Origin of the sequence: Noviherbaspirillum soli (assembly GCF_015352955.1) — a bacterium.
Classification (GTDB): Bacteria; Pseudomonadota; Gammaproteobacteria; order Burkholderiales; family Burkholderiaceae_D; genus Noviherbaspirillum_A; species Noviherbaspirillum_A soli.
This window is the reverse complement of sequence record NZ_JACYOX010000013.1, coordinates 1-53,712: the sequence shown is the minus strand read 5'-3', so window position 1 is coordinate 53,712 and position 53,712 is coordinate 1. Positions and strand designations below refer to the sequence as shown.

The following is a 53,712-nucleotide window of genomic DNA, read 5'->3' as shown; positions in this document are numbered from 1 at the left end:
ACAGCACTTTGAAGGGATTGCCATTTGTGTTGCCGGCACGTAGCTGCGTGATCGTCAGTGGCGGTGATTTCTCGGAACCTGGGTCCGATTTCGGCTTGGCATTGGCGTCCGTCTCTTCCTTGTCTGCCGGGGAGATAACAACTGAACCGATCAGGCTCATGATGATCTCGTTATCACTAGCGGCATCGATTTGCGATGATCCTGGATCGCCAAGCAATTGTCCGGGGTTAGAGTCTGCCAGCGCCTTCCAGACTGGATTGCCGCAGTCGCCGCAGGTGCCGTTCTCGTTGGCGTCAGCTACAGTCTTCTTGGGGGAGGTAAAGAGTTGGGTGATGCCGCCCATAAGGTCGCTGAACGCACCGACTGCTGCCTCGCCGGCGGCAGCACCAGTCTGGGCCATTTCAGCCCTGGCATTCGGATCACTAAACCCTTTCACTACCTGGTTCGCGATCGCACACGTATTCTTCATGTTTTCGTTCAGCGACTGCATGGCCGATTGAAAGTTTTGCATCAGGTTGCCCAGTTGCGGATTGATCGCGTCAATCGCTGCCTTGAAGGCCAGTCCAATCGAATTGGCGGCAATCTGCCTGAACAACGCGACTATCTGGTCCGCATTGATGAAGCTGAACGAGCCGCCGAACAGATCGATGCCGCCGCATCCGGCAGAAAACCGTGGCGGGTCAAATGCCACGAGGTTGATGCTTCGTATCGGCGCACGCACACCCAGCCCGCCGCCGACAAACCCGCCGCGCGTCTGGCTCTCGAACGCCGCCGGCGACGTGGCGTTGGCCATGAACATCCCGTCCAGCGCATCCTGCAGCCCGGCATGAGAGTTCAACGCGGAAGTCAGCAAGGCCAATCCGACTAGGCCGACAAGTACTTTCTTAAATGGTTTTTTCACAAGTAGTGCCCTTTGTAGGAAATTAATAGCGACTTTCCAGCCGGTCCTTGAGGTATTTGACCCAGACTTTCGGATCTTCCGAGCGGCCCTGCTGCGTGTCGTCATTGGTCAGCACGCCGCGGTCATAGGAATTCATCTTTGCCGACAATTCCTTTGGCAAAAGGGCGTTGCTGTCGGCCGCGAGGAGGATGCGGTCGCTGAGCTGGTCCTGAGCCATGATTCCCTGCGAGACGACGAAGAAATTATTGGGTGGGACAACCAGAACGGTCGTGGGCGTGATCTTGAGGTTCAGGCGCTTGGCTTGCCCGCTGTCACGGACAAACTGCCTGACGTTCGGAAGTCCTTTTCCATCCATTGAAATGAACTTGGTGATCAGGCCATATTTCTTGGCCAGTTCATTCGCGGTATTGACCTGGGGCTGACAGAAATGGCACTTCGAATCGAAAAACACCCAGAGTCCGCCAACGGTGGCAATGTGCTTGAGCGCATCGAGCTTGCCTTCCTGCGCCTGGCGAAGAAAGAACGGCTTGGTATAGGAGGCGATCGGCACACGGTTGTTTTCATCCAAAAACGGGTCGGCCGCGACGACTCGCTGCGCCTGCTCCGCATAGCGCTGCGACTTATCCATGGTGACCCGTTGGGCGTAGAGATAGGCCTCGACGTTTTCCTTGGTGGGATTGTTGACTGCGGCGTCAAGCAGTTTGGGCATATTGGTGCGCAGCCATTCCACCGAAAATGGCGCGGCTTTCGCTGGATCCGCCTTCTCAGTCGCCTTGGGAGGCTGCACCTTCGGCGGTTCAGGCTTGACCTCGTCCCTGGGGTCGATATACCAGTACCAGCCTTCAGATTTCCGGGAAAAGAACTGGCCGGCAGCGGGGTCTTCCTGCGCCATCACGGGCAGACTGAAAGCAAGGGCGGCGACCATCAAGGATTTTACTAGCATGTTTATTCCAACTCATAACACATCCCCATACTGTAACAGTATGCTATGTTGCCAGCAAGGAATAAAACGCCGCCAGGACGGCGACGTTGTCAGAAAAGGGGCTTGACGGTGCCAATGACGGCTGACTGATCGAGGAAACCCCAGTACCGTCCGTCATAGCTTCGTTGCTCGGTGCCGAGAACGAGGATTTTGCCGGCCGGGATGGTCTCGCGGCGGTCATATGCGCCGGGCTTGGCATGGAGCTTTGCAAGTAGGACCAGTTCCCCCACCGGCTTGCCGTTGACATAGGCGACGTCCTGTTTCACTTCCAGGACATCCCCCGGCACACCGGCAATCATTTTCCCGACCAGGCGGCCTTCGAACTTGGGGCCCATCAAGCCATTCTGCGGCTTGAATGCGACAAAGCCGCCTTTGGTCATCTGCTCCGGACGGCCCAGTTCAAGCAGGTACACCCGCCATGGCAGGCAGCGCACTTCCTGAAGGTCCACGCCTATCCGAATATTGTGGGTGGCCATAGCGAGAAGCGGGTATAGCACGGCAAGCGAAATCGCCGTCCACAGTAGCGCCCTTGTACCAAATTTCCTATTGCCCTCATCAGCCCAGAAGGTCCGCCAGCGCGCACCCTGTGACCGGGCAAGGAGAGACAGGGTGGTCATGGGAGCTTCACGCCCATCTTGGCGGCAATCGTGCTGGTAATGTCGTTGCCTGCCGGGCGAGTCAGGGCGACATTGGAGTTGACGACGATAATGCCGGCATCTGCGTATTCCTCCAGGGTCTTGTTCAACTGGCCGACAAAAACGTCAGCCTCGGCAGCCGCCTTTTCTGGATTCATGCCGGGTTTGGCAAGCGTCGCGTTCATGGACTGCCGGGCGATCTTTCCTGCATCGATGACTGCGACCTGGGTGCCGCCGACGTTTTGCGAGGCGAAATGCCAGGATGCCACGCCGCTGAACGCGGAGAAGACAGCGGCGATTACGCATGCGGTGACGAGAGACACGCCGGCTGGTGCTGGCGCTGGCGCTGGCGATGCCGCCACCTGGTGTGGCAGGGTGGTTGGGGCGATATTGGTGTCGGACATGATCTTTTCTCGGTAAGTTTATTTAAGAGGCGGCTCAGGCAGCTTCGCGGTGCTGTAGAAAGGCGTTAACGGCATCGATGGCGCTTTCTCCATGCTTCATTGCATCAAGAATGACGTCGCGCTCGGCGCCCTTGGTTGAAAACAGCACCTGGCTGAACGGGCTGACCACAAGCCGGGCAATACCCCAGTCGCTCTCGGATTGTTTGATCATGATCTCGCTGTACCTGCCGGAATGAGTGTGGACCGACTTGAGCATGTAAGCACCGTACGAATCGATCTTGAATTGTTTGCCTTCGATGGCGGAATCGATCGACTCGCCTTTCTGCTTCAGGATCAGCTGCCAGGCCGAGTTTTCGTAGATGGCGCGCGCATTGGGCGACCCGTACAGATCAGCGACGGACTGGGTCACCACGATCACGGCAGCGTCATGCTTGCGGGCCTTGCGGTACACAGCTTCCATGGCCTTGCCCATCACCGGGTCATTCAACGACTCCCACGCTTCCTCCAGAATGAGGATCTTGCGCCGGCCGTGCGTGAGGAAAATTTCGTGGTTGATGCGGGCCATCAGTTGCAGGAGGATGACCTGTTGCAAGGCCTTTTTCGACTTCAGTTCCTGCAGTTCCAGCACCACAAACGCGTTGTCCATGTTCAGATTGTTTTCGCCATCGAACCAGCGGGTGTAAGCGCCGCCGGCGAACGGAAAGAGCTGCTTGCCGAGACGCTGTGCTTCCGGGTCGGGAGACTGGATGCAGCACTCCGCCACCGCGGTGACCGTGGAGGCATTGCCGTATCGCTTATAGGTCGTGGTGATGGCCTGCTCCAGCAACGCCATGCGGTAGTCATCCAGGACTTCCTCTGGCGCGGCCATCTTGGCGATCATCGCCTTGAGGATGTCCATTTCCTCGTCCAGATTGCCATCGATGTGCGTAAACGGGTTCAGGCAGATATCGGATTCCGTGTCGAATTCGATGAAGGTACCGTTATTCGCATTCGCTGCCTTTTCGTAGCTGCGACCGGTGTCGATGACCCAAATCTTGGCGCCTTCTGCGAGGTAGTCGGTTACCAGTTGTTGCGTGAAAAACGACTTGCCTGCACCCGACTCGGCAAAGACCACGGCGTTGAAGTTGGTCTGCGAATCAAACAGGTCAAACAGCACCGGCTGTCCCCGGCGCGACATCAGCATCATGGCGCCGGAGGTGCCCGTTCCCGTCCATTCACCGAAAATCGGCAGGAATTGCACTGCATGGCTGATGGCCATCGTGTGAAAGCGATAGAGATTCTTGACGCCTTCGCGGGTCGTGTTCAGCGGCAGCAGGTTGTAGAACAGCGGCTCCAGGATGCGCTTGTCCTCGCGCATTTCGAAACCAATCGATGAGTAATACGCTTGCAGACCGGCTGCGAGTTTGTTGAGGCGCTCTTTCGACTTTGAGAAAAGAAAGACGGTGAAATTCAGCTCGCACAGGATACCGCCGCGCCCTTCCATCTCGTGCACCAGCGTGTCGATGCCCGCCTTCTTGTAGCCCAATACCGGGATCATGTGCGAGGTTGGACCAAACACCTGATGATTGATCATCGCCGACCGGCTCTTGACCCATTCCGCTTTGGCGACCTGGTCAGGATAATGCAGGGTCAAGACCATGTAGTAAGGCTCGGTGATCTGGTTGCTGAGGCCTTGCGGATCGCCGATGATGCTGTTCATCACAGCCAGGCGGGTACGCTTCGGGAAGAACTTGACGCTCATGGCCTTGGCGAAGAATTCGCCATCATGGAAATTGATGGTGGCCTTGTCGGTGAAGTCGACCGCGTCCCCGGTATGGAAGATCTGCTCTCGCAGAGGTTTTTGTTCGTCGTACTCGTCGGATGGCTTTTCCCAGAGATGGGTCAGTAGGCGCATGGTATGCAAATACTGCTCTGCATCCATCATGTTCAGGCTGATGCCGGTGGCCTTGATCGCTTCGAACATGCGGTCCGTGATTTCGCGTGCGGCATGGATATCGGCGTCAGTCGGGATGGCATTCGGGCAAGGAACCTTGATCGTGACCATGATCCGCTGACGGTTCAGCAGGATGCCGGAGGTCGGGACAAGGGGCTTGTCGCCGCCGGCGCGAAAGTGGGCTGCGTGCGACGTAGCCAACTCACTGAGGATCGGCGTCGCCTGTTCCTTGTTTGAGAGGTATTGGGCCAGATACGCCTCAACGTCCGGGCTGCTCAATAGCGCGAACTGGACAAAGCTGCCAGCCGGAATCTGCATGCTCAGGGCCGATTTAAACTTTTCGACCGTGGCGGCATCCGCACCGGTGATGGGCAAGCCGGTATAGCAAGCCCCCAGATAGAATTCCTTTCCGTCCGACATATAGAAGATATTGGAGTCGGTGTCGCATGCGCGCACGGTCATTTTCTCGAACGGCACGGACTTGCGGTCGCCATTGATCAGCAAAGGCTGCCTGGAAGCTTTGGAGGATTTGAAGAAGGAGAACATGGCGGAAATGGAATTTTGTCTAGGTGGCTAAAAAATTGGAGAGGCCGCAGCCTCCCCGGAATTCGGCACGTTCTAAATTACAGGGTGGCCGAAAACATGTTGGTCAGAACGCCAGGGCCGATGGACGATGCCAGGGCGATCGATACGCCGGTTGCAACCGACAGGATCGACTGCTTGATCACGCCAATGCCCAGGCCAACCGCCAGAGCGCCGAGTGAGAACACCTTGCCCAGCGAGCCGGTCATCCAGCCGTCCAGGTTCGTGGAAACGGTGGCGAAAGTGGAATCGGTGCCGGCGATCGCGCTGCCGATGGAGAGGACGGCGACGATGACGAACGCCAGCAGGAAGGCATGATGTTCCTTGGCGAAGGAAATGACGTTTTGCTGGGCGGTCAGGGCTTGTTGTTTCAGTTTCATACAAATCTCCAGAGAGTGGGGGTGGTGGTTGTGGTGGTAAAAAAATCAGTCGAGGTTGATGTCCGAGGGTGACGGTAATCCCGGCAAGCTCATCGCCGCCGACTGACGCGCCTCACCCTCGGCAGGCTTGGCGGCGACAGGTTGCTCTTTGCCCGATGCGCCGGCTGGCGCTGCAGCCGCACGGAACGGAACTGTGGTATTGCGACCCGAGGCTTCCGGCTTGCCGACCGACCAGCGGCGCGGCTGGATTTCGGTGAAAAGGTAGCCGGGGTAATGCAGGTCATCATTCTTGTCGGTCCATTCCGCAATCCAGATCCGCATGACTTGCGCGGCTTCGCGTACCGGCTTGGCTTTGCCGGTCTTGACGATGCCCGATCCGGTGGTCGAACCTGATGTGGCTTTCGCATCCAGCGACTTGGGCAGCACATAGGTCATGCCTGCGGGCGGGCCCGACTTGTCGCCAAGGTGCTGGCCAAGCGGCAGATCGTTCTCGGTTTCTGCCGGCATCTGGTTCGTCGACTTGTAGACCGCGGTCGGGGTCTTGCAGACGATGCCTTGCGGCATACCGGGGCAAGAAAAGGACGATTCGCCGCCTGGATTGAAGGTTGATGCGCAGCCGGTCAACAGGACCGGAATCGCAAGAGCCAGGCCAACGATGCGGCTTTGCAGGTTGAATTTGAGGTTTTTCATTTGAATTCCACACCTTTGATCAGCACGATGGTCAGCTTGCGGCCGGCATCGATTTCCACGACGGGAGTCATTTCCCGCGCAATTTCGAGATAAAAACGGGCAGCCGCCTTCGAGGCGTCGGACAGGCCGCGCGCCACGCCAGTCTCCGCAACGGTGCTGGCGTCCGTGCGCTGCGTCTGTACATAACTGCTCGGGTTCAGGTTCAACTGCGGAACGTTGGTCGGGGTGACTGCCTGGCCAATACCGGCAAGAACACCTGCGGCCAGCGATTTGGCAATCAGGCTGCCCTGCTTGCTGACCAGCCGGCCGCGTGCGCCGACGCGTCCATCTTCGCCCACCACATAGCCATCCAGCTTCCCTTCCAGCACCTGTCCGTTTTCACGGATGCAGGAGTAGGTTTCGGTACGCAATTGCGCACGCTCGGAACTCATGACGCCAAAGCCGGATACCAGAACGAAGCACTCCTTGATATCGTGGGTGAAGTGGTTCGGCAGGATGGCATCGGACTTCACGCGCATGACAGCGGGGACCGGGTTCTTCTGAGAGACAGCACTCGTGGGCGCATCCATACCGTTCATCAGTACGGCTTCAACCATCGAGCCGGCTGGCATGTACGCATAGACCTTGGCTGCCTTCTTGGATTCCTTGACCGCAGCAGGCTTGTCGCCGCCAATCACGCGCAGCTTCGGACCATCATCCGACCTTGGCGCGTCGCTCGCAGCGGCAGTAGCGCCATCCAGCACCGGGTTGGCCAGGCCTGCGGCGCCGACCGGAACCGGATCGCTCAGCTTCGGACCCGGGCCGGCACTTTTGTTCTTCTCGACTTCGTCAAGCCGCTTTTTCAGCGCTATCAGTTCCTGCACCACTTCGGAGTCGACGGACGAGGTCGTGCGAGACTTTTCCGACGCCTCAAGGCGCTGCAGCATGGCCTGGTTATCGGCCTTTTCCTTGGCCAGCTCAGCCTTGACCTTGTCGATTTCCTGGCCGTTGGAGGCCGATTCCGCAGCGACCTTCTCCACCGTCTTGTCTTTGCCCTTTGGCAGCAACAGGTTGGTTTCGCTGGCAGCGACCGTGCGTTTCTGCGGCTGGGCTTTTGCCGGGCCCATCACGAGGGATGCACCAATCATCAACGCGCCGAGGACCAGCACAATGGCCGTCACAGCGCGCACTGCAGGCGGGGTGTTATCCCACTTTTTCTTGAATTGTTCACCAAAGGTGGCCATTACTTGCCTCCCGTGGCCGCTTTGTCAGCCATGACGAAAACAGACGTCGACTGGCCCTTTTCGAGGATCGCGTTCGGGAAGATAGCCACGGCGCGAACGCCATCCGACGCAAAAGCCTGCTCGTCCATCTCGACCGTCGCATCAGAGACGTTTTCGACGCGATAGCGATAGACGTCATAGCTGGAGCCCGAGTACCGCACTTCCGGCACGACCATCAGCTGATCCATGCGGGCCACGGCTTTTGGCAGCGCACCTTCGGCGAATCCTTCGGGCGTTTTGCCCAGCGCGATCTGGCGCATGACATAGCGAATCCGGTCGGTGTAGACGTTGTCGGACGGCGCTTCTTCTTCCGGCTTGGCGCCCACTGCGGCGAGCGGCTCGTCCAGTTGCAGAATGATGGTCTGCGACGGCAGGTTCTTCGGCACAAGGGTCAGCGACACGACCGGATCGTTTGGCGACGGACTGGAGACGAACAGGGTAATCGGCGCATCGCTTTTCGGGGTCACGTATACCGACTGGCCAACCGCCTTCACCACCGCCTTGTCGTCATCGATGACCTTTGGATCGGCATAAGGGGTGGCGATCCGGTTTGGATATTCTGCCGACACATAAATGATTTCATTGCGGTCGGATGAGACGCGAACGACATTGGCTTTGGTCGCCTGCTTATCGCCTGGCATCAGGCCCAGCCCCGGCAGTTTCTGCTCCAGGATTCGCTTGGGTGCGGCTGCCTTCGCATGGAATGCCACCGGCGTACCTGCAGCGGGGATACCCGGAGGCGGCGGCAGATCTTGCGCTTGGGCGGCAAAAGCGCTCAGGACAGCCAGCGCGACTAACAGACGTTTCATTCTTGCGTTTCCTTCACTTGTAAAGCGACCTTGGCATCCTCGGCAGCCTTCGGATTCCCCTCCAGCCATTTCAGCGTGTGCGGCTGGTTGCCGGGATAGTGGGTCAGCGCGTCGACCAGGGGGCGGCCCGCCTGCATCTCGATGCGCATTTCATAGGTCAGTGCAGCCGATTCCTGCCGGCCGCCGGCAGTCTGGGTCGTCATGTTCCCCGTGACGAATACCTTGGAAGTGTCGGCTTCGAACACCACGCGATCCGGCTCGAACCGCACCGAACCGCCGTTGGCTTTGAACACCGGGTCTTCGGCCAGCACCAGCAGCTTTTTGCGCACTTCGGGGTAAATCCGTGACGACACCATGCCGGACAGGGAGTCCGCCACGAAGGAGACGTTCTTCGGGCTGACATTGGCAGAGAGCGTGGCGAAATACAGGCCGAACGATTTCAGGTAATCCGCATCCGCCGACTTCCAGCCGACCTTGACTGCCTTGTCGATATACGGCGGCACCAGGACAAGTCGCTCATGGTCCATTAGCTTGTCGACCACCATTGCGCCCAAGGCGAGCGCAAGGGCGACGTTCGACAGCAGCATGACAGAGGTGCCCTTGTTGGCGGATTCCCATGTCGACTTCATGAAGGACAGCTTCATAGGTGAAAGTCCCTCTTGGTCGAGTCCTGGAAGTGCTTGTTCAGGCTCATGACGCCCAGCCAATAGCACAGGTGCAGCAGGATGCCGTCCAGAGCGCCGTTCTTGAAGCGCTTGAATGCCTTGACGGCGTAGTAGCCGGCGATGATGGACAGCAGGGTGAACCAGCCGCCAATGGCAATGCCGCAACCGAGCAGACCGATAAAGATCACGGCCTCGTCGATTTCCCAGAAAAACAACTGGGGCTGGCTATCGACGTAGCGTGGGATATCCACTTCATTCATTGTGTTTTCACTCCTTTGGCGGCGGCAAAGGAAATCACAGCACGCCGGTTCTTCGCGGGGTTATTCAGGTCCGCGGGTTCCCGCTTGCCACGGCCTTCAAAGCTAATCTGGTCTGGGGAAATGCCGGCATTGATTAGGTAGTCCGCCACCGCCTTGGCCCGGCGGGTGGACAGGCGCTGGTTGTAGCGGTCCGAGCCGACTTCATCGGCATGGCCAACGACGCGCACATCGGCGTTGCGGGACCTGGCTGCCTGAACGATGCGCTGCAGTTGCTGGACATCTTGCGGGGCGGTCTTGTTGAAAGCAAAGAAGACGATGCCATCGGTGCTGAGATTGAATGACCGGGAGTCGAAACCGGCATCGCCCAACTCCACCGCCTTCGGATAGAGAACGGGCTGCTCGCGGCCCTGTTCGGTCACGATCCAGGCATTCACGCCCCCGCGCACTTTCTCGATGGTCCGACCGTCGCGGCCTGCAAATTCCGCGCCGCCGTCCGCCTTGGTGCCTTGGTCAACGATGACGTGTGCTTCGTGCGCCGTCTCCACCGCGATCGTGCTGTTTGCCGGCCAACGCATGTGCCCCAGTTCGGCGGAGGCCGCGCTCAGCGAAACGCAAGCTACAGCGCCAAGTACGGTCAATTGAAAACGCTTGTTAGTCATTACTGGATGCCTATGTTCTGTGGCCGTGGTCGAACCGGATTTAAATTGATACTGTGCAGCAACTTTAACAGGTGCCGATAATAATTCAAAGTGTATATTTGATTTGCCGCAACAAAAAGAAGCCTGTAGAATTACATGCACCTGTTACGGATAAAAATATTTTTCGCTTCCGTGGCGACTCAGTGCGTTTATTCAGGGGTGTAAGTCATATCAGCAAGCAAGGCAATTCCGCTTAGCAGCACTTCAGGAGAGCAAACATGAGTCATCAGGCAGCAACGGACGCGCAGGCGTCGGCATCGCAGGGCACATCCAATATCGCGTTGTGGGAGATCGTCCAGGCGACGGACCCGAAGTACACCAAGGACTTCACCCGCCGCGATGGTTTCAGCGGCACGGCCATCAACGCCACTTACCAGGCAAAGAAGGCAACCGAAGCATTCGGCCCGATGGGATTGGGCTGGGGCGTGAAAATCCTGGATGAGCGCTATATAGAAGGCGCTCATATGGGCTGGAATGCGCAAGGGTCCGATCTCGGACCGGAAAAGATCCACGTTGTCCGGATCGAGCTCTGGTACAGGTGGAATGGCGAACGCGGTGCGATCGAGCATTTCGGCCAGACGAAGTTTGTCGGCTGTACCGCAACTGGCGTGTTCACCGATGAAGAAGCCCCCAAGAAAAGCGTGACGGAAGCGACGTCCAAGTGTCTTTCCCTGCTGGGGTTTGGTGCCGACGTTTATATGGGCCTGTACGACGATTCGAAGTACGTCAGTGCGGTTCGGGAGCATTTTGCGGAAAGCGGCCAGATTGGCGGTCGAGCACAGCCGGTTGCCGGATCAACGGCGGCGGCCTCAGCATCAACCTCGCAAGGGGCAACGACGGCTGCTCCTCAAAGTACGAACGTGGCTTCGGCGTTGTCGGAACGCTACAAGTACTACAAGGAGGAAATTCAGAAAGGAGTCGGCGATGTCGAGCGAAAGCGTTTCTTTATCCAGAACGACAACGAACTGTCGGATATGGAGCGCGCAACCTTGTTGTCCATGCCTGAAATGCAGGTTCAGCCTTCCCGGCCTGCCACAGAGAGTTCCGTCCCCGCGGTAGACAGCATGATGGGTTCCTTCTTGTAATTCCACCACCCCGCTCGCCTTCCTGGCGAGCGGGGTTTTTTTGTCGTGATGAGGAATTCCTCAATGAATTTGAAAGATTTTTACAAGGTGCGACTGGGCGGCGCGTCCGACACGGCATCGTTGTCTGCCATCGGCGCGAGTTCTCTGGTCACGACGGCCTCGGCGCTCGCGGGAGGTTTCGTTGGCTGCGGAGCGACGTTGGCGGCATTGGGCAGTGCCTCGATTGCCAACCGAATGTTTGAAAAGTGGCGTGCGAAAAACCTGCTCGGGTCCTCGTTGTCCCTCCAGTCCGCAACAGAGCTGATGCGTCCTGATGGACTACTGGTCGGTTTTAGCACCGACACCGGACAGCCGGTGCACATTCCCGATGAAGACCTGATGCGCCACGGTTTCATACTCGGGCAGTCGGGCGTCGGCAAGACCGTTCTTGGCAAATTGCTCATGTTCCAGCAAATCCAGCGCGGTGGCGGCCTGATGTTCATCGACGGAAAAATGAATGCCGACGACATCCAGACAATCTACCAGTACTGCCGGTGGGCCGGCCGCGAGGATGACCTGTTGATCCTCAATCCAGGCGACCCCGATACCAGCCATACCTACAACCCCATCCTGAGAGGTGATCCGGACGAGATTGCCGCCCGCATCCTGTCGCTGATACCGTCGACGGAAAACAATCCGGGCGCGGACCATTACAAGCAGTCGGCCAATCAGGGCATTACGACGCTGGTTGCTGCGCTGCAGGCGGCGGGCCTGTCGTACAACTTCATCGACTTCACGATTCTGCTGATGAATCACAAGGCGATCGAGGAGCTGGAGACAAAGCTCAAGAAAACCGTGCCGAACCATTCCGCAACAAAGAACCTGTCGCTCTTTCTGGAGCAATACAAGGGCGGCGGCAAGCCTGGCAGCGGCGCTGAAAACATGGTCGACATCAAACGGATGAAGGAGACGTTTGGTGGGGTCGGCGGCAGGATGTACATGTTCGGCACCGGGAAATTCGGGACGGTGCTCAATACGTACACGCCGGAGATTGACCTGTTTGAGGCGATTCGGTCCAAAAAGATCATCTATGCGGCCCTGCCCACCATGGGGAAGAACGAAGCGGCATCCAACTTCGGCAAGATGCTCCTGGGCGACCTTCGCACGGCCATCTCCTGGGTGCAGGCGCTGCCGGAAGCGGAGCGCCCCAACCCGCCCTTCCTGACCTTCATGGATGAGGTGGGCAGCTATGCGGTCCAGTCGCTGGCACGCCCCTTCGAGCAGGCGCGTTCTGCGGCGATCTCCCTCTTCCCGGCCGCGCAAACACTCGCCAACCTCGAAGTGGTGTCGGACGATTTCAAGGAAATGGTCATGGGGAATACCTGGACCAAGATCTTCTTCAAGCTGGGTTCCCAAAAGTCAGCCGAAGAAGCGGCCGACCTGATCGGCATGAAGATGGCCGAGACAATGCAGATGGCCACTTCCCAAAGCTCCTCGGAGAGCCAGGCAGCAGCGACGATTGCACCAAGCGGAAATGTAGGCGATGGCGCCGGCATGACGACGACGGCGAAGCTGGAGGAAAGACACCGCGTCTCGCCGGATGAACTCAAGTCCCTCGGCAAGGGGGAATGCATTGTCCTCTACGGCGGCGACACGCTTTTCAACATACGGGTGCCGATGATCGCGATTGACAAAAAAACGGGTGTCGCGATGGGCAAGCTCGACCTTGCGCACAAGCGGAAAAAGACGGTGGTCGGTGCCGACTACTTCAAGAACAGCAACAAGTACCTCGGTGGCGGCAAACAGGAAAGCAGCCGGGAAATGGCAAGGGAATTGGCAAATGAATAACGCAACAACCATGGAAGAAGTGACACATGAATTCGGATTTGAAAGTGATACTGGTCATCGGGACGGTGATACTGCTCCTGATGCTGTGCGTGCCTTTCTTGCGGGCCTTAATAACGACGATCTTTGGCAAGGTCTTAATGCCGCTGATCTCGGCGATGGGGAAAGTGATGGGGACGTGGGGATTGTGGACGGTGAAGAAAACATCGTCGGCATATCGCCTATGGATCAAGAACTTGCTATCGCCGCGCTCAGTAATCTATCAGGCATTGGAGGATCCAAAAGAAGAAAAAAGGAAGACACCCTAAGGACCTTCACGGAGGAAGACTTCGAGGAAGGCGGGGAGCGGATCTCCTTCATGATGGTGCGGGCCAACATCCTGGCGCTGTTCGACAAAAAGCGTAAGCCGGCCGAAGTGCTGAAAGCGGCCGAGTGGGTGTTCGGACGTCCCGATACGCCTTTTACTTTCGAGCGGTGCTGCGCCAATCTGGGCACGCGCAAGGATGTGCTGCGCCTGCGCATTCATTACGAGTTCTGGCGCACCTGGTACGTCCTGCCGATTGAATTTCCTTTCCTGATCGAGCCGCTGCCGCCGATTGTGGCTGATGAAATCTACATGCTATGCGGCGATGAGGGAATTGACCTGGCCAGGGCCGCATGGATGAAGCCGGGTATACGTGCCGTCGAACTGCTCCGGATCGCGTCCGGCATGGAAAAGGCCCCGGACAATTACATTCGCGCGCTCGAGCTGCTGGGCAACAAGTATTTCATGTCGCAGCAGGGCGATTACTGGTACCTGACAGGAAGAAATCCGATTGTCCGCGGCCATGATCTGGAGACCTCGGCCTACAAGCGGGCGATTCACAACGTCTCCTGGTCCAGGATGTTCTGACACACCTGCGCTGCGCATAAAAAATGCCCCGTGAGTCATGAAGACCACGGGGCATTTGAACTACTGTGATGCGGTTAAAAGACGAGTACTAAGACAGACCCAGTTGCGCCTGCAGCTGCTCATTCAAGTCACCCACACCGGCCGGGAGACCATAGACGCCGACTTCCGCTCCGACTGCCTGGAGTACGGGAACCAGCTTTGCCGTGGCACTTTGTCCACGCTCATCGTTATCCAGCGCCACAAGTACATTACGGCCTTTGAGCTTGTGAAACCACTCCGGCTGCCAGTTGACGCATCCCGGCAAGCCGATGATGCTTCGCTTGGTACCCATTTGCACCGCTGACAACAGATCGATACAACCTTCTGTAATCATGACGCGACTGCTATCGGCACCTTTCCAGGCCCATGGCGTCACATCGCCGTACCGCAACGATTTCACTTCATCCTCCTTTGCGGGGCGGGAGAGGCGAAATTCTGCGGTCCGACTGCCTTTGGAAATGAAAACCAGGGGTCGAAACGCGATCGCTGGCGCTTTGGCGTCTTCGCGCAGCATTCCTGCCTTGATTAATGCCGCTTCCCCTACCAGGTCGTACAGCAGCTCCTTGGCAGAATTGGGATTGGTCGGCAACGTCACCATGATGCCGCGCCGGATCGCTTCCATTGCCAGTGGCGTCGAGATACCCCGACCGTTGAGATAAGAGAGCATCCCGTCGTCAGGCTTGCGCCCGGCCGCCAGCAAGGCATCCACCACGACACCGATTGCCGTATCGTCCCTGGGAACGACCGGTTTCGGTTTGGGCGGCACATAGGATTTCATCACATCCGGGTCTGCACCGATGAGCTTTAGCGCTGCGTCACGAGGTGAAATCCCCCAGAACGCCGCAGCCGCATCAATGACATCGCCTCTTTCGCCACAGGCAAAACAACGCCAGCGGTTTTCTTCCACCGAGACCTTCACCGAATGCTTGGAGGATTCCCCGCATTGCGGGTTCGGGCACATGTGGTAGCGGATCGTGCCGTTCATCTGCTTGGGTGGTGCGCCCAACACGTATTCAAAGAACCATGTCAGTTGAACAAGCTGCCGGACTTCCGAAAATTTCACTTTTTCCATTCGTGGTCCTGCGTTGTGTGTCATGTTGACCTCCCTCTAAAAGAAAATAACCCTGATAGACGGAGATGCTTTTCGTGGATGTATAAGATCGTTTATTGCTTCTTGTGGCGAAATCATGTGTTGTCAGGATATAGATCATCCGCGTATTATGCGCACTTGTCATGCATAAATAATACAGGAAGGATTATTGTCGTGGATGAAAAAGAAAGCAAGGCGTTGATGTGCTGGCGCGTTGAAATGGCTGGTCAAACTGGCCGTTTTGTTGTGGTGTTCGGACGCTCTGGCGAACCTGGGAGTGCTGGCTGATGTGGGGAATGGAAGTCGGGCAGCCGTTTTGCAGCAGCCGGGTCCGATGGAATCCTGCTACCGTGCAATACCGGTATGACACAGGCATCGAGGGACACCACCTCTTGCAAATCAACCAGCGTGGCGTAACAGCAGGCGAACTCGACGCCTTTCATGCCGGATCAGTTCACATGGGCTTGTTTGTTGACTGCCTGGTACCGTTTGTCCTGGTTCGCATTGAGGGTTTTTACGAGTGGTCCGATCAGGCCGCGTCGGTCAACCTGCTCCCGCCAGAGCAGTGGCAGCTTCATGAATGGTATCCAGGCATGCACCTGTCACTGGCACTGGTGCTGGTCGACGCGGATACCGGGGTCGTGCTGGGGAAACGAATGGTGATGTATTCCGCCCATGTCTCCAGAGTGTTTTACGACGCCCTGAAAATGCAGTTGGAAACGCCGTACGGGAAGGAAGTGATTGAGGCGGTACGCTCGCGCGTCTACGAAAAATACGGGCGTTCAAAAGACATGGTGCGGGCGGCCACAGTGGTCCACCGCCCTACTCCTCTACTGTAGCCTGGAGTTGCGCCGCCTGATTTGCAGGCGGCTCGATCCCTTCAGGAGGCTGCACAGGCCGCAATGAATGCGACTTCATCCCACACTGGGATGCCAAGTTCCTCTGCCTTGGCCAGCTTGGAGCCGGCCTCGGCGCCCGCCACGACGGCAAAGGTACGCCGCGAAACTGATCCTGCGACCTTTGCTCCCGCTGCTTCGGCCAGCGCCGTTGCCTGTTCCCGGGACAGGGTGGGGAACGTACCGGTCAGAACGATGGTTTTGCCTTGCAAGGCACCAGCGCCACCTGCGGCGAGCGCTTGGGGCTGCAGCAGTTCGGCCAAGGCGCGGGCTTCGTCGCCTTCGGCATCATCCGCCAGAAAGCGCACGATATTGGCCGCCGTGGTGGGGCCGATATCCCGGATGGCCAGGAGCTGAGGTTGCGTTGCATTGGCGAATTCGCACCAGCTACCGAATGCCCTGGCAAGGTCCTTTGCTGTGACTTCGCCAACGCCCGCGATACCCAAGGCATAAATAAAACGGGCCAGAGAGGGCTTTTTCGATCCTTCGATGGCGTCAATCAGATTTGTTGCCGATTGCTGCCCGAAGCGATCGAGTGAAGCGATCTGTTGAACGGTAAGATGATAAAAATCCAATGGCCTTCGAACCAGACCGGCTTCGATCAGCGCTGCGACGGTTTGCTCGGCCAGCCCTTCGATGTTCATGGCCAGTCGGGAAGTGAAATGGGTCATCCGAAAAAGGCGCTGTGCATCGCATGACAGACCGCCCGAGCAGCGGTAATCGGCGCCGTCCTCCTCCTTCACAGCGGGAGCTGCGCAGACAGGACAGTGTGGCGACATGATGAACTTCTCCGCGGCTGCCGGGCGTAGTTCCACGACCGATCGCACTATCTCGGGAATCACATCGCCGGCGCGTCGCACGACAACTGTGTCTCCGATGCGTACGTCTTTCAGGTGTACCTGGTCTTCGTTATGCAGGGTGACGCTGGAGACGGTCACGCCGCCGACGAACACCGGGTCGATTTTGGCAACGGGCGTCAATTTGCCGGTACGGCCAACCTGGCAGACAAGCGAGCGTACGACAGAGAGTGCTTCCTGTGGCGGAAACTTGTAGGCCATTGCAAAACGCGGGGTGCGGCTATTCCAGCCCAATTTTTGTTGAAATTGCAGATCGTCGACCTTTGCCACCGCACCGTCGATGTCAAACTCAATGGCGCTTCGTATGGCACCGACATGGTCGAACCACTTCTGGATGCCTGCAAAGCCCTTGACCACGGCGGCCATCGCATCGACCGAAAACCCAAGGCGGTTCAGGTACGCGAGCACCTCGCTTTGCCGACTAGCTTCAAAAGGGAGGGATTCGCCTTCGGATCTTGGTGCCGCGCCATAGGCAAAGAATTTCAGTCGGCGTGCAGCCGTTTCCTTGGGGTCGCGCTGCCGGACGCTGCCCGCTGCAGCATTGCGCATATTGACGAAAGGCTTCTTGCCGTCCGCAATGCGCTGTTCATTCAACGACTCAAAGACGCTCCTCTCCATCACCACTTCCCCGCGCACATGGAGGCTAAGGGGCTCTGGCAGGCGCAGGGGAACGTTTCGGACCGTTCTTACCTGGGCGGTTACTTCTTCGCCGGCGGCGCCATCGCCTCGCGTCAGTGCTTCGACCAGCACGCCTTCCATGTAGCGAAGCGAGATCGCCAGTCCATCGAACTTCAACTCCATACCGTATTCCAGTTCTGCCGGGTCCACGCCAAGTTCGCCGGCGGCCGTATCGACGGCGGCGCGGGCTTCTTCCGCATCCATGACGTCTTTTAACGACAGCATGGGCAACTTCACGGAAGGCCTTGAGCGGCTTGCCGCCTATTCGCATCGAAGGCGAATCCAGGGTAACAAACTGCGGATATTGGGCTTCAATCGCAATCAGCTTGCGAATGAGGGCATCGTATTGAGCGTCTGAGATTTCAGGTGCATCATTCTCGTGGTAGAGCCGTTGATGGCGCTCGATATCGGCGCGCTGGCTCGTGGTCTGAAGAAGGGAAGGCGACTCTGCTGGCAAATTCACGACGGTTCCAATATGAAAGAAAGGATGTGGGAAGAAAACCACTAAGCTAAGTATATGAAAATTACTTGTATTATACGTCCATGTTATAATATTGCAAAAGGTAAATGCCCGGTGCAGATCACGTCTGGTGGTCTAATACGTAGAATTAACAGCATTGGGAACGTAGAAGGAAACAATCATGAGTGATGGATTTGATTACAGCTCGATGTACTTTGCCGAGGCATCTGGCTCTGATATGGCAAAACGCGCCGCCAGGGCAGCGGCAACGGAAGCGTATTGGGAAAGGTGCGCTCGTGAGCAGCACGAAATTTCATTAAAGATTGCTAACCAGCGCATCTTGGAGGTAAGCGCTGAACGGGATGCATACCGTGACCTTGCCATGGCAATGTTGCAGGAACTGGGCGAGCCCAACCCGGTTTTAACAGTTGTTGAAAACCGTGATGCCAGAAAAGCATATTTTGAAGATCGCAAGCAAAGGTCCATCGAAGCCACGCTCGCGGCCAATCCGAATCTCCGCTTTCTTTGACAGCCGCCATTACCGGCGTCACGAGGAAGTGGCGATCGGCGCCCCAATAGCCGAGTGGATACATCCGGTGGATGATGCAAAAAATCAGTTAGAGAATGTATGTTGAAGGCTCAGGAACAAAAGCGCGTTAGTGCGACGCACCGGACAAACGGGAAATCGCCGATTGAGATGATCACGGCAGAACGCCAGGTGCAACTGCCATGGGGTACGACGCGGCCCATGACGATCAGCATTCGGCCGGTGAACTCGCGGCGGTCGCTGCCTGCTTTGCGCTGGGCAGCACGCAAGTCAGAAGCGCGGAGGCGACTGGTGAGGTCTGCAATCTCTGGCCCGCCGAATGGCCGACTGAGATATTGGGAACCAACACCCGGATGCGGCAGCTGGTGGTCGCCGGAGCACTGATCGCCGCCGAGATCGAGCGGCTGCAGCGGGCGCATTTTGCTGCCATCGACGCGGCCCAGCAGAGCACGCTCGACACTCTGGAATTCTAAGCAACAAAACTCCTCCGTTCTAACCGAAGCACCTTTAACCGCAGCCCTCGCGTCCTGGACGTTGAGGGCTTTTTGTTTTGCCACATTCATCCTCTTCTGAGGGGGTGACTCTGCCTGTGCCGTCATTCCCGCGTTTTATACAAGGGCGTTCTGCATTCCCGGATATCTGACTAACGCGAATTTTCGCTGGTGTTGTCTCTCTCCTAAGGATGCATCATGAAACGAGCTACTCCCTTTCAACCTGTTCCTGGCGACATTGTATTTTGCAAATTCCCTGAAGCACTTGCTGCAACCTGCCCTGGCCCGAAGATCCGGCCGGCGCTGGTGGTGGACGTGTCCAAAGACGGGAACCGCGTGTACGTCGCCTATGGCACGTCGCAAAGGACCGAGCAGCTTTATCCTGGTGAATTCCGGGTGGATGATGCAGTGTCGATGGACATGGCAGGCCTGTGCAAGCCGACCAAGTTTGCCCTGTGCCGCAAGCACTGGCTGACGCTGAATGAGGAATGGTTCGTTGTTCCTCACAAGCGTCGGTTTGGCCAATGCCCGAAAATGGGCGAATTGTCGGAGTCACTGGCTCCGCACATGGCTCGCGCAGTCGAAACTATGCGCGCCGCCCGGTTTTAACCAGTACCAACCTCCACGTCTTCGGACGCTGGAGGTTTTTTATTGCTTGCGGGAACTGGCAGGAGCCGATAGTATTATTTCATCGACTCTCTGTTTTTGAGGAGGTATGAAATGCTGAGTTTGATCGCCGATTTCATGCTGGCAGTCCGGACGCACAAGGCTGTAAACCGGCCTTTGGGCGTGGCATTTCGAATAGCGCGGGACCGGCGCCGGCGCACGCCAGGATGGGGGCGTTAAAATTTGTCCGCGTCGAAGTCGATGTCGATTTGTCTGACGTCGGTTTGCCTGACCTGGTGAGGCTGATACGCGCCCAGCGGCTGAGCCACAGCGACCTGATGGCCATCGTCGTCTTCGACGATCTCCAGCCACTGGCCAAGTACGTCTTTCACGCAGTTCTGGCATAGCACTGTGCGAACGACGTTCTCATCGCCGAACACCGAGGCGTAGCCGGCCCGGAAGTTGATTTCGAGCCGCTCCTGATATTCGAAGTCGTCGCTTTCGAGGTCGAAGCCACAGCGACGGCAATTGCATGGGGTTTGGTTTTGTGTTTCGACTGCCTGGTTCATCTTTGTCACTCTTCCTATCTTGGGACGGCGCCCTATTTCAGCCTTTGCACCGCTTGTTCATGCAGGTCATTGAATGGCTCGTTTCGCCCCCTGTCGCGGAATTCCACCAGGAGTTCGATCACCTTATCGAAATTCTGCCGGTCCAGGGTATAGAGCAGTTCTGAGATCGGGCCATGGCCCGATAGATCCTTGATGATGGCCTTCAATGCCCGGCTGCCGCTGGTGCCTTCCAGCGAATTGGTGATGGCTACCAGTTCATTCAACTTTTTCTCGTATGGTCCCATGATGTTTTTCTCCTCAATGAAACAGCCTGCGATTGCCAATTGAACTTGCAATCATACCGGTGGCCGATACTTTGATACCAGCCCAATAAAAGTCTCGGTCGTCTTGATGTCGCGGTGTCCCATGAGGTCGTAGAGCTGCTCCAGAGTTGTACCAAGAGCCAGCTCGCGCACGGCAAAGGTGTTGCGCAGGGTGCGGCCGCCCTGGTGGTCCACAGAGGTCATCTCGGCCCGCTCGAAGGTGGCCTTGATCTGGCGATACAGCGTGACCTGGTCGATCTTTTCTTCCTTTCGTAACCCGGCAGGGAAAAGCAGCCTGCCGGGGACATCGAGGCCGGCACGCTCTTTCATCCACGGCTGCAGGTAGCCGACATATTCCTGGCGCAAAACCGTGTCATGCGGCAGGCTGGTGCCGTCCGTGGCGGCGGGATTGACCGCAATGGTGATGGAGCCATCCCTCATCGGCTGGCCGATGTTTTCGACATAGAGGCCGCGGATCTCCGAGACCTTCAATCCTGCACCGATCGCCAGCGCCAGCATGGCGCGATCGCGCCGGCGCTTCCAGTTCTGGCGCGGATCGCCCGGCTCGCCTGGCAGGGCCTTCAGGAACGCTGCCTCCTGCTCGCGCGTAAGCGCAATGGTGGGCTTGTCGACGCCGGCGGCGCCCTGCTCGCGGTTGCGGTACATGCCGTGCGCAGCCATCGAGGCAGGGTTGGGTGCGATGTCCAGATGCCGATAGACGCGCTCGAGCAGCCGCACATGGCGGGTCCGAATGGTGCTGACCATATCCTTGTCGCCCTTGCCGCGGCCGGTGACCTGGGCGTCGAGAAAGCGCAGGATGTGGTCGGGCGTGACGGTAAACAGGTTGACCTGTTCGCCTGCCATCCATTTGACGAACTTGCCGAACATGTGGACCAGGTTCTTGCGGGTGGAGTCGCGCAGCGGACGCTTTTTCTTGTTGACGTCGACGGTGGGCGGGCGACGGCCGTGGTCGAGATAGTCCTCGGACTTGACGAACTCGGCGAAGGCCTCGATGGGCTCGCGTCGCCAGCCATCGGGATGATCGTATAAACCGAGCGTTTTCATATCCATCTGAGGACTCCTCTGCAAGCTGGGCGGCGCTGCCGCCCAGCATTTATTTCTTCTGCCCCTGGACGGTTGATCGGCCCCACCATCCGGGGCGGGAGGGGAACGCTTCCCACGGTATCGAAAGCACAATTACTGGCCAAGCATACAGTAATTAGGGTGGAACAGACAAGAACGCAACAATCTATCCATCACCGCAACCAGACCATAACCCCGATGGATCGACCACCCCACCCCATAAAAAGGACCGGGTATTTTGACGGTCCGTAAAACCCCTCCGACTCGCTTCCTCCCCGATCCGTCGCGCCCGAGAGGATTTAAAAAGAAAAAAGAAAAAAAGGGATTCAACGGACCGTGGCCAGCAGGTCGGCCGCAAATACGCGACCAGAGCAAAGCGCCGGCAGGTAAGCGGAGCCGATATCCCCGCCTCAGGGACAGGATCGAGACGACCGATGAAAAGGAAAAAGAGAAATCAGCGAGTCCCCGTGGCCGGTCCAAGGGCGGCGAGCAGCTGGGCGACGGCACAGGTCGCGGCGTGTGGCGCTTGCGCCAGAAAAATAAGAAAGAGAAGAAAATAAAGGGGATCGAAGGGAGACGGGGACGTCGGCGGAGCGGCCCGGGAGGTAATCGGAGCCGGGATATAGGGGTGTGGTATCGATGGATTGATTATTGCAAAAAGATGTAAAGTTTCTGTGCGGAATGAAACAGAGTGTAATAATGGGGCACTTGCTGCTTGATGTGCGTCTAACGACACGCTTTCATTGATTTACGCGGCGAGGTACATAATTGCTCATCCATTCCAAGAAAATACCCTGGCTAAAATTGGTCTCCATTAACGCTGCGCCGAGCTTCGGCCGTCTGGATGTGCTGGTCGTCGAGAACGACCCGGATCAACTAAGCCTGTTCACGGAAATTCTGGCGGCGGCCGGCTTTTCGGTCCATGGTGCAGCGGCTCCTGATGAAGCGTTGGCGATCCTGCGAAGTGCCCATGTTGACCTGCTTGTGACCGATGTCCGGCTGGACCATGACATGAACGGCTTCGAGCTGGCCAACGAGGCGCAATCCCTTCAGCCTTCGCTCCAGGCATTGTTTATCACCGGCCTCCCTGATGACCTGGCCCGCCGGCAAAGGGGGGCTCCGCCGAACGCTTCTATCCTGCTCAAGGTCTTTTCGCTGAGCGACTTCGTCAACGCAGTGAGCGACGCGCTGGGCAGATCGTTGCACCTTCACGCCATTTCCGATCTGAAGGCACACGCGGCACGGGCACGGTCCCTGTAAAAGCTCACGTTGCGCCCACTTTGGCGCCTGCACCTCCGGTCTGATCCAGTCGCCTTTTTCACCTGCGTGAATATTCCCGCGCATTGATGCTTGCCACCTCACGTGTACAAGCACGGCGAGTAATTGTTTTTCGATGTTTTGCATCTCCTGATATCGCTAACGCCCTCACGGGCCCCATCAGGAGATCCACATGTTTTCTGCTTCCGCAAAAAGAACCTGCTTCGCCGCTCGCACCCTGCTGATCCTCGCCGTCCGGATGATCTGCGACTTCTACAACTGGCTGTTTAATGTCCAAACCGTCTCGGTCATCAACATCGACGGCCGCGGCTTCAACGAGTACGAGTACACCGCGGTCCCTTCCGTCAAACCCAACGTCTATCGCGTGGCCTTTCGCCACTGGATCAACGGCAAGGCAGTCTCGGCCTGGAGCGAAACGATGGACGCGCGTGAATGGCTTTCCATTCGCAACCGTCTGACCGATCAGGAAGTACGTTCTGTCTGATGCTCAACCACCCTGCTCCGGCTTTCGCTCATGCGATGCCGGGGCTTTTCCATTCGTCAATGAAAGTAATATCGGTGCATAATCCATATAAAGCGTGCCAATTTCTAGCAGGGCTATACCGTTTTAATTACAAAGTCATACCGATTTTTATAATCTTCATGTCTATAGATACTGATTTTTTTGAAGCTAGCATCTTTCCCTTTGAAACTTTTCTACTCGAACACGAACTAGGCGAACTTTTCACTAAAGGCACCTTGTACGATAGGGGTGGTAACCCCGTGGGAGGATTGGAATTGCCTCAGTTTGGAGCAAATGGGCTGAGCCTCACGCCGGTTGACGTGGGCCGACTGTTCATGGCTCCGGATTTATCCAAAGTCAGTATAAATGTACTCGCGGAGCACGATGATGGTGCGCCAATGGGGGTAAATGTTTCCTCAGATAATCCTTTTGTGCAACCTGGGCGTCCTGTCACTGTTATCGCTTATCAGACAGATGTGGGAGCAGGTGTTCGGCTCGACAACTTGTATCTCAAAGAAATGATTTTAAAGCCTAAGCCGGACTCGCCAGATCGCTTCGGCACGGTCGCCTTTGGACTAATGGCCGCGACTGCATTCCGACATGGGTTTCATGAAATATCGCTATTTGCAGCGGGCCGTGGGCCAATCGCCCCGGATGACCCTGATGAGATGGTGGGATATTTTGTTTGGCCGAAATTTGGTTTCGATGCAGAACTTCTGCCAATAGATCTTCAAAATAATCCCCTACTGCAGTATTGCCGCTCTGTTCAGGACGTGCTTCTCATCGATCCTGCGTGGTGGGAGAGATTTGGAAGTGGCAGGGAGATGGTTTTCGATTTGAGGGCAAACAGCACTTCCTGGAACATCCTGTTAAACTATGTATTCGATCGCTTGAGCGAGGAATGATGATGGAATCTCGAAAAACCAAGAATTCTGAACTCATCGCTAAGTATAAAAGCGAGGCCTCGGCTCGTCGAGCCGTCAGCGTGCTGAACACCAATTCTGAATCGAACAGTTCTCACTTCCCTCACGACAGTGACACACAAACCGTTCAAAGGACAACACGCGAAGTCCGGGTGACAACAAATCGAGCAGGGGTGATTACTATAGACACCAGCGGGGCCAAACCAATACCTCGGTCTGCAGACAAGTCCAAGATTTTTGGTCGCTCAAGCATCTCGATTCCTGAATACAGGTTGTACCGGAAGTAAGACAAGGCCCGCAGTAGCGAGCCTTTTTATCTTCACGTGTCTACTCACATCGACGTCCGTTCAGAGATCTGCGGGCGTAACAGCATAGTCCCTGGCCAGTAGAACGATTTTCGTTAGCTATTCAATTCTCGATACGGTTGAGGCCTTACCGTAGGACGGAACCGGTACGGCCTGCCAGTCTGATGCGTTCCAGCCGCGCTTCGGCCAGCGTTGCAATCGGCTTGCTGGCCCGCCGGCGGATCGTGTCCAGCGCCACCTGGATGGAAATGTTCCCGGAAATGGTCGCGTAGGTTGTCTCGGGTGCGCAGCCATCCTCCAGCACTGAACTGGCATCTGCTGCAGCCACCGCAAAGGTCGGCACCTTGGTCACCTTGAAGGATTTGAACAGGTCGGGGTGAATGTCCCATTCCGCGCCAGCCTGATTCATGATCAGGGCCGCCTGCTTGGTTGCGGCCAGCGACTCGTCCTTGAAACCGCGCAGCACCAGCACCGCGCCGGTTTCCCTCGCCTGCCGCGCCAGTTCCTTCAGGATGTCGGGTGGCATCGAGAACGACACGAACACGATCAGGTCATGGCTGCTTTTGGGCAGGTCGACCGGCTTGCCGGTCTGGTACTGCTTGACCAGTGCGTCCAGATCCTGCGTGCGTTGCGGCGTTGGCGTCACCTTGGGGACCTCGGTCCTGAAGCTACCTGCCTGAACGCCCTGCCCCGGACTCATTTTCAGGGCTTCCGTGGTAGCGGCACGCTGTTTCGCCATCTGGGCCTTGATGTCCGCCTCGCTTGGCAGTCCCTGCGCGCTGGCACCGGCAGACAGGCCAGTGAGTTCAAGGGCCAGGAGTAACGCCGCTGCAGCAGTCGCGCTTGCGGAAAATCGCATAGGAAAAGTCTCTCATGTTGGGTAAAGGGGCCTGCGTGCCGGACTCGGTCAGGATGGTCGAGCGGCCAATCGGATCGCAGCAGCGGCCATTGATCTTCTTAGTCTGCGGGATCGGGGCCAGGCGCTGGAATTTGTACTGGCGCTTGTCCATGATGATCTGCGGGTAGTAGCCGCACATTGCCCGCTCGCCGGCAGCCGACCACTGGGTGCCGGCCGCATGCAGCTTGGCCAGGATACGGGCCGTTTGCAGCCGCGCTGATTGCTCGTTGCTGACATGGCTGTTATTGGTGCCGGTCAGGGGATACATATGGCCATAGGCGCCAGCGGCCCAGAACATCTCCTGGATCGGGAAACCGGCGGTTGCCGCGACCGCATCGGCCGTGTTGGCCCCGATGGCCAGCAGGCTGCCGAACGGGAAGGCATAGGGCGTCAGGATGCCGGCCAGCTCGTCGTCGTTGTGCGTCGGGTCGGCAAACGAGACCCATGGCACATCCATCCCGCGGTTGTCCAGGCACTGGTCGTCCAGCACCGCGCCAAGCACATACATGGCCGGATTCAGGTACAGGTTGACCTGGCGAAAGGAGGATTTCCCAGAGGCGGAAGCGTTGCGCCGGTGCTTCTGGTCAGTACCGAACGCGTCGGCATTCACGGCGATGTTGACCCGCGCGCCGCCCAGCATCGGAAAGCATCCCGGCGTGGACGTCACGTCCGTCATCATGTCCATCTCCCAGAACGAAGTGGGCACACCGACCTTGGGCACGCCGCCATTGGTACAAGCGCATACGGCCTGGCTGGGGCCGGACTGGTAGTCTTCCTGCCCACCGCTCATCAGGGTGACATTGCCAAACATCTTGATCGGGAAGATGCAGGACCAGCAGACTTCGGTAATGAGGTTGGGGAATTTGCCGGTGCACAGGTCGTCCGCACGGGAGATGCCGGGCAGAACCGCACACGCGGCCAGCAGCCATGCCGCCAATCGTCTTTTCATAGTGCCAATTCCTCAATCATCAGTTGCTTGCCTCGTTGCGACAAGACAGCAGGAACGCGCTTAATATTGAAATGCTTCACCAGGATGCCGCGCTGATCGAAGTACACCGGCCGCTTCCATTCTCGCGTGAGCTTCACGTATGAGCCGCCTACCAGCACGACCTTGTCTTTCGGGTTCGCGTCGGTGCGCTGCTTTGCGTAGGCAACTTGCGCCTCGTCGCGGCCGTCGATGAACACAATGGCCTTGGACAGCTGCGTGTAGTCGAGAGGATTGATCCTGGTGCCGGCCGGGACCAGCACATTACCGAGGTTATCTTTGGCGGTCTCGGTGAACGTGTAGGTCGGGTCGAAGGTCCAGGTCTTTGCTTCCTTGACCTTGGAAATGCCGGGGATCGGCTGCGGATTGTTCACGCCATCGAGCTGCTTGTCCCGGTAGTCTTCCCAGAACTCCTTCATCTTGCCGCCCTTGTCCATCTTGGTCAGGCGGTTCTTGATGGACTCGACCCCATCCTGCTCGGCGAGTTCCCATGTATTGCCATAGGTGCCCAGCTGCTCTGCGCGAACAACCGGGGTCAGGACCGCCGCCGCCGTGGCAACGATCAAAAGGGTTGCCCGCACCGGATGCATTACTGGCTACCTTCGAGCCAGGCGGTGATTTTCTCGGCTGGCGCTGCGCCCGGCAGAGAGCGGCCATCCGGGCTCATCAGGAACGGGGTGCCACGGATGTTGAGCTTCTCGGCCAGCGCGACATTGCGCTCCACCGGATTGGCGCACTTCTTCGACTCCGGCACTTGGCCAGCGATCATCAGGCTGTTCCAGGCACCCTGCTTGTCCTTGGCGCACCAGATGGATTCGGCCTTGTTGCGCGCATCCGGATGCAGCGAGTCGATCGGGAACAGGAATGTGTAGATCGTCACGTTGTCGAGCTTGGCCAGTTCTGGCTCCAGCTTCTTGCAATACGGGCAGTCCGGATCGGTAAAGAGGTAAATGGTCCGTGCGCCGTTGCCACGCTTGGTGACAAACGCATCGGCCAGCGGAAGCTTGGTGACATCGATCTTGTTCAGGGCTTCACGCTTGGGCGCGGTCAGGTCCTGGCGGGTCTGCATGTCATAGACGCTACCGAACAGGAAATAGCGGCCTTCCTTGTCGGTATAGGCGATGTTCTTGCCCATCGTGATCTCGTAGACGCCTGGCAGGGCCGATTTCTCGATATTGCCGAACGTGGTCGACGGATAGCTTTGCTTAAGCTTGTTGAGCACCATCGCGGTATCGGGGTCCATGGCCGGCTGGGCAGCCAGGGCGGTCAGTGAGGTGATGGCCAGCGCCAGGGCGAGCAAAGTTTTTTTCATGCGGTTCTTCCTGAGAGGTTGGTGTGCTGAAGCCCGGAGGGGCAAACGAGTATCAAAAGTGTTTCCGTGCAGCATCTTAGAATTACCTGTTATTGGAGTCAAGTAAAATACAGTATAAATATACAAAACGGATGGCGCTACGTCGCATGTATCTCTAAAATACGGCGATCCCAATTGGATTGCACAATCCACTGCCGCCATGAGCCTGAAGAACCTCCCGACCAAACAGAACTACGATGAGCTGTCGCATGCGTACGACTTTTTCAACCGGCGACTATTTGGCGGAGAGCTGCCGGGCTGCCTGTTCACGCTGCAGCGCAAGTCGCGCTCGATGGGCTATTTCAGCTTCGAGCGGTTCGCCAACCGGGATGACACAAAGAGCGATGAGATCTCGCTGAACCCGGAGTACTTCGCAACCCGGCCCGTGGAAGACGTGCTTTCCACGCTGGTGCATGAGTAGGTCCACCAATGGCAACGCCGCTTAGGCACCCCCCCGGCGCGGGTATCACGACCAGGAATTCGCGGCCAAGATGGAAGCAATTGGCCTCATGCCGAGCAATACGGGCACACCTGGCGGCAAAACCACGGGCGAGAAGATGAGTCACTACATCATGGCCGATGGCCCCTTCATTCACGCCTGCAAGGAACTGCTGCAAACTTCATTCGTCATCGTCTGGTACGACCGCTTCCCGGTCCAGATGGTGCGTGAATATGAGTTTGCGGCGGATACGACCGTCACGGTCGCACAGCCAGCAGCCTCGACCGCGGAGGCGACGCGCGCGGGAGAGATGGAGGTGATCGGGCCCACACTGGCGCAGGCCGCGGGGGCGGCGGCGGTGGTACCTCTCTATTCGGCACCTCCCATAGATGGTGGCCTTGACGTCGAGCGGCCGCAATCTGGCGGATCGGGAGGGGCGGTAACGAAGAAAGCCGATGGCAGCAACCGGACGAAGTATGTTTGTGGCTGCAAAAACAATATCTGGGGCAAGCCCGGCTTGCGCCTGCGCTGCGAAGCCTGCGACACGCGCTTCGCGGCGGCTGTCTAGCCGCATCAACGGACGTAAAAAAAGCCTGCAGGGCAGGCTTTCATCAACGGGATAGCGCCAGCGGCGCGGGTATCCCTAAGCCTGGCGCTTGACCCTGCTCCACTCCGCACGCACGGCGGCGATGGCGCCGATAATCGGGGCAAAGTAGCGCCGCGGGCTAGCTTTGACGATGGCAATGACTTCTTCGATCAGGTTGGACATGCTCGGACTCCATAACATTATTTTGTAATACACATCCATACAATAGTCCTTTGCTGGCAAGTTATCAAGCACGAAATAAGAAAAAGCCCTGATCTCGGAAGAGAATCAGGGCTTGGGCGGTTATTGTCGTGAAAGCGTAGAAGGCCTGCGCAATGGATCAACCGCAGTTGCGGCGTTATCGCTGTGAAACTCGGACTTGATGCCCTGGATGATCCCGGTTACGGGAGCGAAAAACAGCTTGGGGCTATTCTTCGCTATCTCCATCAGGGCCTGTGTCGTTGTTTTCATTCTTGAGAAACTCCTTGATTTCGTTATATGTGGAAGATAGCAGGTAGACGACATAGAGAATGATGTCCAGGACTGCGACAAAATTCTCCAGGCCGGTCAACCCCTTGATGACGACCGGGAAACGTGTGTTTCGCGAGTCAGCCATTCAACAAAAACGGACAGGACGTATGCGCCCAGACCGATTCCGATGAACCAGAGCGTAGCCACGGCGATATACGCCATGACGAGAACCAGTACCTTCCACAGCGGTTTTTTGTCGTTATGATGTGCCATGTGAGAACTCCTTTGTTGGTGAAATGCAGGCAACCTGTTCGCCTGATACCTAGGAGATGGCACACATGGAACGATAAGCATTCGGCGCGCACGACGCGTCGACCGGCGCACTACATTGGGAAGATGGTGTCAGGAGCGATGTCATTGACCGTAGCAATCCGTTTCTCCGATCCGTTCATACGGCCGCGCAGCAATTGATTGAAATCCATGAAATGGCGCATTCGGATTGCTGCCACTGACGGTCCGGATAATAATATTTTGACAATTATTGAATTTGGGAGTGCTTTGGTTTGACGGTTATGCCGCGCATGCCTGGACCGTGCCCTGGTACCACCCGCAGCTAGCCGTCAAGCCAAAGAATTCGCAGGCTGGAATCTTTCGAGCTGCTGTTCTATATGGGAGGTAGCCATGGTCGATACGGTCAAACTGACGAAGGAGAAGGTTCGGGAATACATGCATCGGCGCCAGGTGGAGCATCGCCCGCCACAGACCCAGGAGGAAATCCGGCGACAGCTTGGGTGGGATTTGAATGAAAGGGAACGCGATGAGAACCGTCGACGTGCCTGGCAGCGCCCCTGATCATTAGCGAGCTGCCGTCCTGGCATCGAAGCCCAGTTCTCTATTGACGGGATTTATGGCGAATGGTGGGGTAATTCGTCGGCTGTTCGAAAAAACAGCGCGTCGACTTCCCGTTCCGACAAGATCAGCTTCTGTCCTGCTTCCGTGGTGATGCCAAAGACGGCATGGCATAAGTCCGGGTCCTGTGATTCGCTCATGATGCGGCCATTTCCTGTCCGGCGGCCATCCCGCGTATAAAGCGACATGCCGAGGTTGAGGTCGACTGTCTGGCAATTGTGCATGGCAGGTGCCCTCACTGGTTAAAGCAGTATTTGATATTGCCCAGCGAATCAGCCTGGCCGCAACCTGATTGGGAACCGGTCACGATGGGCAAGGATGAGGTCACTTGCTGACTGGCGCTCCCCAGCTGCGCCCTGACATCATGCGGCAGCAACTGCGCTGCGTTGCCCGCTTCAGCCACGCCGGCGCCGGCGACCTGTTTGGCGGTGCTGGCCACGGATTCGAAGCCGCTGGCCACTGACTTCATCGTTTGCAGACCAGAGGTGACGGTCGGACTGTTGGCGACATACTGGAATCCGAAGAAGCCAGCGATTAGGACAAAAATCCATCCCATGAAATTCCCTTTCTTGTATTGGTAACGGTACTGCCGGCTTCTATTCTACTTTAGCTGTATCGTATAGATACAGTCTGGATAATAAAAAAAGCCCGCCATGGAACGGGCGGGCTGTGGAGAGTCATCCGGCAAAGGTCAGGTAGAAGACCATGCCTATGGCAAGCGCGGAAAGTACGGCATAACCGATCGTTCCCCAGAGGGGAGAACGCGGATCGAATCGCTTCGGCTGTTCCGCTCTGGCTGAAAAATAGTCAAGGGTCTTGGGATCGTGGAAAGGCATTCAGTTCTCCTGGTTGAGTTGTACCCGAGGGATGCATCACACGCTTCAATAACCGACAGGCGAAAGAAAACCCGGAAAAGACAAATGTCTGATCCGGGTCGTGGTTGATGCTGACAGAAGTAGTCAGGTTATCGAGGTCTCGACCGAGACATAATCAACGCGGCAAGGCGCGGCTGGCAGGAGTAGCCAGATTAATGGAGTGCGTCACAGGGACGTTGTGTGCAAGGATGCACGATCCCGGAGGGGAAATAGGCTTGGCACAGAGGATATGCAACCAGTGCACTTACAACGACACGCACTTATAAAAGATTTATTTGATACAAACCGTATAAATCACTTGCACCACGCCAATATTTCCGGTCTAATACCAATCACTGAGACGCGCAACAGCAACCGTCCAGACAGAATAGCTGCACTGATGATTTCCCTCTCCTGAGTTGAAGGAAAGAGCCGAAAGGCTCAACTTGCGACCACGAAGCCCGCCCTTAAACAAGGTGGGCTTTTTGGTTTCTGCGACGCCCGCAAGCATTGTTGGCAAAGAAGACACGATTCTGATCAACACCTCATCAGTTCCGCGAAACTTTCAGGGTGGCATCCATTCTCACCTGCAAGCTTAGATTGCGGTGGGATATCGTGCAAAGCAAGGAATTTCAGAAATTACTGCTGGATCGCCTGGAGAACCTGGAAGCACTGCTGAACCTTCAGATCGAACATATGGAGCGAATGCGGGAGGAGCGTAATCACGCCAAGATACGCTGTCGCCATGCCGAACAGCGCTGCAAAGAATTGGAAGACACGCTGGCAAGCATCACTGCCACGACTTCTTCCCCGCAGCATCATTCGGTTCCCACCAGGACCCGGTGAATATTTCTCCTGTTATTCACGGAATCGATATCCGGTATTGCCAATCGGAATTTTATTTCCTCTGGGACGCTCTATATACTTTCTCTTGTCTCCTCCACCCTCCCAAAGGGATGGATTTAAGCCCGCTCCCAGTGAGTGGGCTTTTTTTTTTGCCCTTTTCCTAAGCAAAAAGAAAAAACCCGCGATCTCTCGATGCGGGTTTCCCTGTCTCCTGCGCTTCCCCTTTGGGTATAGATTTTGTCGAAATGATGCATTGAAAACACTTTTGTGTCTATATGCAGCGCACCAACATTGATCCAAAAAAAACCCGCCTGGCATGGCCGCGGCGGGTTTGAATCCATTCGCAGGGAACGGAGGAGACAGATGCATAGTAGCGAGTACTTGGCCGCTTGGAAGTAGGCGTATTGATGAAGTGCGTGTAGGAATTTTTGCGACGCAACAGAATTGAACAGTGCCGCAGCTGGTCCTGGGTACCCGACAGGGAGAGCAGGCTCATCGTCGCCTGAGTCCTTTTTCCAGTGCCTTGATGGCCCAATCAGGACAGCGCTGCAGCTTCTTTTGCTCGTCGCCGCTGAGCCACCATTTCAAAGTCCGCACCCCGCACGGTCGCATTGACTCCGCCATGACAATGTGGACGATTTCCGCATCGGTCAGCCCAGCAGTTTCGACCAGCTCCCTCAGTTTATTTTTATTCTTCCGAGCCGTTTCCACCGAGGTGGTGACCTTTGCATTTACCCTTTCGGGCCGGTTGTTGGTATCCATCGCATCCCTCTATGAAAAAAGCCCACCCGATCAAGGGCGGGCTGAAGCCATGTTCCAGGGATTGAATTTGGCAAGTTCATCCTAGCAAAAAGGAACCATGCGGACAGTCAGCGAAATTCGGATTGCTGCGTAGGATATTGTGAATGAGCAAATTGATCGGTCTGGCCATAGAAAAACCCCGCATCGATGACGATGCGGGGTTGTAGTGGTTAAGCAGCGGCTAACTCAGCTCCGCGTTCGATGGCGGGTTGGGAATACGCCGGCGGCGGATCAAAGCCCAGATCCGTTACCTCAGCATCAAACAAACTGACGGCAATCGTTCCTGGCGCCGACAACTGTACCGCGGCGATCGTGGCCGGCGTGAGATCCATTGAGTCGTAGAGGGTGGCTTCCAGCGGATTGCCGGTCCATCCTTCTGCGTTGTGCCAGTAGCCGCGTTCGTTCGGGAAATACAGAACGAGCGCATCGGTGCGGACCTGAAGCTGGCCGGTTTTCCGGGCGATCTGATCGGAAAAGGCCTGCGCCTCCTTGCCAGTTGCGAAATCGCCAGCACACACTTCGCCTTTGTCATGCGTCCAGACATACACCGAAAAGAACTCCGGCACGACTGCAAGACCTGGGTAAGCAATACGGGCGATGGACGCATACCGGTCCTGCTCCACACCGATGGCATAGAGCGAGATACGGCCACTGTTTTTAGCCGTGAAGCTGGAAGGCTCCCGGAAGATCGAAGGAAGCAAGGTAGGACGGGAAAATACGACGCTGCGGGGCATAAGTGACTCCTGAAGGGGTTTAGGGAGCAAGCCTTGCGTTGGCTTGACCCAGTCAAAATGCGTCACATGCAACTACAAAAGAAAAGCGCCCCGGAAAAGTCCGAGGCGCATGGTGAATCAAGGTTTATGACGCAGCCAGTGGCGTGGCCGTTGGTTCGCACCGTATCCAGCCAAGATGCGGATACCACTTGGCGGTTGTCAGCGAATCCAGGTAGAACAGATCGGCATCCTGCATCAGATCGAACAGTTCATCCTGCTTGCGTTGGAAAAAGGCGAGCACCTCGGCCGAAACCGGCTCGATACCATTTACGACCGTACCTGACAGTTGCGGGTCATCCGGGCTGCGGTAAAACGCCTGGTGTTCCTTGTTTAATCCACGCCATGAGACACGGCCGGGCAAGCCGTGGATACGGTAGTCTGAAACGCCCTGGTAGTTGGAAATGAACTCGGGTTTGAATGCTGCTGGTGGCATGGCTCTCTCCTAGAAAGGTTGGTCGGATGAGAGGGAATGTGCTTCAAGGAAATGGAAAATAGTCTCGTCGGCCGCAGAAGAAAAACGCCTCCTGAGGTGCTCTGAGGTTTTACCGGCAAGCTGATGAAGTTTGCCAACGGCGGCTTTCGCGTGAAATTCGATTCTAGTACGCACATGACGTCTAACTTGCACAACTTCCGATGAAAATGGCGGCCACCTTGAATAACTCCAGATTTTCAGCGTCATGTGGCATTGCGTGGTTCCTTGTCGTATTAAGAAAAGCAGGGTTCATTCCCCTCGTTAGAGGGAATGACATACGACGAACTGGAACAGGAGTTCCCAGATAAATCTGTGAATACTTGCAGCACGTCCATCAATCAACCCTCCGCGCATGAGTAAGGGAGGGGATGACAGGTGTCTGCTAATTCAGGCATGTCCTCCCGACCCTACAAATACACGATAGTGGCCGGTTGCTCGCCTAAGCAGTAACGAGATTTGATATGATAAGTTTCTCAAAAACAATATTTTCTGAAAATGAAACTCTTTGCGGCGGCGCTACTTGGGTTTGTTTTGAATACAGCGGCTTTCGCCGGCCCTATGCCGACGGTCGAGTTACTCTGGAGCGGCAAGGTCACTCCTTTTTATACATATACTCAAGATTCGCTGAAGCAGGAGAGCATTGAGGAATTCCGCGGCGCCGAGATGGCTGATCGCATGGCCAGATTTGCACAGGGATTTCGGCTTCGCCATGATCTTAGCGTTGGCTTCACCTCGTGTGACACAGCTAATGCATATTACGAGCCGCGAAGCCAGATGATCGTCATATGTACCGAATTTGTAGACCAAGTTCTTGAAGTACTGAAGGCCGATCGTCAGCTAATGGCCCAACTTGATAAACCTCGTCAAATGATATGGGTGAGAGGCGTTTTGTGGGGTGTATTCCTGCATGAACTAGCTCATGCGATTATCCACATTAATGGAGTTCCATATACGGGTCGCCAAGAAGATGTGGCAGATCAATTTGCATTCTGGTTTGCGGCCAATCATATCTCAGCACAAGTCCAGCCAATTGTTGTCCCAACGATTTGGTTTTGGCAGGCGTTGGCACAAAAACATGATTTAGCCGGTCTCACTTCCGATTCCTTGCGACACATTCTGGCAGATGAGCACAGTCTTGATCTGCAGCGCACCTACAACGTGACATGCTGGTTCCTGGGTGCAAACCCGAGCGGGGCAGCTAGCACTGCAAAGTTCGTTGGCCTGTCAGATACGCGCGCTGTACGGTGCCCAGAAGAATATGCCTCTTTGAACAATGCCATGCGCAGTCAGTTCACTAAGTACATTAGGGGTGCAAGCACTCGATAGGCATTTCCTCTGCCATATCGGATGTTGTTGTCAGTCAGACAAATTTTTGAATGCTTAAACGGATAAAACGTACCATGTGATTCAAGCAAATAGAAAAACCCGCGCCTTTGAAGGGACGCGGGTCGGTGGTGATTAAGTGAAGCCGTCAGGTTGGACCCGCAGCTTCGCCATAGGCGCCGGACGGCAGCACCCAGTTTTCCATGAAGATCGGCAGGTCATAATCCTCGGCCATCGCGACCCGGACATGCTCCTGATCCATTGCATAGGGCGTGCCGCGTGCGATCGCCTTGTCGATGTCACCATCGCGTCGCAGCGTTACGCCGAAGTCCTGCTCATGCTGGCGGATCTGGATGACCTTGCGCGGAACAATCTGCGCCACGCTTGCCCATTGGGACGGCGAGCCGAAGATGCACGTCATGCAGCTGCAGCGCGACCATCCGAGAAAGTACGCGGGATGCGCCCGGATGCGATGCCGCTCCAGAATTGCCCATACTTCCTTTTCCGACCATTGATGGACAGGACGCCATTGCCATACCATGCGTTTCCCATTGCAGGTCTTGTGAGGCTCCGCTACCTGATACTTCGCCCTGGCCGAGCTTTCCTCCGCGCGCTCTCCTGTTACCAGGAGTGTTCGCTTACCGTTGAAACGCGCTTGATTGGAGATCGCTATTGAACATATATCGATTTTCAACGAGCTTGAACAACATCTCGTTGATAAGTTAGCTGACTGCTGAGGAAATTTCCGCCTTGTGGACGGTGTTCCCCGGATGCCGCCAGCCTTCATCAGGCCGTTGGGCGTTTCGAACAGCGTAGGTGCGGTCAACGCGTTTTCCCGCAGGAGTTCACGCGCAAAGCCGCCTTCCCTCCAGCTAAAGTACAGCGGAAGACCGAGGGCGTTTGCGAATGCCTTCACATAGCCATGGGTACAGGGCCAAACCATTTTCAACTGGCCAGTGTCGCCATCGTCGATCTCGTGGTGCCAAAGCTCGATGCGGTCCTTGGGAATGCCAAGTTTTAGGCAATGCAGCACGCAGGCCACACTGTCCTTACCGCCTGAAAATCCGATGATGACCTTATCGAACGCGAATGGATCGAAGGCATCGCTGGTGACAAACAGGGCAACTTGTTCCATCTTTCACATCTCCTAAAAGAAAAAGGCCTCGTAGGTAGGCCGGACTTTTAGGGATGAAAAACACCGAACAGGAAAAGATCAGGACCGGGAGATGACCGTCCTTTTAGTGCAATTTTCCTCTGAAGCCGCGGCGATGCCGGGAAATGAAGGGCCACCATATGGTTGGCCCTTTCTTCTGACCCGGAAGAAGTGGCGACGACAGTGTCCGCTTTGGGAGCACAAACGCTCAAAGTGATCGGATCCCGATATGCCTCAGATCGGCCAGAAACGGACAATGTCATGGTGAGCGGTCCATTCGCTTCGTGCTCAACTAGCTTGTCCCAACGTTCCTGATCCTTGCTCTGCAAAGTGTTGGGTTACCCACTTCTCACATTCGGTCCATAGCAGCGGCGCACCTCTTTTGATGACGGGACCATACCGGGATAAAACCTGTTCAAATGAAACACTGTTCTCTGTCCAGGTTCCTCCACCGGTGAATACATTGACAAGCAGTGGCTGAAAGCGATCGAGCGCCTTTGCAAACTTTGCGTCTTCTGTCTCTGCACGCTCAAATTCCTGCCACAAAGCCAGAAACTCATTACCTTGTTGTGGTGGCAATATGCCGAACAATCGCTCCGCTGCTTTCGATTCTTGTTCAGCCTGCAGTTCGCTTGAAGACCCAGTATGGATTGGAAAATCGCCGACATCTATTTCAACGACATCATGCAGCAAGAGCATCTGGATAACGCGATTTGTATTCACGGGGCTGCAGGCATACTCATGCAGTAGTAAGGCATACATCGCTAAATGCCAAGAATGCTCGGCAGAATTTTCCTTCCGACTCTTGTCAAGGAGCGGTGACTGCCGCACGACAGACTTCAGCCGATCGATTTCTCTTAGAAAATTTAACTGCTTTCCTAGAGCTATTAATTTCATAGAATTTTTGCATCCGAATGTGATTTCACAGTATATCGAGCGGATGAGGCGACCGACTGCTTTGACTCGTTCTGAGCCGTCGGTGGCAGACAGCAGCCGGCCATAACCGGTCCTTAGGAAAACAATGGCGACTGACAGCTTTGGACACGAAAGCGGATGTTAGATGACTTCGATTGTCTAAACAGTAGCGGTTCGATGCCATCTTCTAGTTCTGATGCTTCGTGTTTTTTATGTGCCAACATTCTTACGCATCTATCAAATTGAACGCTGATTAACTCGCTTCGAGAGTTCTTCCGCACTTTCCTTGCGCTCGCTGTAGCGATCCACCAAGTAGGGTGCTATATCGCGGGTCAGCAGGGTGAACTTGTAGAGTTCTTCGATCACATCGACGACACGGTCATAGTAGGCCGATGGCTTCATCCGGTCGTTTTCGTCAAATTCCATGAATGCCTTGGCGACGGACGACTGGTTGGGGATGGTGATCATGCGCATCCACCTTCCCAGCACACGCATCTGGTTCAAGGCATTGAATGACTGTGAGCCGCCGGAAACTTCCATCACCGCCAGTGTTTTACCCTGGGTTGGCCGGACAGCGCCGATGGACAGCGGGATCCAGTCAATCTGCGCTTTCATAATGCCTGTCATGGCGCCGTGGCGCTCTGGCGAGGACCAGACCATGCCTTCCGACCATTCGGCCAGTTTGCGCAGCTCTTGGACCTTTGGATGCGTGTCAGGTGCATCATCCGGCAGAGGCAATCCGCTTGGATCAAAAATCTCAACTTCGCCCCCCATCGCTTCAAGCAGGCGGGCAGCCTCTTGAGTCAGTAAGCGGCTGAAAGACCGTGGCCGCAACGATCCGTAAAGCAGGAGAAATCTCGGGGCGTGCGTGGAAGTTGCGACGTTGGTGAAGTCCGTACGCTTTGGAACGCTAAACAGGTCTTCTCTGAGGTTGGGTAAGTTATCGAGTGACATAGTTATGAATTAGGTTTTGGCTTCGTACCAGTGCTGTGATCGGTTTACGACAGCGACGACCAGCAGCATCACAGGGACTTCAATCAGCACGCCAACCACTGTAGCAAGCGCTGCACCGGACTGGAAACCGAATAGGCTGATGGCAGTTGCCACGGCAAGCTCGAAGAAGTGTGAGGTAGCCTGAATTTTGTGGACACTCCCGTTTGATAAACTGCATCAATGGGAGAACGCATGACGAGAACAGATGTGAGGACTTATACGCCCGAGTTTCGAGCCGAAGCGGTCAAGGTCGTACTGGACCAGGGACTATCCCTGGAAGCAGCGGCGCAACGGCTGTCGGTGCCCAAGGGAACGCTGGCAAACTGGGTCAAGGCTGCCAGGCGTGGGGCAACGACAACGGCATCTCCTCCCGGTAGCCGCAGCGTGGCCGAGCTGGAAGACGAGATTGCCAGATTGCGCCGTGAGTTAGCGGTCGAGCGCATGGAGAAGGAAGTGCTAAAAAAAGCGACGGCGTACTTTGCTCGGGAGTCGCTGCCCGGTACGCGCAATTGAAGACGATGCGACTCGACTACCCGGTTGCATTGCTATGCCGCGTGTTTGACGTCTCGCGCAGCGGCTTCTATGCCTGGCTGTCCCGGAAGCCGTCGCTACGCCAGCAGACCGACGAACGGCTGAAGGTAGCCATCAAGGCAGTCCACCGGCAGACCCGCGAAACCTATGGCGTGTGCCGGATGCAGCCAGAACTCGCGGCCCAAGGATTTCTTGCAGGGCGTGACCGGATCGGGCGGCTGCGGCAGGAATTGGACTTGCGCTGCAAGCAAAAGCGCAAGTTCAAGGCCACGACCAATTCCCGACATGCGTTGCCGGTGGCGCCCAACCTGCTGGAGCAGCAATTCAAACCGACGGCACCAAACCAACAGTGGCTGGTCGACATCACGTATGTACCCTCCGGAGAAGGCTGGCTTTACTTGGCTGGCGTGAAGGACGTGTTCACTTGTGAAATCGTCGGCTACGCGATGGACGAGCGCATGACACAAGGGCTGACATCCAGGGCGCTATGGCAGGCAGTGCGCAATAAGCGGCCGCCAGCAGGGCTGATCCATCATAGCGATAGGGGCTCGCAATATTGTGCGCATGGCTATCGCGAGCTGCTGGACCAGTTTGGCATGCAGGCGTCAATGTCCCGTAAGGGAAATTGCTTCGATAACGCACCGATGGAAAGCTTCTGGGGCAGCCTCAAGAATGAGCTGACACACCATCAACACTATGAAACGCGTGCCCATGCCAAGGCTGCGATTCAGGAATACATCGAGATCTTTTATAACCGCCAGCGGCGTCATTCACGCCTTGGTTACCTGTCGCCTGCAGTGTTTGCTGATACCTTCAAACATCTGCAGGCCGCCTGACACGAGGGTGTCCATTATTGACAGTACACCTCAGTTGGACGCACCTATCAGAGCTGACGGGCCAGCGACGCAGTGCGCCACGCCCAGCTTCTTGTTCAACAGGTAGGCTAGCCCGGAATTGAAAAATACCTGGATAAGAATAGGCACGGCCAGGATGGCGATCACCACCGGCTGTTGCGTGATGGCCTCGCCTTGAAATGCAAACAGCAGGACGAGAGTCAACAGCAGCGCAGAGATTGAATAGGGGCCCAGGGCTGCGACTGCACGCTCTAGGTGTCCCGGCCCCTTCGTTAGCAGCAATTTGCGTATTACCTGGGCCAAGATCACAGGGATGACGATATACAGCACCACGGACGTGATCAGCGTATCCCATGGCACCGTGATCGCGGACAAGCCCAGCAACAGCGCCACCAGCGGGGCGAACGCCACAATCATGATGGAATCGTTCAGTGCAACCTGCGAAAGCGTGAAGTACGGGTCGCCCTTGCACAACTGGCTCCAGACAAACACCATCGCGGTGCACGGGGCAGCGGCCAGCAAGATCAGTCCAGCGATATAGCTGTCGAGCTGATCGGCCGGTAAGTAATCCACGAATACATGGCGGATGAACAGCCAGCCCAGGAGTGCCATGGAAAACGGTTTGACAGCCCAGTTGATGAATAGGGTGACGCCTATGCCGCGCCACTGGCTGCGCACTTGCGTCAATGCCCCGAAGTCGATCTTGATGAGCATCGGAATAATCATGACCCAGATCAGAATGCCGACCGGGATGTTGACCTGCGCCACCTCAAGTCGCGCCAAAGCCTGAAACGCAGAGGGGAATGCACGTCCTAGCAGAATGCCGACGACAATGCAAAGAGCTACCCAGATGGTCAGATAGCGTTCAAAAAAGCCGATGGCCGGCGTGGCGCCGCCAGCTACTGCGGTGGTGTGAGTGGTAGTCATTTTGGTCTACAAAGCGGAGCAGCCGCTACCGTGGTGAACCAGGCAGCGTCCAACCATCGAGGTTAGGCGGAGGTGACCGGCGTGTCGCCAATCTTTTTAATTTCTTGCTGGACTGCGTGCTTTTCCAGCAAGTGCAACGGCAGGCTTACGAACGTGTTCATCCGGGCCAGAATTTGCTTGAAAATTTTCTCGAAGGCCGCCCGCTTTTGCTCGTCGGTGCCCTCAACCGCGGCCGGGTCTTCAAATCCCCAGTGCGCGGTCGCTGGATGACCTGGCCAGTAGGGGCAAGTCTCACCTGCAGCGTTGTCGCAGACAGTGATGATGAAATCCATGTGTGGTGCACCAGGTGCTGCGAATTCGTCCCAGCTTTTACTGCGCAGGTTGTCGACCGGGTAGCCGGTTTTCTTGACCTGTTCGATCGCAAATGGATTGACCGTGCCACCGGGCTTGCTACCGGCGCTGAATCCCTGGAAGCGGCCCTTGCTCATCGTGGTGACAAGCGCTTCAGCCATGATGGAGCGAGCCGAGTTGCCAGTGCAGAGGAACAGGACGTTATACGTTTTTTCAGTCATTTGAGGCTCTCCGTCAGGAGCAGGTTGGAGGAAGTAGAAGCGCTTACAGGCGTGCAAGGGTTTCCGCCACAGCAGTTTTCAGTCAGAAACGCAATCAATCTGTTCATGGTTTCAAACCGGGCGGAATAGAAAATTTGGCGTCCTACATGCCGGGGCTGAAGCAACTCTGCGCGCACCAAGTCCTTCAGATGGAAGGAAAGCGCGGAGGGCTTGACCTCTAGCCCACTGGAAATTGCGCCGGCAGTAAGCCCCTGCGGGCCTGCTTGCACCAACATGCGGAAAACTTTAAGCCGATGCTCATGTGCGAGCGCATCAAGGGCAGTAACGATAGCGATATGGTCCATAAGCAGGACTATACAACATTAGTTGTTTAATTCAATAAATATTGAATATTCTTGTTCGGCTGCTATGATGAGTTGACCGTAAGGTATCTGTGCGTCAGCAAATTTCCAGTGCAAAGAGCCATAAAAACGAGGCGTCCGGATGGAGCACAACAAGACGAACTGGCACCGGATTGGGAGTTTAGGATTTACGCTGATAGCGTCATACGGCTCGTTGTTATATGCCTTTTCTCTTCTCGCTCCGGAGATCCACCGCACTCTCGGTTGGCGAATGGAATTGGTATTCGGCGCTTTTTCGTGGGGCCTGCTGGTTGCTGGCCTATCCTCTACGCCGACCGGACTGCTGATTGACCGTTTCGGCGGCCGGTTTGTCATGGCGGCCGGTTCTCTGATCTGCGGAGCTGGGCTGATTGGGCTTAGCCAGGTGCAGGCCCTGTGGCAGTACTACGCAGCCTGGACAGTTCTTGGCGTCGGTATGGCGCTCGTGTTTTACGAGGCAGCCTTTGCCACCATCAATCGCGCCTGGACGACTGATGCCCGTAGCGGTATTTCGACTGTGACACTGATTGCCGGCTTCGCAAGCACGGTATTTTGGCCGCTTACTTTGAAGCTTAATACGATGCTGGGGTGGCGTGACACATACCTGGTCTACGGTGTCCTGCAGCTGGTTGTCTGCTTTCCCTTGCATTACCTGCTGTCTGCGCCGCCAATGAGGGCGTCGACGCCTTCACACCCGACTACCTCCCGAAGCTATAGCCTGCGGGAAGTAGTGCGAGAGCCACGCTTTTGGAAGCTGGCATGTGCCTTCGCGACGAACAGCTTCATTTTTTCTGCTCTTGCAGTGCACCTAATTCCGCTGTTGCATAAGATGGGGCATTCGATTGCAACGGTCGTGTTTTTTGCCGCATTCATTGGCCCCATGCAGGTTACTGGACGGGTTGGTGAAATGGTCTTTGCCAGGCGCGCGGCACCAGAAGTGGTTGGAAAACTGACTTTTGCGATGCTGCCTGCCGCCTTGGCCGTATTGCTGTTCCTAGGTATAGAACAATGGGTAGTGGCCGCGTTTTGCGGCTTATATGGGCTGAGCAATGGCATCTTGACCATCGTGCGTGGCACAGTGCCGCAGAAGCTCTTTGGACGGGAAAACTACGGCGCGATTACTGGTGCGTTAGCGGGTCCGACATTGATGGCTCAAGCCGCAGGTCCTCTAGTCATTGCGGCGCTTGTGGAAGCTGAGATTTCGTCAAAGGCAGTGTTTACAACGCTGCTCACCATTTCTTTGGCTTCGGCAGCGTTCTACATCGCTGCTGTCCGCAGGCAGTCGGCCCCTAAGCGTAGCGAAGGCGAGCTAGATTCAAACTGAGAAATAAATTTATCGTTAGAAACAGTCCGTGAAACTGCTATCGCATTATTCCTTGTGAACCGTTGACGGAAAGCCAGCCTTGGTCGTAGCCGCGGCCAATGCGTCTGGGCTTGTTTTGTCCGGGTCAAACTTCACCGTCGCGTTTTTCCGGTCCAAGTCGATCTTGGCATCTTCAACGCCACGGACCTTTTGCAGTGCCTTTTTAACCGTTATTGAGCACATCTGGCACTGCATGTTCTTCACGTCCAGGATAGCTGTTTGAGGTTCGGCAGCGAAGGCCGTCGAAGTGGCCAACAGGCCCACGGCCATCATTTTGGTAATCCATGACATGGGTTTTTCTTTCATAAAAGAAATGAAGCCACAGTCGGCACTGCCAGCAGTGCCAGCGTTGGCAGAACGGCGACCCAGAACAAGATGCGCTGGCGCCTCAGAACGCTTAAGTCCATGCAGACCTGTCCAGGTATGCATGGAGACGGGGCAAAATAGAGGCGCCTGCAGGCAAGGGCGAAGAACAGCAGTGCTACGGCGACCAGAGCCGGCCTGTAAGGCTCCGTGGCAACCAAGCTGGCAATCCACGCGCCACTGACGCCAAGCATCAACAAAAGGAGCGGCGCTACGCAGCACAGCGACGCGCCAATTGCGGCGAGGACGCCTGCTGCCAACATTCCTTTTCCGTTCAGTGGCATGGCCTTCTGCTAGGAGTGTCCACCAGTTCCAGGTATGCACTCTCTACATGTTCGTCACAGCCTTCACGGAGCGAGAGGGTCTCAAGCGCTCGAAGTAGATGTTCTGCAACCTCCCAGTCCGACTCTTGGCACGCACGGCAAAATACTGTCAACAGGTCATCATTCAACGTTGTCATCTGTTCACCCCCCAGCGTCCGCCGTTGCCTTGGCTGCTATTAGCAAGGAGACGCGAAATACGTCGGGTCTAGTCCCGGCGCCGACAAGTGCACCACTTCAAAGGCTTGGGGGCCGTCCGGCAAGCTCTCCGGGGTGCCCGTCCAGAGGGCAAACCGCACGATTTGCCAGGACGTCGCGTCCAGGCCAATGAAGCCGGAGTGGTTCGCAGGGTGCTCAGCCCACTGGCGATGCACCCTGTACTCAATACGGCGCATCTCTTCCAAGTCCGACTCCGGTGCGATGTCTTTGATTTCCCTCGTTGCGAACGCCGGCTTGGCGAGCTTAGCCTGTCCAGTCGAAAAGTAGAGGGGCAGCCAAGTCTTCACGGTTGGGCGACCAAATGCCTCACTTACCGCCTTAAATTTGTCGCTGACCAGGAAATTGCTGATTGCCTCGTCATGGTTCCATAGGTAAAACGGCGCATAACTGTTCTCGGTCGCACCGGTTACACCCTTCTCGGAAATCAGGAACGCTTTCTCAAACAGCCCTTCAAGCTTGTCGAATAGGTGTCCGCGTTCCGCGACGCGATTGCGGATAGTCCGCATATCGTGGTCATCCGGTAGGGTAAAGACATACTGCATACCAATCATTTCGCTATCCTCGCTGCTAGTTAAGCGGCCGCAGCCGCAGTCTCGAATCCCGCTATTTTCAGACGAGCTTGCAGATCTGCAGGCGTGACTTCATTCGGGTTGATAACCACGGCGATACGCTGGGTCTTTGAATCCGCTCGCACGTCCTGAACGCCGGGGAGGCGCGAAAGTGCGAAGCGCACCCGCGTTTCGCACCCCCCGCAGTGCATCTTTTCCTCGCCAACTACTGTGAAATCAACCTTGACTACCATGTCGCGCTCCTTTCAATGAAGGTAACCCAAATCACACCCTTGCCGGCTCGCCAACGCGGCCCACGCTCAAAATCGCATCGAAGAACAAACGTGGCCGACCGCGCAGTGAGTTCGCAAAGATGGCCGTGACGCTGAGCGCCATGGCAGCCATCGCCCAGATTGGATAGACCAATCCTGTTGCAGCGAGCGGGATACCGATGCCGTTGAACATGATGGCAAGACACACGTTCTGCACCATTTTCCGGTAACTCCAACAGCTAATCTCGCGAGCATCCAGGACTGCCTGCAATTTGTTGTTGAGAATGATGATGTCTGCCGAATCAATGGCGATATCGGCACCGCTACCAAAAGCCAACCCGCACTGAGAAACCATCAGCGACGCCGCATCATTTACGCCGTCACCAACGAAGGCCGCGTAGGCACCTTCTTGCTGCAGTTTTTGCATTAGCGCCGACTTGTCCTGGGGCAGCAACTGGCCATGGACCGCATCAATGCCAACCTCTTTGCCGACACGTTGCGCCGCAGCCAAGTTATCTCCGCTCATAAGGATAGTTCGTATGCCTTCCTTCTTCAGTTGAGCGATAGTGCGGGCGGCATCCGGGCGCAAAGCATCGCCAAACGCCAGCAGCCCGAGAACATGCTGTGAGCGGGCCACGATAACCACCGTCCGGCCCAGCTCTTCGAGCGCCGTGACTCGCGCGCGAACGTCCAACAAGGCGACCCCATTCTCTTCAAGAAAAGGAATATTCCCGACCAAAATTGGCTGCCCACCTAACGTCGCGCGAACACCCCGACCGGGTACTGCCTCGAAATGGTCCAGTTGTGGTGGATAAATGCCCCGGTCAAGCGCAGCCGCCATCACCGCCTTGGCCAACGGATGTTCGGAGGCTGCCTCGGCGGCCGCAGCCACGCCTAACAAGTCATCCTCTGCGCCGTCAGTCGCCTCAAGCTCGAGCAATGTCGGCTTGCCTTCCGTGAGCGTACCCGTCTTGTCGAAGACCACGTGCGTCACCAGTCGCAGTCCCTGGAAAGCTTCACCAGTGCGCATCAGGATGCCGCGCTCGGCTGCTTCGCCAGCGCCGCGCACAATCGCCAATGGCGCCGAAATTCCCAGTGCGCACGGATAACCCATCACCAGAACGGTTAGCCCCGCGAACACTGCACGCTCCATGTCCGGTGTGCCGCCGACGAGCATCGGTATGAGCCACCAGCCCAAGAAGGACAGAGCAGAAAGAGACAAAACGGCAGGTGCATATAGTGTCAGAACCTTATCGACCATATGCAGCATGCCGGGTTTAAGCGCGCGGGCGTCTTCTACCTCCTGCACAATTCGGGCAAGGAAGCTCATGGCGCCAATAGCGGTGACTCGCACAAGCAGCGTACCCAGGCCATTCATCGACCCGCCGACAATCGCATCGCCCACATTGCGCTCGACGGGCAGCGGCTCGCCAGTGACCAGTGAGACATCCACCGCGGAGCGGCCTTCGGCAACGACGCCATCCACTGGAATCCGCTCGCCGGGGCGTATGCGCACCAAGTCGCCTACCACGACTTGTTCAATAGGCAGTTCTTTTTCCTGCCCGTTTCGCACCACATTGGCGGTATCCGGCTGCAGGTCAAGCAGCCGTCGGACTGCTTGGGAGCTGCGGGTCTTCACGATAAGCGACAACCACTCGGAAAAGATGTGGTAATTGCAGACCATCACCGAGACGCAGAAAAACGGCGCTGCCGGGAAGTCCGGGCCGCCAGCTGTCACACCATAGATACCGCCAGCTAGACCGGCGAACGCGGCGGCTTCCAGGAGGACGTGCTGATTGATGATGCCGCGCCGCAGGGATTGCCAGGCAATAGAGAGAATCTGGCGTGCTAGGACAAACACAACGGATACCGCCAAAATCGCCGCCAGCCAAGCTTCATTGCCACCCATCTGTCCAGTTTGCCTGAGCCAAGTAAGGCCAACCAACAGTGAAAAGGCGGCAAGAGAACCCATCGCTGCTTTCACCAGGCCCTGAGCGCGCAGTACCAGAAACACTGCACCAATGAGCGATGCGCCGACAAACGCTTCAAGCAGGACATACCAGATGTTGTCCAACCGGGCGACCAGTGTGAGAGATGCAATGCTAAAGAATGTTGCCCATAGAAACCGCCGACCACTCAGCACTAGGTCGCGCTCATCGTCCTCGAAGGGCTTGAGCTTCCGAGGGTCGGAGATGGTGTAGCCCATCTGTCGAAGCGTTTCCAGCAGCGCCTGAGGCTGGACTTTCAACGGGTCGTATTCGACCAGCGCCTGCTCATGGGTGAGGCTGACAGAAACTAGGTCTACGCCCGCATGACGCCCCAGAGCTTTCTCAATCGTCCCGGTACACAAGGAGCAGTGCATGCCAGCAATGCGCGCACGGATACGCACCCGGTCTGGACGGTTCGCCGGTTCCTGCGACCATAACGGATTGAAGCCAGATGAAGCGTTTAAGGCAGAAGGCGCAGCATTCATGTCGGTTCCATTACAAGGAAATTCTCCCAAATGCATTGTGAAGCTTGGAGTGCACTCAAGGGTCAAGGACTAATCTTGTTAGTTTTCTTGCTTGACCTTGGACCTAGCTCCAAGGTTTAGAATCGAAAATGGAGGAACTATGTTGACTATAGGAAAGCTGGCAACGCTTGCGGATGTTACGGCCGATACGCTGCGGTTTTATGAGCGCGAGGGGCTAGTAGCGCCGTCGAGCAAAAGCGCCGGCGGCTACCGGCTCTATCACGAGGATGCGGTCGTGCGCCTGCGGTTCATCAAGCAGGCCAGAGACTGCGGTTTTACCTTGGCTGAAATCCAGCAGCTGCTGGTGTTACGCAATCAAAACGAGGCGTGCTGCGGCGATGTCCGTCAGCGCGCAATTGAAAAGAAGCTGCAGTTGGAGAGCAAAATTCGGACACTGTCAGCCATGTCGAAGGCGCTCGACCACCTCATCGCAGATTGCGCTAATGAAATGCACCCTATTGAGGGGTGTCCCATTCTGGCTGCCCTTGAGCAGGCCACAGCGTCAGCAGTGCCGGGAAAGGAAGAATGAAAATCGAACTGTTTTATGCCCCTGGATGCGACAAGTGCGCTGCTAACAGGGAGAGCCTCAAAACTGCTGCCGAACACGCAGGTTCGGACATTCAATGGCTTGAACTTGATGTTTTGAAAAACATGGACTATGCGGTCGACCTTGGGGTCCTGACTCTTCCCGCAATCGCTATCGACGGCGTGCTCGAATTTCCGGCGCTACCCAACGTGAAGCAGCTTGTTGAGGCAATCACCCGGAAATCCACTGCAGCGGAGAGGTCGTGACATGGACGCTGAAGCGCTCGGTCTAGCCATCCAAAATGCCGGATATGCCGCTGCCGGTATTGGGTTTTTGACCGGGCTGTTTTTCAGCGTCAACCCAGTCGCGATTGCAGCTATTCCAGTGTCACTGGCCTACGTTACCCGGACGCGGGACAGGAAACAGGCGAGCATCTATGGCGCGATGTTCATTCTTGGCATGATTCTGACGCATGTATTGCTGGGATTCATTGCTGGGCTTGGTGGCCAGTGGGTATCCGGGTTACTTGGCCGCTACTGGGGGCTCGTTCTTGGTCCAATTTTGATATTGCTCGGTTTGGTGTGGCCAGGCTGGATACGTTTGCCACTACCAGTCGCCTCATTTCGTGCCAAGCGAGCAACCGGCATGTGGGGCGCATTTGCGTTGGGAGTTCCGTTTTCGGTCGCGATTTGCCCCTTTTGTACACCAGCGCTGCTTGTTCTCTTAGGTGGTGTTGCCACTCTCGGATCCCCTTTGCTCGGCGTCGTTTTGCTGCTGGCGTTTGCACTAGGCCGGGCCATCCCAATCGCCATCGGCGCATGGGCCATAGGCTGGCTTGAAAGCTTAAAGCCGCTCGCAAAATACGGACGCGCATTCGAAGTATTCGGCGGCGTGGCGTTGATTGGCGCAGGCCTATACATGCTCAATGCCTATTTCTTCGTTGTCCCAGCACTAGCAGGGTAATTGCCCAATTGAAAACAACAAAAAGGCTAACCTGGCTGCTGGGTAGCTACACCATGCTGGGGCCGTTTTCCATTTCGACCTACATGCCGTTTTTCCCAGCACTGATGGTCAGCCTAGGGGCAACACAAGTCGAGCTACAGCAAACCCTCAGCGCTTACTTGGCCGCCTTCGGCTTCATGATGCTGCTGCATGGACCGCTGTCCGATGCATTCGGACGGCGACCGGTCATCTTAGGCGGCTTGGCCGTTTATATGCTGGCGTCCATCGGCGGGGCTCTGGCCGGTTCGCTGGGTTTCTTGCTATTCTGCCGCACGTTGCAGGGGTTATCCGTTGGTGCCGGCGGCGTCGTTGGACGTGTGGTTATTCGTGACCGACTCCAAGGCCCAGAAGCACAAAAATTGCTGTCGCAGGTGAGCATGATATTTGGGTTGGCGCCTGCCATTGCGCCTGTTTTCGGCGGATGGCTACAGAACTGGTTTGCCTGGCAGTCGGTATTCGTCTTTATGGCTATTTTCAGCGGGCTTCAGTTGGCGGCCAGCTATTTTTCGCTGCCAGAGACGCTGCCGCCTGAACAGCGCAGTTCCATGATGCTGCCTGTGTTGGCGTACAACTACAGCAAAGTCCTCAAGAGCAAACCGTTCTGGCTGCTGTCCCTAGCCCTGAGCTTCAATTTCATCGGTTTTTTTCTATACGTGTCGTCAGCGCCGACGTTTGTCATTCAGTACCTGGGGCTGACCAAGGCCCAGTTCGGCTGGCTGTTTATCCCGGCGACGGCGGGCATCATCCTGGGCGCGTACCTTTCAGGGGAAGTTGCAAAGCGTTTTACGCCAGTTACTACCATCAGTTTTGGTTACCTGATTATGGCGATAGCTACCTCCCTGAATGTGGCGTACAACGCTTTCTTCCCACCTGTCGTACCTTGGGTGATCTTACCTATCATGCTCTATACGGTAGGAATGTCGTTTGCAACACCCAGCATTACCCTAATGACTCTGGACCTGTTTCCTTCGATGCGTGGTATGGCCGCGTCAATGCAAGGCTTCATTCAAACTATGGTGATGACCTTTGTCACAGCTGTCGTTGCTCCATTAGTGGCTGATAACGGCATAGAGATGGCAGTAAGTGTAGCGGGGTTTCTCGCCGCCGGATATCTTGCCTGGAATATTCACAAACATGCTTAACAAGGCGGCCGGCTGTTAGGCCGGAGTCCATAGATCGACTTTGTGCCGTTACGCTGCGCGGATACGCATGATCGTCTGCCGCGTTGTCTCGAACTGGCGGGCAATCTGCGCAATCGACACGCTTTCGGCCAGCAGGCACAGCACCTCACCTTTCTGCGCATTGGTCAGTGCAGAAGGTCGATCAAACTTTTCCCTTGAGTCTTGGCTCGCTTGATGTTGCCGTTTGTGCGTTCACTGAGCAGTTCACGCTCAAATTCCGCAACTGTTCAGAAGATGACGAAATCATGTCTAATAAACAATTAATTTTTAGATGTTTTTGAGAATTGGCAATTTTCGTCCAAAAGGGCCTTTTCAAAGGCGGGCGAGGCGTCCCCCGTCGACGACAATTGACGCTCCGTTTACAAAACGAGCCTCGTCCGACCCTAGGAAGGCAATCACTTCAGCAATATCAGCGGTTTGTCCAACGTTACTCTCGTCAATTTTTTCTTTTCCTGACTTGACGTTTGGATTTTCTCGAAGCATTGGCGTATCGATAGCGCCTGGCAGCACCGCATTAACCCGGATTCCGAGGCTTTTTCCTTCCATCGATGCAGAGCGCGTTAGGGAAAGCATGGCCGCCTTTGCCGCAGCATAGGGCGCTACATCTGGCGTGGTTTCGATGGCATGAATGCTCGCGACATTGATGATCGACCCACCGTGCTTCATTAGCCGAAACGCTTCCCGAATAAACACAAATCCACCCAGCAAATCGACCCGCAGGATTTTTAACCAGTCCTCTACGGTAAGCTCAGCAATGGGTTTGAAATCCATTGCGCCAGCGTTGTTGACGATGACGCTCGGGGTGCCAAACTGTTCCGCTACTAGCATTAGTGCGCTAACGACCGCTGCTTCGTCGCCGATGTCCAAAGCTGCACTATATGCGTCTGGCGCACCGGCCGTTCGCGCGGCATCCGCACCGCTGTTGGCATTTTCGATTTTATGATCAAACACGATTACCCGAGCCCCTTCACGGGCAAACTTGACCGTGGCAGCCAACCCAATTCCTTTGCCACCGCCAGTGATTAATACGGTTTTTCCGTCATATCGCCGACCAGTGGACTGCGCCGCTGATTTTGGGAGTTGCTTGTTCGCTTGTTTGTTCATCGTGGTCATTTCTTTTGCGCATCATTGAACAGCCGGAGCACTTGTCTCGTAACTGATAACCGGCATGCCCAGTGCCATGTTCTGCTCGGGGATATTGCCAGTCCAAGTAGCAATCAATTCTTTATAGGCCAAGCCTACCGGCCGGATATTGCGGTCCAGGTCAAACAGTCCCAGTTCATTGACCCGTCCATTTCCCTCGCGCAAAGCGCTGTCCCAATCAACTTGGTCGGTCAAGGAATACCAGGTGAATCCCAGAATCGGCACGCCATGCTCTCGCACGCACAGAATATTTGCCCATTGCTTCCATAGCCAGTCCACCGCATTAGTACCACTTGCACCTTGGGCATAATTGGTTTCGGTATGCATGACTGGTAACCGGTAACGGGTGAAATACTGCTGGGTGATTTCGCCATATCCAAATACTTCGCCGCAATAGCAGATCTCTCCATTGGCAAGGACACGATGCTCATTGGTGTTGTAATAGTCGTTCCCCATCACACAATGAGAAGGGACAGCGTGCTTCTGGAAGAACCGGTAATCGTCCTTCGTCATCCCGTTGTCCATCAAATACTGATACATCCTGGCTGTGACATCTTTGCCATAGTTGAGGTCAAACGCCAGGAAGCGCCGTTCGTTTAGAAAACTTGCCTGGTCAAGCACGCTTGGACACACCGCGTGGTAATACTCGGATGATTCACTCTGAATGAAAATAGCATCGGGCCGAACCGCCAAGATTTCGTGCATGGCCAAGAGATTGGCTTTGACGACGTGCTTGAGCGCCGTCACGAATGACCGGTCATCGCTAAGCTGTTCATTCCACCAACCCAGACTTGCGGAAAACAGCGCACAAATCATCATCTCATTGACCGGTGTGTACAGCTGAATATGGGGGTAACGTTGTGCAAAGGCGCGGGCATAGCCTGCAAACAGCTCAGGGAAGTCCTTGTTCTGAAAGGTGCCGATCCAGTCTGGCACACCGAAATGACACAAGTCCACGATAGGAACGATCCCGCGTGCCTTTATTTCACCTAGTGCTGCGTCTGAGAAGGACCAGTCAAAACGGTGCCGGTCAACAAAAGTCTGATGCAATGCTGGGCCATAGCGCAAGAACCGAATACCGAGTTCACTGACCCGTTGAAAATCCAGTTTCCAATGGGTGTAATGGCCGCACTTTTCCATCTCATCGACACGCGTGCGACCACCATTGATGGTCGGGTAACTGTTTTCTATTCCTGTGGCAAACATGAACGGATCACGTAACGGCATGGTAAATGTCTTTATTAAGGTTCGTCTGGCAGTGGGCGATAGTCGGTCACACGCACAATATCCTCCAACACGGCAATGGCATGCACATTCAGGTGACTCCGTGCGGCGTCAACAATAGCGCGTCCAAGCGCCGGTCGGCGCCATGCCACCGATGCCGCCATGTCGTTGATAAGAATCTCCAAAGTTGCACACGCTATCGCGCAATGCAGCTTCGCCTTCGTGTCGGAGTCCAGGGTGACCTGTTGCCTGAGGCGGCGCACCATGCGAGCCGCAATCAGTTCAGCCTCTTCACGGCTCAAATCATCAATCGTCGCCGCGCTGTACCACTCAGAGCTGCTGCGCAGCGCTGCCAAGAGTTCCAGGCGGTCCTCTTCCTGCACCGGTTCTAATGGACCTTCATCGGCAAACGCCGCATTTACAAGGCGCATGGCATCGTTGGCTGGCAAGATATGTTTCCACCGAACTGCGGGGGTGCTGCCTGACCTCTGCAACCACGCAGCGCTGACCATGGCATGCTGACCCAATGCGGTAAGTAATGGTTTGGTACGACAACCACACCCTATTTGCGGCACTGCTTCACAAACGAGTGGCACGCGGAAAAACGCTATACGCGCTGGGTCATTCAGCAGAATGTCGCTACTCGACTCTTTCATATTGAAAAATTCCTTAATCAAGCCGCTTCTTTATCAAAAGTATCTTTCAAGGTAGGGCAATCCGAGCACATATCCCGTCGATAGCGTCGTCAACCAAAAAATCACTTTTGCCCCAAAGCGGGGTTTCTGCGCTTTGCATGTTTCCCCAGATACGCAAGCTGCTCTCGGCCGATAGATCTGCCGCCAGCCGAGGAGACTAATGATTATTCCTGCCAGCAACAACCAAGGTTGATAGGGGGGAATGCTGTGAGGCCATTGATCCATATGCTAAGGGAGGCCAGTCCTGCGAACCCAATCGGTGCAAGGCAGCAAGAAAATAGCAGTGCGACAAAGACAAGAGCATCCAGGTTGGAAACGGTGTCCTGCTTCTCTTGAGGTGATGGATCGTCGTTACGCATCGCAGTCCCTATTCGCATTGGGTTCGCACAGACTTAGCATAAGTGCGGACTTAGGTACGGGGTCAAGAGAAATATGACGGTGCGACATGCCACTGATTGAAATGCTTGCTGGCCCTTGCGCCATGTCAGCGGTCGTGCTCTGAGTACACGATGCCGTTTGCGCTTCCTGCCGAGCTTGAACGTGTTACTGCTATCTAGTCCGCGCTGAAAAATCGTTTTGACCGAGTCACGATGCGGGCGGAAGCTTGATATGAGGGTGCGGAATTTGCAAGGTTCGGCTGGTGTCATATGCGTTTTCCTGCAAATTTTGATGAGGCCAACATG

General features: G+C 56.0%; 65 protein-coding genes and 3 pseudogenes (1 of these 68 only partly in view). 21 read left to right on the top strand and 47 right to left on the bottom strand.

Annotated elements, in window-relative coordinates; translation table 11 throughout:
• The 12 genes from IGW04_RS12005 to IGW04_RS11950 all read right to left on the bottom strand — a co-directional run.
• Nucleotides 1-901, bottom strand: the 5' portion of a protein-coding gene (locus IGW04_RS12005) for a conjugal transfer protein TraH (protein WP_323744849.1). Its footprint begins 542 nt before the window's first position; only the first 901 of its 1,443 coding nucleotides appear in the window; its start codon is at nt 899-901; its stop codon lies beyond the left edge, outside the window.
• A 22-nt stretch (nt 902-923) separates the two neighbouring features.
• Nucleotides 924-1,844 carry a conjugal transfer protein TraF gene (traF, locus tag IGW04_RS12000; protein WP_194713311.1) on the bottom strand — a complete coding sequence of 307 codons (921 nt, stop codon included), beginning with the start codon at nt 1,842-1,844 and terminating at the stop codon, nt 924-926.
• Nucleotides 1,845-1,933: 89 nt separating this feature from the next.
• A complete protein-coding gene (gene lepB / locus IGW04_RS11995; protein WP_228527044.1) occupies nt 1,934-2,500 on the bottom strand; it encodes a signal peptidase I in 567 nt (188 codons plus the stop codon).
• Complete coding sequence (locus IGW04_RS11990) at nt 2,497-2,922, bottom strand: hypothetical protein (protein ID WP_194713310.1); 426 nt, start codon at nt 2,920-2,922, stop codon at nt 2,497-2,499. Before IGW04_RS11990 ends, lepB begins: the two co-directional genes overlap by 4 nt.
• A 34-nt stretch (nt 2,923-2,956) precedes the next feature.
• Nucleotides 2,957-5,401, bottom strand: a complete 2,445-nt coding sequence (gene traC, locus IGW04_RS11985) for a type IV secretion system protein TraC (protein WP_194713309.1) — start codon at nt 5,399-5,401, stop codon at nt 2,957-2,959.
• 77 nt (nt 5,402-5,478) lie between these two features.
• Nucleotides 5,479-5,817, bottom strand: coding sequence for a TraA family conjugative transfer protein (gene traA / locus IGW04_RS11980; protein WP_194713308.1), 339 nt, complete (start codon nt 5,815-5,817; stop codon nt 5,479-5,481).
• 45 nt (nt 5,818-5,862) lie between these two features.
• Nucleotides 5,863-6,507, bottom strand: coding sequence for a type IV conjugative transfer system lipoprotein TraV (gene traV, locus IGW04_RS11975; RefSeq protein ID WP_228527043.1), 645 nt, complete (start codon nt 6,505-6,507; stop codon nt 5,863-5,865).
• Nucleotides 6,504-7,730: a TraB/VirB10 family protein gene (locus tag IGW04_RS11970; protein ID WP_194713307.1), complete on the bottom strand. Its 1,227-nt coding sequence runs from the start codon at nt 7,728-7,730 to the stop codon at nt 6,504-6,506. Before IGW04_RS11970 ends, traV begins: the two co-directional genes overlap by 4 nt.
• Nucleotides 7,730-8,578 (bottom strand): TraK domain-containing protein, encoded by an 849-nt coding sequence (locus IGW04_RS11965; protein WP_194713306.1) that lies wholly within the window; start codon nt 8,576-8,578, stop codon nt 7,730-7,732. Before IGW04_RS11965 ends, IGW04_RS11970 begins: the two co-directional genes overlap by 1 nt.
• Nucleotides 8,575-9,207 (bottom strand): type IV conjugative transfer system protein TraE, encoded by a 633-nt coding sequence (locus IGW04_RS11960; RefSeq protein WP_228527042.1) that lies wholly within the window; start codon nt 9,205-9,207, stop codon nt 8,575-8,577. Before IGW04_RS11960 ends, IGW04_RS11965 begins: the two co-directional genes overlap by 4 nt.
• Before the next feature lie 11 nt (nt 9,208-9,218).
• Entirely contained in the window at nt 9,219-9,503 is a 285-nt protein-coding gene (gene traL, locus IGW04_RS11955; RefSeq protein ID WP_194713304.1) for a type IV conjugative transfer system protein TraL, read from the bottom strand.
• Nucleotides 9,500-10,162: an OmpA family protein gene (locus tag IGW04_RS11950; RefSeq protein ID WP_194713303.1), complete on the bottom strand. Its 663-nt coding sequence runs from the start codon at nt 10,160-10,162 to the stop codon at nt 9,500-9,502. Before IGW04_RS11950 ends, traL begins: the two co-directional genes overlap by 4 nt.
• 257 nt (nt 10,163-10,419) lie before the next feature.
• On the opposite strand from IGW04_RS11950, the gene IGW04_RS11945 reads away from it, so the two are divergent.
• The 3 genes from IGW04_RS11945 to IGW04_RS25745 all read left to right on the top strand — a co-directional run bounded on the left by IGW04_RS11945 (nt 10,420) and on the right by IGW04_RS25745 (nt 14,002).
• Entirely contained in the window at nt 10,420-11,286 is an 867-nt protein-coding gene (locus tag IGW04_RS11945) for a hypothetical protein (protein ID WP_194713302.1), read from the top strand.
• 63 nt (nt 11,287-11,349) lie between these two features.
• Complete coding sequence (locus tag IGW04_RS11940; protein WP_194713301.1) at nt 11,350-13,113, top strand: type IV secretory system conjugative DNA transfer family protein; 1,764 nt, start codon at nt 11,350-11,352, stop codon at nt 13,111-13,113.
• Nucleotides 13,106-14,002, top strand: coding sequence for a hypothetical protein (locus IGW04_RS25745; RefSeq protein ID WP_228527041.1), 897 nt, complete (start codon nt 13,106-13,108; stop codon nt 14,000-14,002). Before IGW04_RS11940 ends, IGW04_RS25745 begins: the two co-directional genes overlap by 8 nt.
• An 88-nt stretch (nt 14,003-14,090) precedes the next feature.
• Here IGW04_RS25745 and IGW04_RS11930 read toward each other — a convergent pair whose 3' ends face one another.
• Nucleotides 14,091-15,113, bottom strand: a complete 1,023-nt coding sequence (locus IGW04_RS11930) for a toprim domain-containing protein (RefSeq protein WP_228527040.1) — start codon at nt 15,111-15,113, stop codon at nt 14,091-14,093.
• 410 nt (nt 15,114-15,523) lie between these two features.
• Between IGW04_RS11930 and IGW04_RS11925 the strand changes: the two genes are divergently transcribed.
• Nucleotides 15,524-15,970 carry a hypothetical protein gene (locus IGW04_RS11925; RefSeq protein WP_194713300.1) on the top strand — a complete coding sequence of 149 codons (447 nt, stop codon included), beginning with the start codon at nt 15,524-15,526 and terminating at the stop codon, nt 15,968-15,970.
• Nucleotides 15,971-16,011: 41 nt separating this feature from the next.
• On the opposite strand, the gene ligA is transcribed toward IGW04_RS11925, so the two are convergent.
• Both ligA and IGW04_RS26225 read right to left on the bottom strand, forming a co-directional pair.
• Nucleotides 16,012-17,787, bottom strand: a complete 1,776-nt coding sequence (gene ligA, locus IGW04_RS11920; protein ID WP_407672103.1) for an NAD-dependent DNA ligase LigA — start codon at nt 17,785-17,787, stop codon at nt 16,012-16,014.
• A 127-nt stretch (nt 17,788-17,914) separates the two neighbouring features.
• A pseudogene (locus IGW04_RS26225) lies at nt 17,915-18,025 on the bottom strand (hypothetical protein); the annotation flags it as partial.
• Nucleotides 18,026-18,203: 178 nt separating this feature from the next.
• On the opposite strand from IGW04_RS26225, the gene IGW04_RS11915 reads away from it, so the two are divergent.
• The 3 genes from IGW04_RS11915 to IGW04_RS11905 all read left to right on the top strand — a co-directional run bounded on the left by IGW04_RS11915 (nt 18,204) and on the right by IGW04_RS11905 (nt 19,669).
• Complete coding sequence (locus IGW04_RS11915; RefSeq protein ID WP_194713299.1) at nt 18,204-18,551, top strand: hypothetical protein; 348 nt, start codon at nt 18,204-18,206, stop codon at nt 18,549-18,551.
• A gap of 200 nt (nt 18,552-18,751) precedes the next feature.
• On the top strand, nt 18,752-19,042 hold the full coding sequence (locus tag IGW04_RS11910; protein ID WP_194713298.1) for a hypothetical protein: 291 nt from the start codon (nt 18,752-18,754) through the stop codon (nt 19,040-19,042).
• Between the two features lie 216 nt (nt 19,043-19,258).
• Nucleotides 19,259-19,669, top strand: coding sequence for a hypothetical protein (locus IGW04_RS11905; RefSeq protein WP_194713297.1), 411 nt, complete (start codon nt 19,259-19,261; stop codon nt 19,667-19,669).
• Nucleotides 19,670-19,902: 233 nt separating this feature from the next.
• Here IGW04_RS11905 and IGW04_RS11900 read toward each other — a convergent pair whose 3' ends face one another.
• From IGW04_RS11900 to IGW04_RS11890, 3 genes are read right to left on the bottom strand one after another with little or no spacing between them, the layout of a single operon-like run.
• Nucleotides 19,903-20,235 carry a hypothetical protein gene (locus IGW04_RS11900; RefSeq protein ID WP_194713296.1) on the bottom strand — a complete coding sequence of 111 codons (333 nt, stop codon included), beginning with the start codon at nt 20,233-20,235 and terminating at the stop codon, nt 19,903-19,905.
• Nucleotides 20,236-20,267: 32 nt separating this feature from the next.
• The gene (locus IGW04_RS11895; protein WP_228527039.1) at nt 20,268-20,558 is read right to left on the bottom strand and encodes a hypothetical protein; all 291 of its coding nucleotides are present in this window, start codon (nt 20,556-20,558) and stop codon (nt 20,268-20,270) included.
• Between the two features lie 12 nt (nt 20,559-20,570).
• Nucleotides 20,571-21,608, bottom strand: a complete 1,038-nt coding sequence (locus IGW04_RS11890; protein WP_194713294.1) for a tyrosine-type recombinase/integrase — start codon at nt 21,606-21,608, stop codon at nt 20,571-20,573.
• A 780-nt stretch (nt 21,609-22,388) separates the two neighbouring features.
• Between IGW04_RS11890 and IGW04_RS11885 the strand changes: the two genes are divergently transcribed.
• The 3 genes from IGW04_RS11885 (at nt 22,389) to IGW04_RS11875 (ending at nt 24,305) form a co-directional block, all read left to right on the top strand.
• Complete coding sequence (locus IGW04_RS11885; protein WP_194713293.1) at nt 22,389-22,880, top strand: response regulator; 492 nt, start codon at nt 22,389-22,391, stop codon at nt 22,878-22,880.
• Nucleotides 22,881-23,070: 190 nt separating this feature from the next.
• The gene (locus IGW04_RS11880; protein ID WP_194713292.1) at nt 23,071-23,382 is read left to right on the top strand and encodes a hypothetical protein; all 312 of its coding nucleotides are present in this window, start codon (nt 23,071-23,073) and stop codon (nt 23,380-23,382) included.
• Nucleotides 23,382-24,305: a hypothetical protein gene (locus tag IGW04_RS11875; RefSeq protein WP_194713291.1), complete on the top strand. Its 924-nt coding sequence runs from the start codon at nt 23,382-23,384 to the stop codon at nt 24,303-24,305. The genes IGW04_RS11880 and IGW04_RS11875 overlap by 1 nt, the downstream gene beginning before the upstream one ends.
• Nucleotides 24,306-24,755: 450 nt before the next feature.
• Here IGW04_RS11875 and trbC read toward each other — a convergent pair whose 3' ends face one another.
• The 4 genes from trbC to IGW04_RS11855 all read right to left on the bottom strand — a co-directional run bounded on the left by trbC (nt 24,756) and on the right by IGW04_RS11855 (nt 27,823).
• Complete coding sequence (trbC, locus tag IGW04_RS11870) at nt 24,756-25,328, bottom strand: type-F conjugative transfer system pilin assembly protein TrbC (protein ID WP_228527038.1); 573 nt, start codon at nt 25,326-25,328, stop codon at nt 24,756-24,758.
• 106 nt (nt 25,329-25,434) lie between these two features.
• Entirely contained in the window at nt 25,435-26,475 is a 1,041-nt protein-coding gene (locus IGW04_RS11865) for a TraU family protein (RefSeq protein ID WP_194713289.1), read from the bottom strand.
• Nucleotides 26,472-27,101 carry a type-F conjugative transfer system protein TraW gene (traW, locus tag IGW04_RS11860; RefSeq protein ID WP_194713288.1) on the bottom strand — a complete coding sequence of 210 codons (630 nt, stop codon included), beginning with the start codon at nt 27,099-27,101 and terminating at the stop codon, nt 26,472-26,474. The genes IGW04_RS11865 and traW overlap by 4 nt, the downstream gene beginning before the upstream one ends.
• On the bottom strand, nt 27,101-27,823 hold the full coding sequence (locus IGW04_RS11855; protein WP_194713287.1) for a DsbC family protein: 723 nt from the start codon (nt 27,821-27,823) through the stop codon (nt 27,101-27,103). Before IGW04_RS11855 ends, traW begins: the two co-directional genes overlap by 1 nt.
• A gap of 199 nt (nt 27,824-28,022) precedes the next feature.
• Between IGW04_RS11855 and IGW04_RS25740 the strand changes: the two genes are divergently transcribed.
• Nucleotides 28,023-28,283 (top strand): SprT-like domain-containing protein, encoded by a 261-nt coding sequence (locus IGW04_RS25740; protein ID WP_228527037.1) that lies wholly within the window; start codon nt 28,023-28,025, stop codon nt 28,281-28,283.
• Between the two features lie 70 nt (nt 28,284-28,353).
• The gene (locus IGW04_RS25735) at nt 28,354-28,869 is read left to right on the top strand and encodes a zinc metalloproteinase Mpr protein (RefSeq protein WP_228527036.1); all 516 of its coding nucleotides are present in this window, start codon (nt 28,354-28,356) and stop codon (nt 28,867-28,869) included.
• 75 nt (nt 28,870-28,944) lie between these two features.
• Here IGW04_RS25735 and IGW04_RS26045 read toward each other — a convergent pair whose 3' ends face one another.
• Together IGW04_RS26045 and IGW04_RS11845 are read right to left on the bottom strand one after the other, a co-directional pair.
• Nucleotides 28,945-29,070 (bottom strand): hypothetical protein, encoded by a 126-nt coding sequence (locus IGW04_RS26045; protein WP_267253693.1) that lies wholly within the window; start codon nt 29,068-29,070, stop codon nt 28,945-28,947.
• A 384-nt stretch (nt 29,071-29,454) separates the two neighbouring features.
• Nucleotides 29,455-29,631, bottom strand: coding sequence for a hypothetical protein (locus IGW04_RS11845; protein WP_194713286.1), 177 nt, complete (start codon nt 29,629-29,631; stop codon nt 29,455-29,457).
• Nucleotides 29,632-30,039: 408 nt separating this feature from the next.
• Here IGW04_RS11845 and IGW04_RS11840 point away from each other — a divergent pair, with 408 nt between their 5' ends.
• Entirely contained in the window at nt 30,040-30,210 is a 171-nt protein-coding gene (locus IGW04_RS11840) for a hypothetical protein (RefSeq protein ID WP_194713285.1), read from the top strand.
• A 53-nt stretch (nt 30,211-30,263) separates the two neighbouring features.
• Here the strand turns inward: IGW04_RS11840 and IGW04_RS11835 are convergent, their stop codons facing one another.
• The 3 genes from IGW04_RS11835 to IGW04_RS11825 form a co-directional block, all read right to left on the bottom strand.
• The gene (locus IGW04_RS11835; protein ID WP_194713284.1) at nt 30,264-30,407 is read right to left on the bottom strand and encodes a hypothetical protein; all 144 of its coding nucleotides are present in this window, start codon (nt 30,405-30,407) and stop codon (nt 30,264-30,266) included.
• Nucleotides 30,408-30,502: 95 nt separating this feature from the next.
• Nucleotides 30,503-30,823 (bottom strand): hypothetical protein, encoded by a 321-nt coding sequence (locus IGW04_RS11830; protein ID WP_194713283.1) that lies wholly within the window; start codon nt 30,821-30,823, stop codon nt 30,503-30,505.
• 121 nt (nt 30,824-30,944) lie between these two features.
• Complete coding sequence (locus tag IGW04_RS11825; protein WP_194713282.1) at nt 30,945-31,103, bottom strand: hypothetical protein; 159 nt, start codon at nt 31,101-31,103, stop codon at nt 30,945-30,947.
• 633 nt (nt 31,104-31,736) lie between these two features.
• Here IGW04_RS11825 and IGW04_RS11820 point away from each other — a divergent pair.
• Nucleotides 31,737-31,967, top strand: coding sequence for a hypothetical protein (locus IGW04_RS11820; RefSeq protein WP_194713281.1), 231 nt, complete (start codon nt 31,737-31,739; stop codon nt 31,965-31,967).
• A 492-nt stretch (nt 31,968-32,459) separates the two neighbouring features.
• Here IGW04_RS11820 and IGW04_RS11815 read toward each other — a convergent pair whose 3' ends face one another.
• The 3 genes from IGW04_RS11815 to IGW04_RS11805 form a co-directional block, all read right to left on the bottom strand.
• Nucleotides 32,460-32,729 (bottom strand): hypothetical protein, encoded by a 270-nt coding sequence (locus IGW04_RS11815; protein WP_194713280.1) that lies wholly within the window; start codon nt 32,727-32,729, stop codon nt 32,460-32,462.
• Nucleotides 32,730-32,938: 209 nt separating this feature from the next.
• Complete coding sequence (locus IGW04_RS11810; RefSeq protein WP_194713279.1) at nt 32,939-33,502, bottom strand: hypothetical protein; 564 nt, start codon at nt 33,500-33,502, stop codon at nt 32,939-32,941.
• A gap of 124 nt (nt 33,503-33,626) precedes the next feature.
• Complete coding sequence (locus IGW04_RS11805) at nt 33,627-33,974, bottom strand: hypothetical protein (RefSeq protein WP_194713278.1); 348 nt, start codon at nt 33,972-33,974, stop codon at nt 33,627-33,629.
• Nucleotides 33,975-34,508: 534 nt separating this feature from the next.
• Between IGW04_RS11805 and IGW04_RS11800 the strand changes: the two genes are divergently transcribed.
• Nucleotides 34,509-35,339, top strand: a complete 831-nt coding sequence (locus IGW04_RS11800; protein ID WP_194713277.1) for a DUF4344 domain-containing metallopeptidase — start codon at nt 34,509-34,511, stop codon at nt 35,337-35,339.
• A gap of 145 nt (nt 35,340-35,484) precedes the next feature.
• On the opposite strand, the gene IGW04_RS11795 is transcribed toward IGW04_RS11800, so the two are convergent.
• The 4 genes and pseudogenes from IGW04_RS11795 to IGW04_RS25730 all read right to left on the bottom strand — a co-directional run.
• A complete protein-coding gene (locus IGW04_RS11795; RefSeq protein ID WP_194713276.1) occupies nt 35,485-36,471 on the bottom strand; it encodes a phosphoadenosine phosphosulfate reductase domain-containing protein in 987 nt (328 codons plus the stop codon).
• Nucleotides 36,472-36,777: 306 nt separating this feature from the next.
• On the bottom strand, nt 36,778-37,386 hold the full coding sequence (locus tag IGW04_RS11790) for an HD domain-containing protein (RefSeq protein WP_194713275.1): 609 nt from the start codon (nt 37,384-37,386) through the stop codon (nt 36,778-36,780).
• A 255-nt stretch (nt 37,387-37,641) separates the two neighbouring features.
• On the bottom strand, nt 37,642-38,358 hold the full coding sequence (arsH, locus tag IGW04_RS11785; RefSeq protein ID WP_194713274.1) for an arsenical resistance protein ArsH: 717 nt from the start codon (nt 38,356-38,358) through the stop codon (nt 37,642-37,644).
• A 9-nt stretch (nt 38,359-38,367) separates the two neighbouring features.
• A pseudogene (locus tag IGW04_RS25730) lies at nt 38,368-38,532 on the bottom strand (arsenic resistance protein); the annotation flags it as partial.
• A 57-nt stretch (nt 38,533-38,589) separates the two neighbouring features.
• Between IGW04_RS25730 and IGW04_RS11780 the strand changes: the two are divergent.
• A protein-coding gene (locus IGW04_RS11780) for an IS3 family transposase (RefSeq protein WP_407672102.1) occupies nt 38,590-39,764 on the top strand; the annotation gives its coding sequence in 2 pieces (ribosomal slippage) (nt 38,590-38,866 and nt 38,866-39,764; 1,176 coding nt in all).
• Between the two features lie 33 nt (nt 39,765-39,797).
• Here IGW04_RS11780 and arsB read toward each other — a convergent pair.
• The 3 genes and pseudogenes from arsB to IGW04_RS11765 all read right to left on the bottom strand — a co-directional run.
• Nucleotides 39,798-40,709 (bottom strand): annotated as a pseudogene (arsB, locus tag IGW04_RS11775) (ACR3 family arsenite efflux transporter); the annotation flags it as partial.
• A 62-nt stretch (nt 40,710-40,771) separates the two neighbouring features.
• Nucleotides 40,772-41,281 carry an arsenate reductase ArsC gene (locus IGW04_RS11770; protein WP_194713271.1) on the bottom strand — a complete coding sequence of 170 codons (510 nt, stop codon included), beginning with the start codon at nt 41,279-41,281 and terminating at the stop codon, nt 40,772-40,774.
• A complete protein-coding gene (locus IGW04_RS11765; protein WP_194713270.1) occupies nt 41,278-41,625 on the bottom strand; it encodes an ArsR/SmtB family transcription factor in 348 nt (115 codons plus the stop codon). The genes IGW04_RS11770 and IGW04_RS11765 overlap by 4 nt, the downstream gene beginning before the upstream one ends.
• Nucleotides 41,626-41,764: 139 nt before the next feature.
• Between IGW04_RS11765 and IGW04_RS11760 the strand changes: the two genes are divergently transcribed.
• Nucleotides 41,765-42,985, top strand: coding sequence for an MFS transporter (locus IGW04_RS11760; RefSeq protein ID WP_194713269.1), 1,221 nt, complete (start codon nt 41,765-41,767; stop codon nt 42,983-42,985).
• Nucleotides 42,986-43,030: 45 nt separating this feature from the next.
• Here the strand turns inward: IGW04_RS11760 and IGW04_RS11755 are convergent, their stop codons facing one another.
• The 5 genes from IGW04_RS11755 to IGW04_RS11735 form a co-directional block, all read right to left on the bottom strand.
• Nucleotides 43,031-43,315, bottom strand: coding sequence for a heavy-metal-associated domain-containing protein (locus tag IGW04_RS11755; RefSeq protein WP_194713268.1), 285 nt, complete (start codon nt 43,313-43,315; stop codon nt 43,031-43,033).
• Nucleotides 43,316-43,326: 11 nt separating this feature from the next.
• Nucleotides 43,327-43,671, bottom strand: a complete 345-nt coding sequence (locus IGW04_RS11750; protein ID WP_194713267.1) for a mercuric transporter MerT family protein — start codon at nt 43,669-43,671, stop codon at nt 43,327-43,329.
• Nucleotides 43,672-43,886: 215 nt separating this feature from the next.
• Nucleotides 43,887-44,477 carry a DUF4865 family protein gene (locus IGW04_RS11745; protein WP_194713266.1) on the bottom strand — a complete coding sequence of 197 codons (591 nt, stop codon included), beginning with the start codon at nt 44,475-44,477 and terminating at the stop codon, nt 43,887-43,889.
• Between the two features lie 20 nt (nt 44,478-44,497).
• A complete protein-coding gene (locus tag IGW04_RS11740; RefSeq protein WP_194713265.1) occupies nt 44,498-44,728 on the bottom strand; it encodes a heavy-metal-associated domain-containing protein in 231 nt (76 codons plus the stop codon).
• A 31-nt stretch (nt 44,729-44,759) separates the two neighbouring features.
• Complete coding sequence (locus IGW04_RS11735; RefSeq protein WP_228527035.1) at nt 44,760-47,219, bottom strand: heavy metal translocating P-type ATPase; 2,460 nt, start codon at nt 47,217-47,219, stop codon at nt 44,760-44,762.
• A gap of 139 nt (nt 47,220-47,358) precedes the next feature.
• On the opposite strand from IGW04_RS11735, the gene IGW04_RS11730 reads away from it, so the two are divergent.
• The 4 genes from IGW04_RS11730 to IGW04_RS11715 are packed head-to-tail and all read left to right on the top strand — an operon-like array spanning nt 47,359 to nt 49,928.
• Nucleotides 47,359-47,787, top strand: a complete 429-nt coding sequence (locus IGW04_RS11730) for a heavy metal-responsive transcriptional regulator (protein ID WP_194713264.1) — start codon at nt 47,359-47,361, stop codon at nt 47,785-47,787.
• Nucleotides 47,784-48,050 carry a thioredoxin family protein gene (locus tag IGW04_RS11725; RefSeq protein ID WP_194713263.1) on the top strand — a complete coding sequence of 89 codons (267 nt, stop codon included), beginning with the start codon at nt 47,784-47,786 and terminating at the stop codon, nt 48,048-48,050. Before IGW04_RS11730 ends, IGW04_RS11725 begins: the two co-directional genes overlap by 4 nt.
• A gap of 1 nt (nt 48,051) precedes the next feature.
• Complete coding sequence (locus IGW04_RS11720; protein WP_194713262.1) at nt 48,052-48,747, top strand: cytochrome c biogenesis CcdA family protein; 696 nt, start codon at nt 48,052-48,054, stop codon at nt 48,745-48,747.
• Between the two features lie 8 nt (nt 48,748-48,755).
• Nucleotides 48,756-49,928, top strand: coding sequence for a multidrug effflux MFS transporter (locus IGW04_RS11715; protein WP_194713261.1), 1,173 nt, complete (start codon nt 48,756-48,758; stop codon nt 49,926-49,928).
• A 48-nt stretch (nt 49,929-49,976) separates the two neighbouring features.
• Here IGW04_RS11715 and IGW04_RS25725 read toward each other — a convergent pair whose 3' ends face one another.
• From IGW04_RS25725 to IGW04_RS26220, 5 genes are all read right to left on the bottom strand, one after another.
• Nucleotides 49,977-50,072, bottom strand: coding sequence for a helix-turn-helix domain-containing protein (locus IGW04_RS25725; RefSeq protein ID WP_323744848.1), 96 nt, complete (start codon nt 50,070-50,072; stop codon nt 49,977-49,979).
• 207 nt (nt 50,073-50,279) lie between these two features.
• Nucleotides 50,280-51,080 carry an SDR family NAD(P)-dependent oxidoreductase gene (locus IGW04_RS11705; protein ID WP_228527034.1) on the bottom strand — a complete coding sequence of 267 codons (801 nt, stop codon included), beginning with the start codon at nt 51,078-51,080 and terminating at the stop codon, nt 50,280-50,282.
• Nucleotides 51,081-51,092: 12 nt separating this feature from the next.
• The gene (locus IGW04_RS11700) at nt 51,093-52,337 is read right to left on the bottom strand and encodes a family 1 glycosylhydrolase (protein ID WP_194713260.1); all 1,245 of its coding nucleotides are present in this window, start codon (nt 52,335-52,337) and stop codon (nt 51,093-51,095) included.
• Nucleotides 52,338-52,351: 14 nt separating this feature from the next.
• Nucleotides 52,352-52,783, bottom strand: coding sequence for a hypothetical protein (locus IGW04_RS11695; RefSeq protein WP_194713259.1), 432 nt, complete (start codon nt 52,781-52,783; stop codon nt 52,352-52,354).
• Nucleotides 52,784-53,023: 240 nt separating this feature from the next.
• Nucleotides 53,024-53,254 (bottom strand): mercuric transporter MerT family protein, encoded by a 231-nt coding sequence (locus tag IGW04_RS26220; RefSeq protein ID WP_194713258.1) that lies wholly within the window; start codon nt 53,252-53,254, stop codon nt 53,024-53,026.
• Nucleotides 53,255-53,712: the final 458 nt, after the last annotated feature.

Bases quoted from the DNA above. Each gene is read 5' to 3' on its own strand.
- traF (WP_194713311.1), bottom strand. From the start codon at position 1,844: ATGCTAGTAAAATCCTTGATGGTCGCCGCCCTTGCTTTCAGTCTGCCC.
- lepB (WP_228527044.1), bottom strand. From the start codon at position 2,500: ATGACCACCCTGTCTCTCCTTGCCCGGTCACAGGGTGCGCGCTGGCGG.
- IGW04_RS11990 (WP_194713310.1), bottom strand. From the start codon at position 2,922: ATGTCCGACACCAATATCGCCCCAACCACCCTGCCACACCAGGTGGCG.
- traC (WP_194713309.1), bottom strand. From the start codon at position 5,401: ATGTTCTCCTTCTTCAAATCCTCCAAAGCTTCCAGGCAGCCTTTGCTG.
- traA (WP_194713308.1), bottom strand. From the start codon at position 5,817: ATGAAACTGAAACAACAAGCCCTGACCGCCCAGCAAAACGTCATTTCC.
- traV (WP_228527043.1), bottom strand. From the start codon at position 6,507: ATGAAAAACCTCAAATTCAACCTGCAAAGCCGCATCGTTGGCCTGGCT.
- IGW04_RS11970 (WP_194713307.1), bottom strand. From the start codon at position 7,730: ATGGCCACCTTTGGTGAACAATTCAAGAAAAAGTGGGATAACACCCCG.
- IGW04_RS11965 (WP_194713306.1), bottom strand. From the start codon at position 8,578: ATGAAACGTCTGTTAGTCGCGCTGGCTGTCCTGAGCGCTTTTGCCGCC.
- IGW04_RS11960 (WP_228527042.1), bottom strand. From the start codon at position 9,207: ATGAAGTCGACATGGGAATCCGCCAACAAGGGCACCTCTGTCATGCTG.
- traL (WP_194713304.1), bottom strand. From the start codon at position 9,503: ATGAATGAAGTGGATATCCCACGCTACGTCGATAGCCAGCCCCAGTTG.
- IGW04_RS11950 (WP_194713303.1), bottom strand. From the start codon at position 10,162: ATGACTAACAAGCGTTTTCAATTGACCGTACTTGGCGCTGTAGCTTGC.
- IGW04_RS11945 (WP_194713302.1), top strand. From the start codon at position 10,420: ATGAGTCATCAGGCAGCAACGGACGCGCAGGCGTCGGCATCGCAGGGC.
- IGW04_RS11940 (WP_194713301.1), top strand. From the start codon at position 11,350: ATGAATTTGAAAGATTTTTACAAGGTGCGACTGGGCGGCGCGTCCGAC.
- IGW04_RS25745 (WP_228527041.1), top strand. From the start codon at position 13,106: ATGAATAACGCAACAACCATGGAAGAAGTGACACATGAATTCGGATTT.
- IGW04_RS11930 (WP_228527040.1), bottom strand. From the start codon at position 15,113: ATGGAAAAAGTGAAATTTTCGGAAGTCCGGCAGCTTGTTCAACTGACA.
- ligA (WP_407672103.1), bottom strand. From the start codon at position 17,787: ATGCTGTCGTTAAAAGACGTCATGGATGCGGAAGAAGCCCGCGCCGCC.
- IGW04_RS11915 (WP_194713299.1), top strand. From the start codon at position 18,204: ATGAGTGATGGATTTGATTACAGCTCGATGTACTTTGCCGAGGCATCT.
- IGW04_RS11910 (WP_194713298.1), top strand. From the start codon at position 18,752: ATGGGGTACGACGCGGCCCATGACGATCAGCATTCGGCCGGTGAACTC.
- IGW04_RS11905 (WP_194713297.1), top strand. From the start codon at position 19,259: ATGAAACGAGCTACTCCCTTTCAACCTGTTCCTGGCGACATTGTATTT.
- IGW04_RS11900 (WP_194713296.1), bottom strand. From the start codon at position 20,235: ATGAACCAGGCAGTCGAAACACAAAACCAAACCCCATGCAATTGCCGT.
- IGW04_RS11890 (WP_194713294.1), bottom strand. From the start codon at position 21,608: ATGGATATGAAAACGCTCGGTTTATACGATCATCCCGATGGCTGGCGA.
- IGW04_RS11880 (WP_194713292.1), top strand. From the start codon at position 23,071: ATGTTTTCTGCTTCCGCAAAAAGAACCTGCTTCGCCGCTCGCACCCTG.
- IGW04_RS11875 (WP_194713291.1), top strand. From the start codon at position 23,382: ATGCTCAACCACCCTGCTCCGGCTTTCGCTCATGCGATGCCGGGGCTT.
- trbC (WP_228527038.1), bottom strand. From the start codon at position 25,328: ATGAGTCCGGGGCAGGGCGTTCAGGCAGGTAGCTTCAGGACCGAGGTC.
- IGW04_RS11865 (WP_194713289.1), bottom strand. From the start codon at position 26,475: ATGAAAAGACGATTGGCGGCATGGCTGCTGGCCGCGTGTGCGGTTCTG.
- traW (WP_194713288.1), bottom strand. From the start codon at position 27,101: ATGCATCCGGTGCGGGCAACCCTTTTGATCGTTGCCACGGCGGCGGCG.
- IGW04_RS11855 (WP_194713287.1), bottom strand. From the start codon at position 27,823: ATGAAAAAAACTTTGCTCGCCCTGGCGCTGGCCATCACCTCACTGACC.
- IGW04_RS25740 (WP_228527037.1), top strand. From the start codon at position 28,023: ATGAGCCTGAAGAACCTCCCGACCAAACAGAACTACGATGAGCTGTCG.
- IGW04_RS25735 (WP_228527036.1), top strand. From the start codon at position 28,354: ATGGAAGCAATTGGCCTCATGCCGAGCAATACGGGCACACCTGGCGGC.
- IGW04_RS26045 (WP_267253693.1), bottom strand. From the start codon at position 29,070: ATGTCCAACCTGATCGAAGAAGTCATTGCCATCGTCAAAGCTAGCCCG.
- IGW04_RS11845 (WP_194713286.1), bottom strand. From the start codon at position 29,631: ATGGCACATCATAACGACAAAAAACCGCTGTGGAAGGTACTGGTTCTC.
- IGW04_RS11840 (WP_194713285.1), top strand. From the start codon at position 30,040: ATGGTCGATACGGTCAAACTGACGAAGGAGAAGGTTCGGGAATACATG.
- IGW04_RS11835 (WP_194713284.1), bottom strand. From the start codon at position 30,407: ATGAGCGAATCACAGGACCCGGACTTATGCCATGCCGTCTTTGGCATC.
- IGW04_RS11830 (WP_194713283.1), bottom strand. From the start codon at position 30,823: ATGGGATGGATTTTTGTCCTAATCGCTGGCTTCTTCGGATTCCAGTAT.
- IGW04_RS11825 (WP_194713282.1), bottom strand. From the start codon at position 31,103: ATGCCTTTCCACGATCCCAAGACCCTTGACTATTTTTCAGCCAGAGCG.
- IGW04_RS11815 (WP_194713280.1), bottom strand. From the start codon at position 32,729: ATGGATACCAACAACCGGCCCGAAAGGGTAAATGCAAAGGTCACCACC.
- IGW04_RS11810 (WP_194713279.1), bottom strand. From the start codon at position 33,502: ATGCCCCGCAGCGTCGTATTTTCCCGTCCTACCTTGCTTCCTTCGATC.
- IGW04_RS11805 (WP_194713278.1), bottom strand. From the start codon at position 33,974: ATGCCACCAGCAGCATTCAAACCCGAGTTCATTTCCAACTACCAGGGC.
- IGW04_RS11800 (WP_194713277.1), top strand. From the start codon at position 34,509: ATGAAACTCTTTGCGGCGGCGCTACTTGGGTTTGTTTTGAATACAGCG.
- IGW04_RS11795 (WP_194713276.1), bottom strand. From the start codon at position 36,471: ATGGAACAAGTTGCCCTGTTTGTCACCAGCGATGCCTTCGATCCATTC.
- IGW04_RS11790 (WP_194713275.1), bottom strand. From the start codon at position 37,386: ATGAAATTAATAGCTCTAGGAAAGCAGTTAAATTTTCTAAGAGAAATC.
- arsH (WP_194713274.1), bottom strand. From the start codon at position 38,358: ATGTCACTCGATAACTTACCCAACCTCAGAGAAGACCTGTTTAGCGTT.
- IGW04_RS11770 (WP_194713271.1), bottom strand. From the start codon at position 41,281: ATGACTGAAAAAACGTATAACGTCCTGTTCCTCTGCACTGGCAACTCG.
- IGW04_RS11765 (WP_194713270.1), bottom strand. From the start codon at position 41,625: ATGGACCATATCGCTATCGTTACTGCCCTTGATGCGCTCGCACATGAG.
- IGW04_RS11760 (WP_194713269.1), top strand. From the start codon at position 41,765: ATGGAGCACAACAAGACGAACTGGCACCGGATTGGGAGTTTAGGATTT.
- IGW04_RS11755 (WP_194713268.1), bottom strand. From the start codon at position 43,315: ATGTCATGGATTACCAAAATGATGGCCGTGGGCCTGTTGGCCACTTCG.
- IGW04_RS11750 (WP_194713267.1), bottom strand. From the start codon at position 43,671: ATGCCACTGAACGGAAAAGGAATGTTGGCAGCAGGCGTCCTCGCCGCA.
- IGW04_RS11745 (WP_194713266.1), bottom strand. From the start codon at position 44,477: ATGATTGGTATGCAGTATGTCTTTACCCTACCGGATGACCACGATATG.
- IGW04_RS11740 (WP_194713265.1), bottom strand. From the start codon at position 44,728: ATGGTAGTCAAGGTTGATTTCACAGTAGTTGGCGAGGAAAAGATGCAC.
- IGW04_RS11735 (WP_228527035.1), bottom strand. From the start codon at position 47,219: ATGAATGCTGCGCCTTCTGCCTTAAACGCTTCATCTGGCTTCAATCCG.
- IGW04_RS11730 (WP_194713264.1), top strand. From the start codon at position 47,359: ATGTTGACTATAGGAAAGCTGGCAACGCTTGCGGATGTTACGGCCGAT.
- IGW04_RS11725 (WP_194713263.1), top strand. From the start codon at position 47,784: ATGAAAATCGAACTGTTTTATGCCCCTGGATGCGACAAGTGCGCTGCT.
- IGW04_RS11720 (WP_194713262.1), top strand. From the start codon at position 48,052: ATGGACGCTGAAGCGCTCGGTCTAGCCATCCAAAATGCCGGATATGCC.
- IGW04_RS11705 (WP_228527034.1), bottom strand. From the start codon at position 51,080: ATGACCACGATGAACAAACAAGCGAACAAGCAACTCCCAAAATCAGCG.
- IGW04_RS11700 (WP_194713260.1), bottom strand. From the start codon at position 52,337: ATGCCGTTACGTGATCCGTTCATGTTTGCCACAGGAATAGAAAACAGT.
- IGW04_RS26220 (WP_194713258.1), bottom strand. From the start codon at position 53,254: ATGGATCAATGGCCTCACAGCATTCCCCCCTATCAACCTTGGTTGTTG.